Consider the following 48,659-nt stretch of genomic DNA (forward strand, 5'->3'; position numbering starts at 1 on the left):
CGGTCGTCATCGGCTGCATCTTCGTCGTCTGCGTCCTGCTCTTCCGCCGCGGCATCGTCGGCGAGCTGATGGCCCGGCTGCCCAAGCGGGGGCACTGAGCGGAGCATCGAGTCTGCCGTCTTCTCCGTAAACTCCCCCAGGGGGGACCGGAAGGTCCCCCTCTTTTTCCCTTTTTCCACCCGTCCGGGTTGAAAAACCCAAAAAGAAACAGGGATATGGCGGAGGATGTAGAGAACTCGTCCGGATTGCCTTCTTAAAAAGCGGTCCGAGCCGGCATGAGGCAAAGCTTTGATCTGATGAACGGGTGCGGATCGACCCCGCGCGCCCGACCGAACCTGCACGCCTTCCCTTTAATCCGACGGATGGGCTACTATGTTGACCTCTGATATTGTTGGCAAATTGCGTTGCAATGCAGCAGGCACCAAAGCCGGCATCGCAAGAGGCCTCGACACCGGGACGACGAAGATCGGTCCCGTTTGGGAGGGTGACGTGGGCGACACCGTCGATTTCGAAGCGTTGCGCCAGCGGGCGGTCCATTCCCTGTTCGAACATCTGGAATCCATGTGCGTCGGTGCCGTCGCCGTCGACCACAATGGCCGCATCGCCTGGATGGACGAGAAGTACAAGGCTCTGCTGGGCGTCCCCGGCGACCCGCGCGGCCGGCAGGTGGAGGACGTCATCCCGAACAGCCAACTGCGCCGGGTGATCGACAGCGGCCAGCCCCAGCCGCTGGACATCATGGAGTTCGACGACCGCTCCTTCGTGGTGACGCGGATGCCGCTGTTCGGCATCGACGGCTCGATCATCGGCGCCATCGGCTTCGTGCTGTTCGACCGCGCCGAATATCTCCGCCCGCTGGTCCGCAAATACGAAAAGATGCAGGAGGAGCTGACCCGCACCCAGCAGGAACTGGCGCATGAGCGCCGGGCCAAATACTCCTTCTCCCAGTTCCTGGGGGCCAGCGAATCGATCCGCGAGATCAAGCGGCTGGGCCGCCGCGCCGCGCAGATGGACAGCACCGTCCTGCTGCTGGGCGAGACCGGAACCGGAAAGGAGCTGCTGGCCCAGGCCATCCACTCCGCCAGCCCGCGCGCGTCCAAGCCCTTCGTCGGCGTGAATGTCGCCGCCATTCCGGAAACCCTGCTGGAGGCGGAGTTCTTCGGCGTCGCTCCCGGCGCCTATACCGGTGCCGACCGCCGCCACCGCGAGGGCAAGTTCCAGCTCGCGAACGGCGGCACCCTGTTCCTGGACGAGATCGGCGACATGCCGCTGCCGGTCCAGGCCAAGCTGCTGCGCGTGCTGCAGGAGCGGGAGATCGAGCCGCTGGGATCCAACAAGGTGGTGCGGGTCGATGTGCGCATCATCGCCGCCACCAGCCGCGACCTGCATGCCCTGGTGCGGGAGAAGCAGTTCCGCGCCGACCTCTACTACCGGTTGAACGTGGTGCCGATCACCCTGCCGCCGCTGCGCGACCGGCCGGAGGACATCGAGAGCATCGCCGACCGCATCCTGGAACAGCTGGCCATCCAGCAGGGCACCCCGCCGCGCGAGTTGCTGGAATCGGCGGTGCAGGTGCTGCGCGACTATGACTGGCCCGGCAATGTGCGCGAGCTTTACAACACGCTGGAGCGGGTGGTGGCGCTGACCGACGCGCCGATCCTGACCGCGCCGCACATCCGCAGCGTGCTGCCCGGCATGCAGCATCCGGCGGGCGCGTCGGCCCTGCCGCTGGCGGCGGGGGCGCGGCCGTTGCAAGAGGTGCTGCACGCCGCCGAACGCCACGCCATCGCCGCCGCGCTGGAAGAGGCCAACGGCGTCAAGGCGCGGGCCGCGAAGCTGCTGGGCATTTCGCGCGCGTCGCTGTACGAACGCATGGTGACGCTGGGGCTGGGGGCGACACAGTAGGCGCCGACATAGGCCGTCGGCCCTAAATTCCGCATTGTGAAACCTTGTTTCATTGACGCGCCGCCCGGCCGCTGGCAGGATCGTCCCGCGATTTCTTGCGGGAGGAACGGGTCATGCGCAGGCGGGAAGAGGCTCTGGTCGCCGACGATCTGGCGGACGATGAGAAGGACCCGCGCTTCGTCACGGCGCTGGCCCGCGGGCTGGAACTGCTGCGTGCCTTCCGCCGCAACGAATCGATGCTCGGCAACCTGGAACTGGCGCAGCGCACCGGCCTGCCCAAGCCGACGGTGTCGCGGCTGACCTACACGCTGTCCAAGCTGGGCTATCTCGCCTACGACCAGAACACCGGCAAATACCGGCTCGGCACCTCGGTGCTGGCGCTGGGATATGCCAGCCTGTCGGGCATGGGCATCCGGCAGGTCGCCCGCCCGCTGATGCAGGAACTGGCCGACCAGACCGGGCTTGCGGTGGCGCTCGGCGGGCGCGACCGGCTGAGCATGATCTATCTGGAATGCTGCAAGGCGACCGGGCCGATCACACTGTCCCTGGATGTCGGCTCCCACATCAAGCTGTCGACCACCGGCATGGGCCGCGCCTATCTGGCCGCCTTGCCGGAGGCGGAGCGCGCACCGCTGATGGCGAAGCTGGAAGAACATGAGGGGGAGCGCTGGCCGGAGATCCGCGACGGCATCCTGCAGGCCATCGAGGATTACCGGACGCGCGGCTATTGCCGGTCGATCGGCGCCTGGAAGTCGGAGGTGCATGCCGTCGGCGTCCCCTTCGTGCCGCGCGACGGCTCGCAGGTTCTGGCCTTCAACTGCGGCGGGCCGGCCTTCATGGTCGATCTGAAGAAGCTGGAGGAGGAGTTCGCGCCGAAGCTGGTGGCGATGGTCCGGCGGATCGACGCGGCGCTGTTCAACGGGTGATTTGGGGCTGAGGGGAACCGCCCACCACAACGAACCGTTTTCCCGATACGGGTCAATTCGACCGGTGGGGAAGGACGGAACGGCATGGATGGTGGGTTGACGGACTGGCTGGTGCAGGTGATGCACCAGCTTCACTATATCGGGATCTTCCTTCTGGTGGCGCTGGCCCGGGTGTTCCCGCCGCTTCCCGCCGAGTCGGTGATCCCGCTGGCCGGGATCGGGGCGGCGACCGGCGAGTTCTCGCTTGTGGGGGTCGCCATCGCCGGCGGGCTCGGCTCGCTCGCCGGGCAACTGGTGTGGTTCCTGCCGAGCCGCCTGATGGGGCGCGAGCGGCTCGAGGCGTTCCTGAAGAAATACGGCCCTTGGCTGACCATCAACCCGAAGAAGGTGCGGCAGAGCACCGACTGGTTCGCCAAGCGCGGCGGGCTGGCCGTGCTGTTCTCGCAGCCGGTGCCGGGGGTGCGGACGCTGATTTCCATCCCGGCCGGCGCCTGCAAGATGTCGATCCTGAACTATTCGCTGGCATCCGGCATCGGCTCGGTGCTGTGGACGCTGCTGCTGGCCTGGACCGGCTATATGCTGTCGACCTGGCCCTTCGCCCACCGGCTGGTCGGCTATTTCACCGTCGGCCTGCTGGTGCTGCTGGTGGGCCTGTATCTGTGGCGGCTGACCAAACACCTGCACCTGCTGCGCAAGGGCAGTGGTGCCCAGGAGGCGCCGAGCGTCACGCCGTCCGCCGGCTGTTGAGAGCCGGCTGCTGGTCTTCAGGCCGTCGCCAACCCGACGATCCCCGTGGCGGCCATGCCCAGCGCCCACAGGCCGAAGACGCCCAGCGCCACGCCGGTGCAGTGGTTCAGCATGGTCAGCCCGCGGTCGGAAATGCGGTGGCGCACGGCGGCGACCCCCATCGCCAGCGTCATCCACCACAGCGACGACCCGATGAAGACGCCCAGCACCAGGGTCGACGCCTCCAGCCGGTCCAGCGTGCCGCCAAGCCCGAATCCGGCGAAGATGGCGATGAAGGCCATGATGGTCGCCGGGTTGGTCAGGGTCAGCGACAGGCCGGTCATGAAGCCGGTGAACCAGGACTTGCTGTCGGGGGCGGCAGCCGCCTCCCGCTCCTCCGCTTCCGGCTGCTGGCGGAAGGTGCGGATCGCCACCACCAGAAGGAAGATGCCGCCGACCAGCTGGAAGGCGATCTCGTGCCCGCGCAGGAAGCTGAGCGCCGCCGACACGCCGAAGGCGGCGATGGCGCCATAGAAGGTATCGGCCACCGCGGCGCCGAACCCGGTGAAGAAGCCCATCAGCGGCCCATGCTGCAGGGTGCGGCGGATGCACAGCAGACCGATCGGTCCGACGGGTGCGGCGATGGCGAATCCGAGAACGATTCCCTGCAAAAGCACCCAGACTTCGTCCACCGAGCGTCGCCCCCCGAATTCCTGTGGCCGGTCGTGCCGGTTTCTCGCGACCAGTTCGTCGCAAAGACCATCGGCGGGGGTGATAAACGCCCCCGCCCCTGTCGTCAACCGGGGGCGCCGCGATTTGCTGCGCCGCTTCGTCCGCTTTCCCTGTTGTGCGGAATGATGGCGCGGTTATCCTTTGGGTCAAGTTTCCGCAGTCGGGAGTGGGTGGGACATGAAGACGCGTATTCTTGCCGGCATGCTGGCGATGACGGCGATCACGGCGGCCGGCGTTCCGGCGCTCGCCGACGACTTCTCGCCGGCGGTGGTGTTCGACCAGGGCGGCAAGTTCGACAAGTCCTTCAACGAAGCGGCCTATAACGGCGCCGAGCGGTTCAAGAAGGAGACCGGCACCGCCTATCGCGAGTTCGAGATCACCAACGAGGGCCAGCGCGAGCAGGCGATGCGCACGCTGGTCCGCCGCGGCGCCTCGGTTGTCGTCGCCGTCGGCTTCTCGCAGACCGCGGCGGTGGAGAAGGTGGCGAAGGAATCGCCCAAGACCAAGTTCTGCCTGATCGACGACAAGCTGGACGCCCCCAACGTGCAATCCGTCACGTTCAAGGAGGAGGAGGGATCCTTCCTGGTCGGCATGGCCGCCGCGCTGGCGTCGAAGACCAACAAGGTCGGCTTCGTCGGCGGCATGGACATCCCGCTGATCCGCAACTTCCTGACCGGCTACGAGCAGGGCGTGAAGCATGTCGCGGCGAACGACGAGGTGTTCGTCAATATGACCGGCACCACGCCGGCCGCCTGGAACGACCCCGGCCGCGGCGCAGAACTGGCCAAGAGCCAGTTCTCGCGCGGGGCCGACGTGGTCTTCGCCGCGGCGGGCGCCACCGGCCTCGGCGTGCTGCAGGCGGCGGCCGATGCCGGCAAGCTGTCCATCGGCGTCGACAGCAACCAGAACCATGTCCATCCCGGCAGCGTCCTGACCTCCATGGTCAAGCGGGTGGACGTCGTCGTCTATGACTGCATGAAGACGGCGAAGGACGGCAGCTGGAAGCCCGGCCACCGCGTCGTCGGGCTGAAGGAGGACGGCGTCGGCTATGCGCTGGACGACAACAACCGCAAGCTGATCACGCCCGAGATGGAAGCGAAGCTGGAAGAGGCGAAGAAGCAGATCATCGCGGGCTCGCTGGCGGTCAAGCCGTACCAGCCGTAAACGGGTCCTTCATGACGCAGGCAAACGCGCCGGCCACCCGGTCGGAAATCGCCCTGGAAACGGTGGCGATCAACAAGTGGTTCGGCGCCAACCACGCCAACCGCGACGTGTCGCTGTCGGTCCCGGCCGGCACCATCCACGGGGTGATCGGCGAGAACGGCGCCGGCAAGTCGACGATCATGAGCATCGTCTACGGCTATCTGCGCGCCGACAGCGGGGAAATCCGGGTGAACGGCAATCCTGCCGCCATCCGGACGCCGCGCGACGCGTTGGCCGCCGGCATCGGCATGGTCCACCAGCACTTCATGCTGGTCGATCCCTTCAGCGTGCTGGAAAACGTGCTGCTGGGGGCGGAAGGCGGGGTCACGCTGGCCGGCGGCCTTGCCCGCGCCAGGGGTGAGCTGACCCGGCTGGCCCGCGACTATGGGCTGGAGGTCGATCTCGACAGCCCGGTCGGCGAACTGCCGGTCGGCGCCCAGCAGCGGGTGGAAATCCTGAAGGCGCTCTATCGCGGCGCCGACATCCTGATCCTCGATGAACCCACCGGCGTGCTGACCCCGCAGGAGGCCGACCATCTGTTCCGCATCCTGCGGGCGCTGCGCCAGCAGGGCAAGACGGTCGTCATCATCACCCACAAGCTCCGCGAGATCATGGAGCTGACCGACAACGTCACGGTGATGCGGCGCGGGCAGGTGGTTGCCAACGTCGCCACCCCCGACACCAGCCGGGAGCAACTGGCCGAGCTGATGGTCGGCCGCAAGGTGCTGCTGCGCGTCGACAAGACGCCGGCCAATCCCGGGGCGGAGGTGCTGCGGGTCGAGGGATTGCGGGTGCGCGATCCGTCGGGCGTGGAACGGGTGAAGGGCGTCGGCCTGTCGGTGCGGGCCGGCGAGATCGTCGGCATCGCCGGCGTGTCCGGCAACGGCCAGTCCGAACTGCTGGAGGCGCTGGCCGGCATGCGGCCCATCGCCGGCGGCTCCGTCCGCCTGCGCGGAGAGGAACTGGCCGGGCATCCGGAGCGCTTCAACGCCCGCGCGCTGCGCGGGTTGGGTGTGGGCCATGTGCCGGAGGACCGGCAGAAGGTCGGCCTCGTCACCAGCTTCTCGGCGGAAGAATGCTCGATCCTGGGTTTCCAGGACGATCCGGCCTGGAACGGGCGGGTGCTGATGGACCGCGAGGCCATCGCCGCCGACTGCGCCCGCCGGATGGAGGAGTACGACACCCGCCCGCGCGACGGGTCGTTGGCGGCGGCCAACTTCTCCGGCGGCAACCAGCAGAAGATCGTGCTGGCCCGCGAGATCGAGCGGAACCCCGACCTGCTGCTGGTCGGACAGCCCACCCGCGGCGTCGACATCGGCGCCATCGAGTTCATCCACCGCCGTCTGGTGGCCCTGCGCGACCAGGGCAAGGCGATCCTGCTGGTATCGGTGGAACTGGACGAGATCCGCGCGCTGTCCGACCGCATCGTCGTGATGTTCGACGGCCACATCGTCGGCGAGGTGATGCCGGATCAGGCGGACGAGAAGACGCTGGGGCTGATGATGGCGGGGTGTGGGTGAGGGGGGTGCTGTTGCCCCCTCCCCGACCCTCCCCCGCGTTCCGCGGGAGAGGGCGTTAAGTGCCGGTGCAGCGGAGTTCCCTCTCCCACCGAAGGTGGGGGAGGGTTAGGGAGGGGGCAAAACTAAGCCCACCCCCTCACTTCGCGAACAGCTGCGACATGTCGGCGAACGCCTTGAACTCCAGCGCGTTGCCGGCGGGGTCGAGGAAGAACATGGTGGACTGTTCCCCCACCTGACCCTTGAAGCGGGTGTAGGGCTCGATCACGAACTTGATGCCGGCCGCCTTCAGCTTTTCGGCCAGGGCGTCCCAATCGGCGGGCTGCAGCACGACGCCGAAATGCGGGACCGGCACGTCGTGGCCATCCACCGGGTTGTGGTGGGCCGGGGCGGCATTCGGGTCGCGCGGCTTCAGGTGGGCGACGATCTGATGGCCGAACAGGTCGAAATCGATCCATTCGTCGCTGCTGCGTCCCTCCGGGCAACCCAGGACGGTGCCGTAGAAATGGCGGGCGGCGGCGAGGTCGTCGACCGGGAAGGCGATGTGGAAGGGCGTCAGCGTCGTCATCGGAGGGTGGCCTTCAGGGATGGCTGTTGGTGGACCAAGCAGAGCGTATCGCCGCGGACTTGACAAACGAGTTCTCGGGCAGAGATTTATGAGTTCAACTCATGATTCGGTTCGTCCATGCCCGAACGCTCCCTGCCGTCGCTCAACGCCGTCCGCAGCTTCGTCGCGGTGGCCCGCCACCTCAGCTTCACCCGGGCGGCCGACGAGCTGGCGGTGACCCAGGGCGCGGTCAGCCGCATGATGCAGACCCTGCAGGCGGATCTGGGCGTCGAGCTGATCCGCCGTGTCGGCCGGGGGATCGAACTGACGCCGACCGGCGCGGCCTTCTATGGCGAGGCATCGGCGGCGCTCGACCGCATCGCCGCGGCGGCACGGGCGGCCCGCGCGCAGGAGGGCGGGGTGCTGCGGGTCAGCGCGCTGCCCACCCTGACCCAGCGCTGGCTGATCCCGCGGCTGAAGCGCTTCCAGGCGGACAATCCGGAGATTCAGGTCGAGGTCAGCATCGGCGAGCATCGGGTCGACTTCGCCAAGGAGCGCATCGACGTCGCCATCCGCTATGGCGTGGAGGAATGGCCGGGGGCCGAAACTGCGACGCTGATGCCGGAAACGATGGGCGTCTTCTGCGCGCCGTCGCTGCTGGAACAAGGACCGCCGCTGCGCCATCCCGCCGATCTGGCGCAGCACCGGCTGCTGCAACACACCACCCGGCCCGATTCCTGGCGCGTCTATCTCGGCGCCTTCGGCCTGCCGCTGCCGGACTCGGCGCTGTCGCTGGCCTTCGAGCATTTCTTCATGATCATCGAGGCGGCGTCGGCCGGCATGGGGGTGGCTCTGCTGCCGGTCTTTCTGGTGCGGGAGGACGTGGCGTCGGGCCGGCTGGTCCAGCCGATGCCCGAGACGCTGCGCCCGCGCGGCTGCTACCTGATCGCCCACGCGCCGGGTGCCGAGCGGGCCCGGCGGGTCCGCCGCTTCAAGGAGTGGCTGCTGACCGAGGTGGAGTAGGGCTTCACGCCGTCATGCCGGGTCCTTCTCCCAGGACGGCGTCGGCAGCGTCATGCCATGGTTGCCGCGATAGGCCGCGACCTCCGGCGACGACCATCCCGCCAGCAATGCCGGGTCCAGCCGGTAGACCTCGACGCCCAGCGGACGGCAGACCTCCAGCGGGTCGCGGGCGTCCGGACCCCACAGCGGCACGCTGAGGTCGCCGCCGGGGCAGGTCGACAGGGCGCAGAGCAAGTCGATCTCGGCGAAGAATTCCAGGAAATCACCCTTCTTGGCCGGGCAGGCCTTCATGAAATACTTGTCCTCGGCGTTCAGGCCGGTGACCTGGAAGACGTTCAGCACGTCATGCACGTCGAACTCGGTCAGGCCATAGGGGGCGACGGCGCGGGTCAGGTTGGAATGGCAGTGGTGGTGGAAATCCTCCCCCGTCAGCATGCGGTTGACGTAGGGATCGCAGCGGGTGCCCAGCAGGTCGTGGACCCGGCCGCCATACTCGTCGATGCCGTAATCGGCCAGCGTGTCGTGGGTGATGGTCGCCAGCGGCCGCAGATAGGGCAGGGTCGACCACAGCCGGTCGTATGTGCTGACATGCGCCTGCTGGAGCTGCCGCGTGCGCGAGGCCCAGAAGCGTTCGCGCGGGTTGTGGCGGTTCCAGATGTTGACGTCGGCGACCTGCGGCCCCTCGATGGTGACGATGCGGAAGACATGGCCGGCCGGCACGGTCCAGGCGCGGCCGGAACGGATCGGCACCACGAAGCTGTCCACCAGTTCCCGTCCGTCGGTCTGCGAGCCGATGCGTCCATAGAAGGCGCGGTCGACGTCGAGCGCCGAGCCTTTGCTGGCCTGATAGGCGGCGGGATAGCTGGGCATCGCGGACTCCTTGGGGATAGTCACTCTGTTCAAGCCGGACCGCGATCATGGCGAGGGAGCCGCACCCTGCGCAACAGCTCTTCGCGTACCCGCCCCACCACCGGCGCCCAATCGCCGGGATGCTGCTGGCGGAACAGGCGCAATGTCGGGTACCAGGGGCTGTCGTCACGGTCGAGCAGCCAGCGCCAGCAGCCGCTGAAGCGCGACAGCACCCAAACCGGCACGCCGAGCGCCCCGGCGAGATGGACGACGGCGGTGTCCACCCCGATCACGAGATCGAGTTGCCGGACGATGGCCGCGGTGTCGGCGAAGTCGGCCACGCCGGGCATCGGGTCGTGGATCGCCATGCCGTCCAGCTGCGCCGCCGCCGGTCCCTTTTGCAGGCTGACCCAGCACACGCCCGGTACCGTCAGCAGCGGCGCGAGTTGGGTGAGGGCGAGGCTGCGCCGGGCATCGGTGCGGCTGGCGGCGGCATGGCCCAGCCGCGGGTCGCCGGCCCAGACCAGCCCGACCCGCAAGCCGTCCGTTTCCGGCAGCGCTCCGGACCAACGCGTGACGGCATCCGGTGGTGGCGCGAGGTACGGCATGGCCGCCGGGATACGGTCGGGTGCCACCGCCAGCCGCTGCATCAGCGACATCAGCGGCACCCAGAGATCGTAGGCGACGGCATCGGGCAGGGCGGTGGTCACCGCATCGACGCCCTCGACCCCCGCCAGCAGCCGGACCAGCGGCGCCCGGCAGTGCAGGATCACCCGGCGGGCGCCGCGCGCCTTCACCAGCGGGATCAGGCGGATGAATTGCAGGGTATCGCCGAAGCCCTGCTCCTCCACCACCAGCAGGGTCTTGCCGGTCAGATCCTGGTCCGTCCATTCCGGATTGGTGCAAACGGGCCGGGTCAGCGCCAGTTCCCGTGCCTGCCAACGCGACTCATAGACCCGCCAGCCCTCCTCGAACAGCCCGTGCTGGAGCAGCGCCTCGGCCAGATTGTAGCGCACACTGGGCGTTGCCGGGGCGAGCGTCGCCGCACGGCGCAGCAGGGCCAGCGCGGCGGCATGGTCGCCGCGATCCTGCCGGGCATGGGCCATCGCCAGATAGGGTGTGTAGAGGCCGGGGGACAGTGCGATGGCGCGGCGGCAGGCGTCGAGCGCCGCCAGCGGGTGGTCGGCTTCCTGAAGGATCGCGCCGATGTTGGCATAGGCCTCCGCCAGTTCCGGGCAGCGGACCAGCGCCTCGATGCAGGACGCCGCCGCTTCGTCGGCCCGGCCGATCCGGCGGAGTGCCGCCCCCCGGTTCGCGTAAGCCTGTGCCGCCTGGACGGGATCCAGCCGCGGGTCGCCCAGCAGCCGGTCATAGACCGCCACCGCCTGCGCCCAGCATCCGGCACGGTGCAGACGCAGGGCCGTCGCGAAGGCGGTATCCGCCGTGCTCATCGGCGCAGAACGCCAAGGCCGCTCAGGATGTGGGGCGGGATGCTGCCATGGTCGGCGATGGTGTTGGCGTCGTCGGGCGAGAGACCGAGATGGATCAGGCGGTTGATGACCTGCCAGCGGCTGATCCTGTTGCCTTCATACAGGGTCAGCGCGTCCTTGATGACTTCGATCGTCGAGGTTCGGGAAATGCTTTTCGACATGGGAACCGCCTCCACGGGGGCCGGCGGAAACCGCCGGCGCTGATGGAGGGGTTACACGGCGCTTCCCGTCGAAACTGGCGGGGATTCCGAACCCGGTGTCCCGCCTGTTCCCGATCAGGCCGCGACGGCGGCGGCCAGGACGCGGGTCTGGCGGGCAACCTTCTCGAAGGCCTTTTCCTCGATCTGGCGGATGCGCTCGCGGCTGACGCCGTAGCGGACCGACAGATCTTCCAGGGTCAGCGGGCTGTCGGACAGGCGGCGGCTGGTCAGGATGTCGCGCTCGCGGTCGTTCAGCACGCCCATCGCCTCGCGCAGCAGGGCGCTGCGCTGCCGGGCCTCGCCACGTTCGACAAGCGACTCCTCCACCGACGGACGCTCGTCGGCCAGCAGATCCTGCCATTCACCGGAATCGCCGTCCGCACTCATCGGCGCGTTCAGCGAGGCCACCGGCGCCGACAGGCGGCGGTTCATGGCGACCACATCCTCTTCCGGCACCGACAGGTCGGTGGCGATGCTGGTGACGCTGTCGGGCTGCAGGTCGCCGCTGCCGTACTCGCCCAGCTTCCGCTTCAGGCGGCCCAGGCTGAAGAACAGCTTCTTCTGCGCGGCGGTGGTGCCGATCTTCACGAGGCTCCAGGACCGCAGGATGTAATCCTGGATCGAGGCCTTGATCCACCACATCGCGTAGGTGGACAGGCGGAAGCCGCGTTCCGGTTCGAATTTCTTGACGGCGGTCATCAGGCCGAGATTGCCCTCGGCGATCAGGTCGGACAGCGGCAGGCCGTAGCCGCGATAGCCGCCGGCGATCTTGACGACGAGACGGAGATGGCTGGTGACCAGCTTGTGCGCCGCATCGACGTCGCCATGCTCGGTCCAGGCCTTGGCCAGCATGTATTCGTCCTCGGCCGGCAGGACCGGGTAGCGATGCGTGTCGTTGATGTAGCGGGACAGCGATTCGCCGGAATCGGGCGAACGGAGGGCAATGGCGGTGCTCATGTCACATCCTCGTGCAAAGCGATATGACGGGTGCAAGGCCCCCAGATGGCAGGCCCTGGCCTCTCCGGCGGAGCAGGCATGGATATAGTACAAAAACGGTGCTGAAAGTCAAGCGTGGCGGTTGGGTATAGGGGGGCGGGTTCGCAGCCGGGAGGCTGTGGCCGACGCTAAATCTATTGCCCGGCGGGGGTGGGGCGCTTACGGTCGCATGTCGCACCATATGAGTAATTCCCAGCCCGGTCCTCCTGCCCAGATGCCGCGTCCCGTGATCCGCCGCCTGATCGATGCCGTGCCGACCGCCGTCCTGCCGATGGCGGCGGGGGTGGGGCTGTCGGCGCTGGTGGCGCCGCAGCCGGACGCCGCCCTGGCGCTGCTGCGCGGGCTGGTGGTCACGCTTCTGCTGACCCTGCCGTCGCTGGCGGTCGGCACCGCGCTGGGCACGCTGGCCGGGTCCTGGGCGGCGGTGGCGCCGCGGTCGGCCGGTGGGCTGGTCGGGCGGCTGCTGGCCGGGGCAGGGCCGCTGCTGCCGGGTTTCCTGCTGGCCGCGCTCGCGGCGCTCGCGGTGCGGGCCGGGGCGTCGGCGGCGCCGCTGGCCTGGACCGCCCTGTCGATTCCTGCCGCCTGTCAGGCCGCCCGTCTGGCGCGTCCGGCGATGGGCCGTGCCCTGGGCTCCGGGCCGGAGGGTGGGGCGGTGCGCATGGCCCGCGGGCTGGGGCTGGACGAGCACACGGTGCTGCGCCATCACGCCCTGCCGCAGGCGGTCGCCCCGGTGATGGGGGGGCTGCGCGCGGCGGTGCTGGCCGCGATGGTCGGGGCGGTGGCGCTGGAAAGCCTGCTGGACCTGCCGGGGGCCGGGGCGCTGATGATCGATGCCGCCCGCGCCGGCTCGGCCGCTGGGGCGGTGCCGGCCCTGCTGGCGCTGGGCGGGCTGACCGCATTGCTGAACGCGCTGGGCCTTGGGGTGCGCGACTGGATCGACCCGGCCAACCACAGCTCCACGCCCTATGAGGGGGCGTGACCGCCGCGAAGGACCCTGATGGCCGAGTTCGACCAACCGCCGCTTTCCCATCCGGTACCGCCGGAGCCGCCGCGCGCCGGCCTCGCCCGCCAATTGTCCGGAGCCGCCGTGCTCGCCGCCCTGGCGCTCGCCTGTGCCGCTGCACCGCTGATGGCCGACGGCAGCGCGGTCCACCGGCTGGACGCCGATCCGGTCGCCGCCGCACTGCTCGACGGGCGGGGCAGCCTGTCCTTCGCGCTGCTGGCCGCGGTGCTGGGCGGGGCGCTGGGCATCGGCTGGGCGCTGCTGGCCGGTCTGCTCGGCAATCTGGTCGGCAACCGGGTGGAGCGGCGCGTCATCGGCGCCGCCCACCGCATGGCCGGCTGGCCGCTCGCCCTGCTGGTGCCGTTGGCCGGCGGGCTGATGGGCAAGGTCTGGCTGCTGGCGCTGGTCACCGCGATGACCGCCGCCCCGGCGGTCGCCGCCCTCGCCCATGCCGAGCTGTCGGCCCTGTTGCGGGCGGAGTTCCTGACCGCCGCCCGCGCCGCCGGCCTGGCGGAGGGAGAGGTGTTGCGCCGGCACCTGATCCCCAACCTGACGCGCCCGCTGCTGGCCGCCGGAACGCTGGCCCTGCCGCGCGTGCTGGCGGCGGAGAGTTTCGCCAGCCTGCTCGGCCTCGGCCTGCCGCCGGCGCTGGGCAGCTGGGGCGCCTCGGTCGGGCTGGCGGGGCGGCTGGGCGATCCGGTGGCCTTCGCCCCGCCGGCCCTGCTGCTGGCGCTCGCCCTCTGGGCCGCCTGCGCCATCGCCGACGGAATGGCGGCCGGAAATCGCACGCCATGAACCATATCTCCGCAAAGCCCGCGCCGGTGGAGACCGAGGCGCTGACCCTGATGCTGGGCGACCGCGTCCTGCTCGACCGCGCGAGCCTGCGAGTGGAGCGGGGGGAGGTGCTGGCCTTCACCGGCGGGGCCGGCAGCGGCAAGACCGCTCTGCTGGCGGCGCTCGCCGGCCAGCCTCCGGCCGGGGTCGATGTGGCCGGCGGCATCCGCGTCGACGGGCATCTGCTGATCGCCCAGGGCGGCCGGCTGGCGCCGCGCCGGCCGCTGGCCCTGCAGGTTGCGGAGGTCGTCGGCCACCATTTGGGGCTGGATCTGCGCTTGGCGTTGCGCCGGACCGCCGACGGGCTGGACCGCATGGGCGTGCCCGCCGCCGCCCGCCGCTTCGACCTGCCGCCGGAACAGCTGCCGGACTCCCTGCGCTGGGCCTGCCTGTTCGCCATGGCGGTGGCGGTGGGGCCGGCGGTGCTGCTGGCCGACGCGCCCGCCGCCGGGCTGGATCCGACGGTGCGGCTGCGGCTGCTCCACCGGCTGGCCGACTGGGCGCGGGCCGACGGGGTGGCGCTGATCCTCGCCGGACGGCCGGAGGACGGGGTGGCCGGTCCCGCCGACCATGTGCTGTCGCTCCGCCGCGGCCGTCTGCTGGCGCCCAAGCCGCCGCGCACCGCTCCGCTGACGCCGCTGGAGCCGCCGGGCGCCTCCCGCCTGCATGCCCGCAGCGTCGGCATGTCCTATCCGCTCTCCCCCGGCCCGAAGGGGGAGGCGCGGACGCTGGCAGTCCTGCATGGCATCGACCTGGATCTGCGGACGGGGGAGACGCTGGCCCTGCTGGGCGAGACCGGCAGCGCCAAGGCGACGCTCGCCCGCTCGCTGCTCTGCCTGCCGCCGCCGACGGCGGGGGCGGTGGTTTGGATGGGCCGCGACCTGATGGCCGCCTCGGCGCCGCCGGCCACGGGGGAGGACGCCGACAACAGTGGGCCCGATCACGTTGGACTGCGCCGCGCCCGCCGCGACCTGCAGCCGCTGTTCCCCGACCCGGCCGCCTCCTTCGACCCGGCCATGACCATCGGTGCCCAGTTCGACCTCGCGCTCGAGAGCCTGCGCCCCGACATCGCCGCCGACCGCCGCGACCACCGCATCGACGAGGCGCTGGAGGAAGCCGGCCTGCGTCCCGAAGCGGCGCTGCGTTGGCCCGCCGCCCTGACGGTGGCGGAGGCCGCCCATGCCGGCCTTGCCCGCGCCATCCTGCCGGAGCCGCGGGTGCTGATCGCCGACGAACCGGCAGCCAGCCTGTCGGCGGAAGAGCGCGAGACCTTCCTCGACACGCTGATGGCGGTGCGCGACCGCCGCCGCCTGTCGCTGGTGCTGGCGACCGACCGCTATGACGAGGGGCTGCGCGACGCCCATCGCGGCATCGTGATGCTGGCTGGCCGGGTGGTGGAGAGCGCCGACGCCGAGACCCTGCGCACCGCGCCCCTGCATCCCTACAGCCGCGCCATGCTGGCGGCGTCCCGTGGTGAGCGCCCGGCGCTGGAGGGCGATGCGCCGTCCGCCTTCGGCCAGCCGACGGGCTGCCCACTGCGCCGCCGCTGCCCCCTGGCGCGGGAGTTCTGCGCCCAGGCGGTTCCGGCGCTGGAGGAGGTGGCGCCCGGCCATCACGTCGCCTGCCATTACTGGGACACGCCGGCGGAGGGGTGAGCGGCCACGCCTCAACGGCTGGCTGTTTTCATGCCATCGTGCTATCTTTCCACGACGCGACAGAGCCCTTTCCAGAACGCCCGCCGCCGGGGAGCCTATGCCGTCCCTGTCCGCCACGAAGCCCGCCTTGCCGGACCTGACTCTGCTGACCGGCCTTGCCACGCCGCTGTGGCTGGTGCGGGCGGAGGATGGCGGCGTGGTCTGGCTGAACCGGGCGGCCCGCAAGCTGCTCGCCCCCGACGCGGCGGGCGGCACACTGCGCATGACCCCCGCGGGACCGGCGCCGACGGCGGCCACCGAGCGCTCCGTGACCGTCCGCGGCGCCGGTGGTGAAGCGCTGGCGCTGACCGTCCGCATCGGCCCTGTTCCGGGGTGCGATCTCGTGCTGGTGGAGGCGCCGGGCGATCATGCCGCCCGACAGGAGGTGGCGCGGCTGAACGAACAGCTTGTCGCCCTGTCCTACGCCTATCCCGATCTGCGGTTCGAACTGCGGCGCGACGGCCGCATCCTGGACTTCGCCGCCGGCAGTCCCGCCGACCTCGGCATCCCGGCCCAGCGCTTCCTGAACGGCCACATCCAGGAGGTGCTGCCCGAAGCCGCCGCACCGCTGGTGGAGGCGCTGGAACGGGTGGCGGCCGGCGCCCTGACCGCCAACCCGACCGTCAAAGTCGACATCCGCCTGCCCGTCAATGGGGCAACTGGCGGGGAATCCGGCGCGGAAGGCGACGCGGTGTTCGAAGCCCGGCTGGTCGCCCTCTCCGACGATGGCGACCGCATCCTCTGCATCCTGCGCAACATCACCGGCCGGGCACGGGCAGAGCAGCGGGCGGAGCGGGCTCATCGGCTGCTGCTGGACGCGATCGACAGCATCGGCGAGGGATTCGTCCTGTATGACGCCGACGACCGGCTGGTGCTGTTCAACCGGCGCTATCGCGACCTGAAGATCTCCAACCCCGATCTGGCGCAGCCCGGCACGCCGTTCGAGAGTCTGCTGCGCGACGGGATGCGGCGCGGCCTCTACCGGATCCCGCCGGAGCGGGCGGAGGAGTGGATGGCACGGCGGCTGGCCCTGCACCGCCATGGCGGCCCACCGATGGAGGTGCAGCTGGCCGATGGTCGATGGCTGCGGATCGAGGAGCGGCGGACCTGCGACGGCGGGACGGTCGGCCTGCGCACCGACATCACCGACCTGAAGGCCCACGCGCTGGAGTTGGCCGCCGCCAACCGCCGCAAGTCCGACTATGTCAATCACCTGAGCCATGAGTTGCGCACGCCGCTGACCGCGGTGATGGGCTTTGCCGAAATCCTGCGCGACCAGCTGCTGGGACCGCCGGGCAGCCCGCGCTATGGCGAGGCGGCGGCGCAGATCGTGGCGGCCGGCGACTATATGCTGGAGCTGATCAACAACCTGCTCGACCTCGCCCGCATCGAGGCCGGGCGTCTGGAACTGCATGAGGAGGAATGCCCGCCCGCCCTGATCGTCGACGCCACCCTGGCGATGATGGCGGCGCGGGCGGAGCGGTGCGGCGTGGCGCTGTCGGCCCGGCTGCCGGCCGACCTGCCGGTGCTGTGGGGCGATCCGTCGCTGGTCCGGCAGATGCTGACCAACCTCGTCGGCAATGCCCTGAAATTCACCGACCCCGGCGGCCATGTGACGGTGTCGGCGGAGCGCGACGCGGCCGGCGGCCTGATCCTAGCGGTCTCCGACGACGGCCGCGGCATGCCGCCGGAGCGCATCCCGCAGGCGCTGACCGCCTTCGCCCAGATTCATGATCCGACGCGCGACCCGATGACGGCGGCGGAGCACGGCTCCGGCCTCGGCCTGCCGCTGACCGCCGCGCTGGTGGAACTGCATGGCGGCGGCATCGCCGTCGACAGCGCGCCGGGACGCGGCACCACGGTGCGGCTGTGCTTCCCGCCGGAGCGGGTGATGCGGTAGGCGCGCCGGCGCCCATTGCCCGCGCACCAAAAATGCCCAAGAAAAAACCCCCGCTCCGGTTGGAGCGGGGGCTTTTTCACATCACAACGACCGATGAGAGATCAGGCCATCTCGATGCGCTGAGCCTCGGGACCCTTGGCGCCCTGGCGGATGGTGACGCGGACCTGCGCACCGTCGTCCAGACCGCTGATGCCCGACCGCTCCAGCGCACGGATGTGCACGAAGATGTCCTTGCCGCCGGTGGACGGGGCGATGAAGCCGAAGCCCTTCGACACGTTGAACCACTTCACCGTGCCGTCGACGGTCTCGCCGCCTTCCGAATCGCCGTAGCTGTCGGCGCCGTAACCGCCGCGGCTGCCGCCGTAGCTGTTGCCGCCGCCGTAGCCGCCGTCGTTGCCCCAGCTGTCACGCTCGCGCGGGGCGCGCGACGGACGGCTCGGAGCGGCGGTCGAGGTATCGACCGCGTGGATGGTGGCGACCTGCGGGCCCTTCGGGCCGCGCGACAGGTCGCAGGTGATGGTGGCGCCTTCGGGCAGGCTGTCGTGTCCGCAGAACTGCAGAACCGTGGAGTGCAGGAAAGCGTCGGGCGACCCATCGTCGGGGGTGACGAAGCCGAAGCCCTTGGTGGCGTTGAACCACTTGACGGTGGCGCGGATGTCGCGCTGGGTGATCTCAGGAGCGCGGAAGGAAGAGCGCTGCGGACGGTCGAACATTAGTATCGTCTCATCTGTCGTGTTAAACCCCATCCCGGCAAGAACCAAAGAAGGGAGACCCGGAACAGGGCCAGCGAAGGATGATCGGTTCCGACCCATAATTCAATCGTGATTGCGCACTTTCACGATTCTCGCACAACAAAAGCACCGCCGCCGCCTGTCGGTCAGGCGGGGCGGGTGCGATTTCGCCATAATTGTGCAGGTGCAGCGTGACGATTCAGCCGCGACTCAGGGCCGACCGTCAGGCGTGCAGGCTCACGCGCCGTGGCACTTCTTGTACTTCTTGCCGCTGCCGCAGGGGCAGGGGTCGTTGCGGCCGACCTTGGGGCCGCTGCGCGGACGGGCGCCCAGCTGGCCGTCCACATAGTACCACCGGCCGTCCTGATGGGTGAAACGGCTGGTCTCGTGGTGGGTCATCGGCTTGCCGTTCATGCTGAAACGGGCGACGAACTCCACGATCCCGTCGCTGTCGCCGGGCTGGCCGGCCTCGGTCGAGCGGATCTCCACGCCGGTCCACACGCTGTTCTTGGCCCAGGTCTCGATCTCTTCACGGTTGAAGTCGTCGCGGGTGCTGGGCAGCAGCGTGTCGTGCAGGTAGTCGATGTTGCCGGTGGCGAAGGCCGAATAGCGCGAGCGCATCAGCGCCTCGGCCGTCGGGGCGGGCATGCCGGCCAGATAGGGACCGCAGCAGGCGTCCAGCGGCTTGCCGGAACGGCAGGGGCATTCGGCGGCGGTCTGGGTGGTTTCGGTCATGGCCTGCTTCTCGGGTGATGGCGTGGCGGGTGATGGCGTGGCGGGTGATGGCGTGGCCCGGCTTTCGCTGGTCCGGCTTTACCGGGGCGCATCCATAGCGCAGCCGCGCTTCGCTTCTCAAGAGCTTGCTTGAGGCAAATGGGCGCGGCCTTGCGCCCGGACTCCGCGGCCGCTATCAAGCGGCCCCATCCCGTCCCTATCCGGAAGGCCGCCCGCCGATGCCTGCCAAAGCGCCCCGCAAAGCAGCCGTTCCCCGGCAGCGGCCCGACCTGTCGCTGGAGGCCGGCTTCGGCCCCGGCCGCCGCGTCTGCGGCATCGACGAGGTCGGGCGCGGCCCGCTCTGCGGCCCGGTGGTGGCCGCCGCCGTAGTCTTGGCCCCCGAAGGTCTGCCGCCGGAGATCGCCGCCCAAATCGACGACAGCAAGGCGGTCACCCGCCGCCTGCGCGAGGAGATCGAGCCGGCGATCCGGGCCCACGCGCTAGCCTTCGCCATCGCCGAGGCGTCGGCCGCCGAGATCGACGAGCTGAACATCCACAAGGCGACGCTGCTGGCGATGAAACGGGCCTATCTGGCGCTGCCCGGCGCTCCGCCCGACGCGGCGCTGGTGGACGGCAAATTCACCCCCGATATCGCGTGCGAGAGGGTGGCGGTCGTCAAGGGGGACAGCCGCAGCCAGTCCATCGCCGCTGCCTCTATTCTCGCCAAAGTGGCGCGCGACAGCGAGATGTTGCGGTTGTCGGTGCTGTATCCACACTATGGATGGGACCGAAACGCCGGCTATCCGACGCCAGAGCATCTGGACGCGCTGACCCGCCATGGTGTCACGCCGCATCACCGAGTCAGTTTTGCACCAGTGAAACGGCAAAAGGCACTAAGCGGCTGACCCGCCGTCACTTGGCAAAGAAAGCTGTTGACGGCGACTCGGCCGCGACTCATTGTCCGGCCGAGTCCCAGTTCTTTGCCGGTCGTAAAATGCTCCCTGAAAACCGTATCCTGGTCGGCGATTGCATCGCTCTCATGAACGATCTGCCGCCCGCTTCGGTCGATCTCGTCTTCGCCGATCCGCCTTACAACTTGCAGTTGGGCGGCGAATTGCTGCGGCCGAACCACACCCGCGTCGCCGGGGTGGATGACGAATGGGACAAGTTCGACGATTTCGAAGCCTATGACCGCTTCACCCAGGACTGGATGACGGCCGCCCGCCGCATCCTGAAGCCGGAAGGCTCGCTGTGGGTGATCGGCAGCTATCACAACATCTTCCGCGTCGGCGCCACGCTGCAGAATCTGGGCTTCTGGATTCTGAACGACATCGTCTGGCGCAAGACCAACCCGATGCCGAACTTCCGCGGCACCCGCTTCGCCAACGCTCACGAGACGATGATCTGGGCGGCCCGCGACAAGGACGCGCGCTATCGCTTCAATTACGAGGCGATGAAGAACCTCAACGAGGATCTTCAGATGCGCAGCGACTGGCTGCTGCCGATCTGCAGCGGCGGCGAACGCCTGCGCGACGAGGAGGGCAAGAAGACCCACCCGACGCAGAAGCCGGAATCGCTGCTGTACCGGGTGATCCTGTCCTCCTCCCGTCCCGGCGACGTGGTTCTCGACCCCTTCTTCGGCACCGGCACCACCGGCGCGGTCGCCAAGCGGCTCGGCCGCAAATGGATCGGGCTGGAGCGCGACGACACCTATGTCAAGGCGGCGCAGGCCCGCATCGACGCGGTGGAGGAAGCGCCGGAGGCTGCCATCCTCGACACGCCGCCCAAGCGCAGCGCGCCGCGCATCCCCTTCGGCTGGGTGGTGGAGCGCGGGCTGCTGCGCCCGGGCTCCACCCTGTTCGACCAGCGCCGCCGCGTCGCCGCCCGTGTGCGCGCCGACGGCACGCTGATCGGTTCCGGCCCGCGCGGCGACCATCGCGGCTCGATCCATCAGGTCGGCGCGGCGATGGCCGGGCTGCCGGCCTGCAACGGCTGGACCTTCTGGCATTATGAAGAGGGCGAGGACCTGCGCCCGATCGACGTGCTGCGCGAGCGCATCCGCTCGGAGATGCACTGAGTCCGCCCCTGACCTGTCCGTCCGGCATAGGGGTTGGCGGGGACGGCGGCTTGGCAGCGGTGGCGCCGCCGTGTTAGGGCTGTCGCCCATGAACAAGCTCTTCGCCACCGTCACCGCCCCGGTGCCGCGTTCGGCCCCGGCGGCGCTGTCCACCCGTTGTTTCGTCCGCGATCTGGTAATGGACGCACTGATCGGCGTCTATGCCCATGAACGGCTGAAGCCCCAGCGCATCCGCCTGAACCTCGACCTCGACGTGATCGCCCCCGGCGTCACCGGCGAGGACATGGCGACAATCGTCAAGGGCGTGGTCACCCAGGGCCATGTCACGCTGGTGGAGACGCTGGCCGAACGCATCGCCGAGCGCTGCCTCGCCGACGCGCGGGTGACGATGGCCAAGGTGCGGGTGGAGAAGCTGGACGTCTTCCCCGACGCCGCCAGCGTCGGCGTGGAGATCGAGCGCGCCCGCGCCTGACCGTTTTCCCATCGCAAAAGAGGAAGCCGCTCCCCGTGTCCTTGCTCGCCGTCCTCACCGCCGAACAGACCGCCGCCCGTCTTCCTTTCCCCGCCTTGTGCGACGCGGTGGCCGCCGCCGCCCGCGACTATACCGCCGGCCGCATCACCAGCCCGGAGCGGCAGGTCCTGCCGCTGCCCGACGGCGGCGTGCTGCTGTCGATGCCGGCGACATCGGCGGACATCGCCATCCACAAGCTGGTAAACGTCAATCCCGGCAATGGCGCCAGGGGATTGCCGACGATCCATGGCGTGGTCAGCGCCTTCGACGCACTGACCGGCGCTCCCCAACTGATCCTCGATGGTCCCACCGTCACCGCGCGCCGCACCGCCGCCGTGTCGATGCTGGCGATCCGGACGCTGGCCCCGTCGCCGCGCCATGTCGCGCTGCTCGGCGCCGGCACCCAGTCGGCCGGCCATGTGGCGGCGCTGGCATCGCTCTATCCCGGTATCCGCATCGACATCCACAGCCGCAGCCTGGAGACGGCCGCCGCCTTCTGCGCCAGGCAGAACGGGCAGGGGGTGGAGTTGCGGCCGATGAGCGGCCCGGTCGATCCGGCGGCCGAAGTGGTGATCGCGCTGACCACCAGCCTGTCCCCCATCTATGACGAGACGCCCCGGCCGGACCGTCTGCTGGTCGGCGTCGGCGCCTTCAAGCCGGACATGGTGGAGTTCGGCCCAACCGCCGTCCATGGCAGCGAGCTGTTCGTCGACGATCCCGCCGGCGCCCGCCACGAGGCAGGCGACTTCATCCAAGCCGGGGTCGAGTGGGGCAGCGTCAAGTCGCTGGTCGACGCGCTGGACGGCCGCGCCACGCCGGGCCGCCCGCGCCTGTTCAAGAGCGTCGGCTGCGCCGCGTGGGATTTGGCGGCGGCGCGCTGTGCGCTGGGGCAGGGCACTTAACGGCCCCGCCGCTCACCGACGCAGCGGCACCGCCCGCTTGACCAGCCGGCGGTCCATGTCGGCACTCGCCACCGTCGGCTCGCCCAGGCTGCGCATGACGAAGGCGAAGGTATCCATCACCCGGTCCAGCACGATCTCGTTGTCGTCCGGGCGGCGGCTGACCGACACCACGGCATAGCCGGCGGCGCGGGCCACCGCCGGTTCGCCGCGCAGGCCGCGCACGCCCCAGCCGGCCAGCGCATCCTTGCAGCGGAACAGTTCAGCGGCGAATCCGCCGGCCGACTGGGTGCGGCCGACCACATAGGCGGCGGAGACCGCCAGCGGCGCCAGCAGCCCGTCCCAGTCCAGGCAGTCCTCCCGACCGACCCACACGCCGCCGACCGAGCAGGCGGCGGCGCCGATCGCCTCGCCCAGCCCGGCGCGGAAGGCGCGCAGCGACTCAACCGCTTCGGCCGCCGGCATCGGTTCCACCCGGCGCCCCTCCGGCATCAGCATCAGCCGGCCCACCCATTCCGACGAGGGCGGCAGCTGTTCGGTCAGGCGCGCGAGCAGCGCCTCGCGGGCGGCGGCGAAGGGGACGACCTCGGACATCGGGGCCTGCGGCAATGGTGGGGTGGGGAGGCGAGAAGAAGCCTGAGAAGCCCCGAACTGTCAAGAGCAAGCCTGTGTGGCGGCAACCCACGGCTGCGATCCGTATGCATTGTCACAGGCCAGGGGCGCGAAACAGGGCCCGTCGGGAAAAAATGCGAAGCTTTGCGTTTTTCCGCTTGCCAGGATTCGTCATCGGCCATATAAGGCGGGCCTCCGTTCCCGGTTAGCTCAGTTGGTAGAGCAGCGGACTGTTAATCCGCTTGTCGCTGGTTCGAGTCCAGCACCGGGAGCCATCGCGCGGGTGTAGCTCAGTTGGTTAGAGCGCCGGCCTGTCACGCCGGAGGCCGCGGGTTCAAGTCCCGTCACTCGCGCCATTTTTTCCTATATCTCCCCTATTCGATGTAGCGGATGATGGCGACTGCCCCACCGGGCGGCTTCGCGCTATCATGCGTTCTTCGCCGCGTCCACGATGCGGCCGATGGCGCCGGTTCCCTGTTGTACGGAGTCCGCGCGCCGAACGGCCGCGCGCATCTCGGACCGCGAATTGCCGGGGAGGAACCGCTCATGCGTTTGTCTGACAAGGTCGCCGTCGTCACCGGCGGGGGATCGGGCTTCGGCGAGGGGATCGCCCGCCGCTTCGCCGCCGAAGGAGCCCGCGTCATCGTCGCCGATCTGGACGAGGCCGCCGCCGGCCGCGTCGCCGACAGTCTGGGAGAGACGGCGCTCGCCGTCCGCGCCGACGTCGCGGTGGGGGAGGATTACGAGGCCATCGTCTCGGCGGCTCTCGGCGAGTTCGGCCGGCTCGACATCCTGGTCAACAATGCCGGCTACACCCACCGCTACGGCTCGATGCTGGACGTGGACGAGGCCACCTTCGACCGCATCTATGCCGTCAACGTGAAGTCGATCTATCACAGCGCCATCCACGCCGTGCCGGTGTTCCGCGCCCAAGGCGGCGGCATGATCCTGAACATCGCCTCGACCGCCGGGCTGCGCCCCCGGCCGAACCTGACCTGGTACAACGGCTCCAAGGGCGCGGTCATCACCCTGACCAAGTCGATGGCGGCGGAGTTGGCACCCGACAATGTCCGCGTCTGCGCCATCGCCCCCGTGGCCGGTGAGACCGGCATGCTCCACCGCTTCATGGGCCAGGACACGCCGGAACGCCGCGAGCAGTTCCGCAGCAGCATCCCGCTGGGGCGTCTGTCGACGCCGGGCGACATCGCCAACGCCGCGCTCTATCTGTGCTCCGACGAGGGGAATTTCCTGACCGGCGTGTGCCTGGAGGTGGATGGCGGGCGGTGTATCTAAGCGCTCCTTGAGGAGGTTAGATCCCACCTAACCTCCCCCGCTGGGCGGGGGAGGGACTGCCGCCACTTCTTCGGACAAGCACTTGTCTCCTCCCCCGCCCAGCGGGGGAGGATTAAGGTGGGGGCAAGTGGCTCCGTCAGCCTGCACTTCTGCCACCACCTCTTCCTCACCCACCACCTCCTCCTCCCGCTTCTCGTCCGGCAGCACGGCGTCCAGCAGGCGGGCGATGTCGTCGGTGGGCCGCAGGGCGCCATAGCCCGGCGCGTTGTAGTCCCAGTCATATTCGGCGAAGCCGCGGAACCCGGCGATGACCGGGTCGCTCGCCCAGGCCTTGCGCAGGGCCTGACGGCGCAGCTCCGCCGGCACGTCGGGGCGGAGAAAGCCGGTGTAGTCGCTGCCGGAATCCAGACTGTCCAGCGAGGGCAGCTTCGGCGCCTCTTCCTCGACGACCTCGGCCTCGGCCGTTTCCGCCGGCAGCAGGGCGGGCGCCTCCGGCTCTGCCGGTTCGCCAACAGGCTGCTCCGTCCGCGCCTCGCGCTTCAGCCGCGACCAGCGGCCGAGGAAGCCGGTCTCCTCCTCCATCCGCTCAGTCATGCTGCGGACCCCCGGTGCGGCGGCGGAGCGCCAGGGCTTCCGGGTCGGCGCGGTCGCGCTTGCGCTTGTGGAAGGGGCGCTCGACATAATGGCGGGCGACGAAGCCGTCCATCCACAGCACCAGCGGGATCGGCAGCGGCAGCGCCTCGATCACGTCGTCGCCGGCTTCGGCGTGGGTGTCGATCTCGCCGGGGTCGGCGCTGACGGCCAGCAGCCGGATCCCCGGCGCCGGGCCGCCCGGACGCAGGATGACATAGGCGCTGGGACTGCCGCCGTCGAGGTTATGCTTGTAGTTCTCCGCCTCGGTCGGAAACAGGGCGATCTCGGCGGTGCCGGCGTAATGGCGCGTCCAGTCCGGCCCTTCGGCCAGCACGCTCCAGTCGGGCAGGGTGGGGTCGGCCGGGACCAGCATCACCGGCTGCCAGCGCGCCTCGATCCAGGGATTGTCGACGCGCCGCCGCTCCACCACCACGCCGACACTGCGCCGCTCGGCGCGGTCGGGTGGCGAAGCCGGAGCTGTGGAGGCTGCGGTGGGGGAAGGCGGGAACTCGCTGGGCATTGTCAGTGTTCCTGATGGGCTGGGAGCGGACGGCCGACGCCGGACTCCGTCCCCGGTACAACGCGCCAATGGCCGATTGGTGCCGCCGCACGCCGTGCTCCGACGGAATCCCCCGACGGTCGCCCAAAGGAAGGATGCGCCATGCGCAAGATCGCCGCCGCCCTGCTGCTGTCGGGACTCTTGTCCGGCCTGCCGCTGCTGGGTGCCGCCGCGCAGCAGGCTGATCAGCAGCAGAACCAGCAGCCCGGATCCGGCCAGGCGGGAGCGGCGCCGGTCGAGTCCGGATCGAAGGAATCCACAGGTGATGCGCTCGCCCGCGACGGCAAGGTGCAGGAGAGTCAGGATCCGCATCCCACGGCGCAGGGCACCAAATCGCCCAACCCCACCAGCTCCGCCGCGACCGGTAGCCAGGAACTGCAGCAGGCGCTCGCCGACGTGCGCCGGGCGCCGCCGGACCTGAACGGCAACCCGGTGCCGCGCCCGAATCAATGGGCGAGCGAGCCCGATCAGCAGAACGAGCCGACGCGGTCGCAGAACCCCTCCGACCTGACCAGCCAGGAGGTGAAATAAACGGAGGTCAGCCGGACGCCCGGCGGCTGCGGACACGGATCAGGCCGCTGCCCTCGGGGTCGGCACGGTCAGGCTTCAGCATGGCGTCCAGCAGACGGGCGTCGCTGGTCCAATAGGGCACGTACCATGTGCGGTCGGGGTCCATGACCAATGCGCGCTTCGTCGCGGCGTCATAGGCGCCCAGCGGCGCGATGTGACCGAGGCCGACGTCGCCGGTCAGCGTGCCCTGGTCGAAGGCCAGCAGGATGATGTCGTCGGCGCTGCGCTCGTTCCCGGCCAGGATGCGGCGCAGCTCGGCCAGCGTGGCGGGAGAGGCGTCGCGCGGGCGCCAGACCTCCACCTCGGCATCGATGTTGTAGGCTGCAAGGCTGCGGTGGACATAGTCGATCAGTTCGCCGAACGAGATGCCTTCGCCGTCGTCGGCAATGGCGGCGCGCCAATGGTCGTCGTCCAACCGGTCGAGCAGCTGCTTGGGCGTCACCAGCCGTTCCGACGCCAGGGCCGGCAGTCCACGCAACGCGTTCAGCATCATCGTCACGCTCGCCAGCGAGCAGGAGGCGCCGGTCATCTGCGGCACGTAATAGGGGCTGAGCGCCCAGTAATCCGGCGCCGGGGCGGTGCGGACATAGTCGCTGGCGCGGGTGATCGGGACCGCGTCCGGGCCGAATTTCGGCTTCACGTCCTCTTGCGCCCAGGCGGGCGCCGCCGTGGGCGCTGCCATGCAGGCGGTCCACAGCAGAAGGCCGCTTCCCAGGATTCTCGCCAAAGTCCCTGCGGTCCACGTCGCTTGCGTCATCGGAAAACGGTCTCGGTCCGTCTGGTCTGAAAGAAAGATGCGCCCCGTTCCCTCGCCGGGGCGCGGCCTGCATATGGTGCGCTGCGGGACGTGAGCCAAGCAGCGGAAAGTTCGATGCGGGGTCCCCCAAAACGCAGATGGGCGGAGCCCGCGCCGCCCGATCATCGAGCAAAACAGGCTCCGCCCATTCCACGGCTACTGCGCGTCGGAGGCGTACCCCCGATGCGCCATAGCCGGACCCGTGCGATCAGACGGCGTCCCAGAAATGCTCCAGACCGACCGCGCCGACGCCTTCGGCGCCCATCTTCGCCCAGGCGAGGTCGTGGATGCCCATGGCGAAGGCCGGCGAGGACGCCTGCAGCGAGTAGTCGCCCCAATAGGCGTTGGTGAACATCGGCTTGCCGATCACATCGTGATCGCCGTATTTCGGCACGTTGTAGACGAGGTTGTTGTCGATGACGAAGTCGTTGGCGCTCAGCAACTCGGTATAGTCGTCGAGCGGCAGGGTGCCCATGACCACGTTCTTGGTGATCGTGTTGTTGTGCGGATCGCCGGCGGTGCCGTGCACCGGCTGCCATTCGATGCGGATGAAGTCTTCCTTGTTGTTGGCGATGACCGAGAAGTTGTTGGTCACCACGTTGTTGTCGCCGCCATGGATCTGCACCGAGGCCCAGTCGGCGTCCTTGATGAAGTTGTCCTTGACGGTGATGCCGCCGGCCATGTCGTCCAGATAGATGCCGAAGCCCTTCTGGCCGTACATCCAGGTATCCTGCGCGCTGGTGGCAAGACCGTTGGCGTGCTCGATCCAGTTGCCCTGGATGACCATGCCGGTGTTGGCGCTGGACCGGCCCAGGATCTCGATGGCGCCGTCGTCGGCGGTCTCCAGCCCGGTGTAGGAGATGTGGTTGTACTGGATGATGTTGTTGTGGTTCACCGTGTTGGTGGTGCCGCCGTAATCCTTGAACGAGATGCCGTAGCGCGCGCTGTGGTCGATGTCGTTGTTGGAGATCAGGTTGTTGTCCACCCCGGTGCCGATGATGCCGGCCACCGCCTTGCGCACTTCGCCGATGTTGCTGATCGTGTTGGCATAGATGCTGTTGCCGTTGCTGCGGCCATCCATCTCGATGCCGTTCTCGGCCATGTGGTTCAGCGTGTTGTGGGCGATCTGGTTGTTGGAGGAGCCGGCGGTCAGCTTGATCGCCGAGCCGACGTTGAGGAAGCTGTTGTCGCTGATGTGGTTGCCGTCGGCGTTGGTCAGCAGCAGGGCGTCGCCGCCGGTGGTGGTGTTCTTGAAGGTCAGCCCGTCGATGGTCACGTCGCTGGCGCCGTTCAGCTTGACCAGCGTGCCCAGCCGCGGCACCTCCACCCCGCTGGAGACGAAGCCGGAGCTGGCCGCCTTGTAGAGCAGCTTGCCGTCGGTCGACCGCCACGCGAACTCACCCGCCTGATCGACATAGGAAGCGTTGTTCAGCAGCTTGTAGGTGGTGCCTTCCGCAAAGGGCAGGGAGGCGCCGTTCTTCAGCATGATGGTGCGGGTGGAGGCGTTGAAGCTGGCGATGCCGGTCAGCGTGTCGCCCAGCCGCTCGGCGTCCATCACCTGGATCAGCGTGTTCGGCTGGATGTCGGCGCTGGTCACCTCGGTGCCGTGGGAGCGGATGTACCAGCCGCTGGGGCCCCCGGAGGCCGCATCGGCGAAGTGCCAGCCGCTGGTGACGTCGGCGGCGTCATAGGCGAATTTCTCCGCCAGATGCTGGCGGACGTCGCCGACGATCAGGTCGAGGTTGCTGGCCGTGGCGAGCTTGGCCGAATAGAGGCCGTTGCCCTCGCTGGTGAAGCTCTTCACCACCTCGCCGCCGCTCAGCACCGGCTTCTCGCCAGGGTAGTTCTGGAAGCTGTGACCGTTGTCGAGCGAGGTCAGCTCCAGCGTCTTGGTCAGGTGATAGGTGCCCTCGCGGACATAGGTGGTGTCGATGGTCGAGTTGGCCCGCATGGCCGCCTGCGCCTTCTCCAGGCTGGCGAAGGGACCGTCGGTGCCGTCGGCGTTCGGCGCCGACAGCTTGCCGGACCACGTATCCTTGCCGTTGGCGGCGACATAGAAGGCCGGCTTGGTCGGGGGGGTCGGGACCGGGGTCTGGTTGATGGGCGCGTCGCCGAACAGGTCGGCGCCGGCCTTGACGTTCAGGGCGCCGCCCCAATAGAGGGCTTCCTGGCCCTTGGCCACGTCCTTGCCGTCGACGGCGCCCTTGTCGTAGGTGACGATGCTGTCGGTGGCGGCGACGGTGTGGCCGTTGATGGCGACCGACTTGACGAACAGGTTTCGGTCGACGCCGTTCACGGTGGCGTCGTTGTCATACCAGACCTGGACGGTGTGGGCCTTGGTCGGGTCGACGTTGGCGGTGAATTTGTAGGCGGCGGTGGTGGCGGAAGCCTTGGCGTCGCCGATCACCTGCCCATCGACCAGCAGCTTGAAATGCGCGGCCTGTCCGCCGGCCGAGGTGCCGGAGGCGTTGACGACGATGTCGACCGGCTTGGTCGGGGTCGGCGGCGGCGGCGGGACATAGGCACCGCCGAAATATTCCTCCGGCATGCCGAAGCTGAGGGCGCCGCCCCAATAGAGGGCTTCCTGGCCGGCGACCACGAATTTGCCGTCCACCGGACCCTTGTCGTAGGACGCCATGTCGGAGGTCGAGGCGATGGTCTTGCCGTCGATGTTGATCGACTTGACGAACAGGTTGCGGTCGACGCCGTTCACGGTGGCGTCGTTGTCGTACCAGACCTGGATCTTGTGGGCCTCGTTCGGGTCCACCTTGGCGGTGAAGGTGTAGTCGGTGGCCGAGGTGGCGTTGACCCAGGCGTCGCCCACCACCTGATCGTCGACCAGCAGCTTGAAGTGCGGGGCCTGTCCGCCGGCGCTGATGCCATAGGCCTTGACCTTGATGGTCGTGGTCATGCTGGCGGCAGTCTCCGCATCCGGGGAGGTGGAGGCGGTGGAGAACATCGTGGCGGGCAGCGGCACATTCAGCGCACCCGGCCAGTACATTTCCGTCTGTCCGCCGATGACGTTCAGGCCGTCGACCTTGCCGGTGTCGTACTTGACCGACGGGTCGATCGACAGGATGGTCTTGTCGTTCACCTCGAACGATTTGACGAACAGGTTGCGGTCCACGCCGTTAACCGTGTCGTCGTTGTCATAGACCAGCTGCAGCGCGTGCGCCTTGTCGGCCGGCACGTTGGCGGTGAAGACGTAACGCGACTGGGTGGCGGAGGAGACGGTGGCCTCGCCGATGCTGGTGCCGTCCAAAAGCAGTTGAAAATGCGGCCATTTTCCGTCAGCGGGCGTGCCCCAGGCATTGACCGCGAAGGTGACCTGGATCGTGCCGTCGGTGTTGGTGGTAGCCATTTTGGAACTCCGCTTTATGGGTATCGCCTTGTTCCGCAGGCTCGTCCGTTAGCCTTAATCGCGTACTAACACTTATGGTTAGGAAATTATGAATGAGGGGGTTTCCCGTGGCAGAAGTGAGACAAATGTGAGACGACAAAAATGTTTGCACATGGACAAAATAGTTTGCACATGGACAAAAATATCTGCTCCTAGCTGAGCTTGCGCTCGCTCGGAATCCGCGTACTATCGAAAGAGGTAGTCCGCTTCCGAGGGGATAGCATGGGGCGCCGCCGGTACAGCTTCGACGAGGGCAGGATCGCCCGCTTCCATGCGGAGGGACGCGGCACCGGGGCCGGCGCGGATTACAAACCGTGGCTCACGGTCCAGGACGTGCCGTCGAGCGGTCGCACGCACCGCCCTCATGGCCTGAAGACTGGCCGCGTCCATCATCTGCTGTCCGACATAGAATGCGACCTCTTCTACATCCTCGACTGGTCCTCCTCAGTGATCGATATCCGCGAGCAGTTCCCCCTTGACCGCGCTGCAACCCAGGCCATTGCCGAGCGGATCGGCGTCCAGCATCCCCGTGACACTGCGACCCGCACCCCGCTGGTCATGACGACTGATTTCCTGTGCGATGTGATGCGTGAGGGGCGACGCGTCTTGATCGCGCGTTCGGTGAAACCGGCTGACAAGCTCGAGGACGACCGGGTCATTGAAAAGCAGGAGATCGAGCGCCGCTATTGGGGCGAACAGGGTGTCGATTGGGGCATCGTCACCGACGCCGACATTCCTGCGACTTATGCCGAGAACATCGGACGCATCCATAACTGCGCCTCAGTCGCCGACTTGGCGCAACCTTATCCTGGCTATTACGCTGAGAAGGCTGCGCTGATCGCCCGGGAGGTGCCGATGTGCACCCACCTGACGCTCCACCAGTTTTGCGCCGAGATGGACCTTCGGCTGGGCATGCCGCCGGCAACCGCCCTGATGCTGATCCGCCACCTCATTGTTACGCGGGTTGTGGTCTGCGACCTGACGCAGACCTTGGACTACGACGCTCCGCTGACATGGCTGCGGCCGGCCTCGTCCGGTCATCAGGGGAGGCAATCGGCATGACCGTCCTCCGCGTCAACGCGCTATTGTCGTTCGTCGCGGAATCCCGCATTGAACGGGTGCTTTGGCTTGACCCTCTCGGTCGGGGCGGCTTCCTGATTGATATCGCCGTCGATGCGGCGATGCCGGTGTTTCGGTCTTCGGAGGAAATCGACCGACTGCGATCTGACGCTCTTCTGGCCGATATCACCGACGATCCTTGGCTGGCTCCGCTGGCTGAACCCACGATCCCCGAAAGTCATCGGGCTCGCCGTGAGGCCGCCTGGACCCTGATCCGTCCGCTCCTCGCCGAACAGCCGGACATTTTCTACTCCGGTCGGCGGGCGCTCTTGGTCCGGCGGGTCATCGCCCAGACGGGCTCCAACCGCTTCACCCTCTATCGGCTGCTCAGACGTTTCTGGCAGCGCGGCATGTCACCCAATGCACTTCTGCCCGACTACGACCGTTGTGGTGGACGCGGCAAGACCAAGGCAGCATCCGAAAAGAAGCGTGGCCGCGTCAGCGGTACCGGTATCGTTGGTGTCAATGTGGACGCCGAGATGCGCCGCCTGTTCCGCGATACGGTGACACGCCACTTTGCCGTCAACCGCCGGCTCGACATGGCCGGCTGCTACGACGCGCTGATCAATGACCACTTCACAGATCTTCGGCTGGACGAGGACACCGGTCGACAAAAGGCCATCGTTCGCGCAGACCTGCCGACGTTGCGCCAGTTCCGCTACTGGTTCGAAAAGGACAACGACGTCTTCCGCATCGAGCGCCAGCGGCGCACGGCCCAGGTGTACGACAAGGATTTGCGGGCGCTGCTCAGTACCTCCACTGGCGAAGTCTTCGGCCCCGGTTCCCGCTACCAGATCGACGCGACGGTCGCCGACGTCTACCTCGTTTCTCGGCTCAACCGGCGGCGGCTCGTTGGCCGTCCGGTGCTCTACGTCGTCATCGACGTGTTCAGTCGTATGATCACCGGTCTCTACGTCGGATTTGAAGGGCCGTCCTGGGTCGGGGCCATGATGGCGATCGCCAACGCCGCCACTGACAAGGTGGCCTATTGTCGGTCGTTCGGCATCGAGATCGGCGAGGCCGACTGGCCCTGCCACCATATGCCCGACCGGCTACTGGGCGATCGCGGCGAAATGATCGGCTCCGCTGTGGAGACGCTGATCCAGAACTTCCACGTTGAGATTGAGAACACCGCTCCCTATCGGGCGGATTGGAAAGGCATTGTCGAACAGCGCTTCCGTCTGCTGCCGGCGCGGTTCCGCGCCTATACGCCCGGCTACATCGAAGGGGATTTCCAGCAGCGCGGCGCCCGCGATTACCGCCTCGACGGCACGCTCGACATCGACGAATTCACCGCCATCATTATCCAGTGTGTGCGCTACTACAACACGCAGCACCTGATCCGCGGATACCCGCGGGATGCCCAAATGATCGCCGAGGAGGTCCGGGCAATCGCTATCGAGCTGTGGGAGTGGGGCGTGGCGCGGCGGAGCGGCCAACTGCGCGCCTATCCGTCCGATCTGGTCAGGCAGAGCGTGCTGCCGTCGGACGACGCCATCGTCACCCCGCATGGCATCCGCTTCTATGGCTGCTTCTATACCTGTACCAAGGCGATGGCCGAGCATTGGTTCGAGCGTGCTCGCCAGCGGAGAAACTGGACCGTGCGGGTGTCCTACGATCCTCGCTGTTTGAACGAGGTCTACCTGCACGACATAGATGGCGGTCGCATCCGCTTCATTCCCTGCGTCATGACCGACCGCAGCGCGGCCTACCGCGACCGCACCCTGTGGGAGATCGACCAAGTCCGGCAGGAGGAACGCCGGGTCCAGAACGCCCACCAGCCTCAGGCGCTGCAAGGCCGCGTCGATCTGATGCAGTCGGTCAAGGGCATCGTCGCCACCGCCGAGGCGAAGCAGGCTGCGTCACCGGTGGGAACGGACAGCGACCGAAGCAAGCTGAAGGCCATCCGTGACAACCGCCGGCAGGAGCGCCGCGAGAACCAGGAGCGTGAAACCTTTCGGTTCGGATCACCTCCGGCCAAGACGCCGCCCGGCGGGAACGTGGTTCCCATCGTGCCGCAACCGACCGCCGAGAATTACAGCCTACCGACTGCGGCGGAAATCCGCGCCCTGCTGACAAGGAAGCCGGATGATGATGGACAACGCTGACGAACCATTGACCCTGCCGGAGTACCGCGACAACGCGTTCATCGAGCGGTTGCCGCCCATCCTGTCGACGGCGGAGGCTCTGGGGCAGTTGACCGATCTGCCCCAGTTCGACAAGGCGGAGCGGCGATTTCCCGCCCACTTGCGCGCCCATTGTGTTCAGCGCCTGGGGCGTTACTTCGACCCGCTCGACCGCCATCTGGTCTTGGAGGCGCGGTTCTCAATGCTGATCCGCCAGGGCTATCTCGCCCGCAACCCGACCAACGGCCACTATATCCGCCGGTTGCAGAACGCCCATGAGCGTCTTGAACAGTGCGACCTCGACACGGTCGTTCGTCACTCGATCGAGCCGACCGCCAACGGCTTTGCCATCGTCGGCTGCTCAGGCATCGGCAAGAGCCGGGGCATCGAACGGGTGCTGTCCCTCTACCCCCAGATCATCCAGCATTCCCGGCCGTTCAGCCTGAAGCAGGTGGTTTGGTTGAAGCTGGACTGCCCCTACAAGGGGTCACCCAAACAGCTCTGTATCAATTTCTTCGCCGCGATGGACCGCCTGCTCGGCACCCGTTACCAGCGTAAATACGGCTCCACCCGCCACGGGGTGGACGAGATGATGGCGCGCATGGCCTACGTCGTCGAATTGCACGCGCTGGGCGTCTTGGTTGTCGATGAAATCCAACATTTGCGCCAGGCGCCGGGGGCGAGCCGCGACGATCTGCTGAATTTTCTGGTGACGCTGGTCAACACCATCGGCATCCCGGTTATGATCATCGGCACGCTGGCCGCCGTTCCGCTGCTGCAAAGCGCATTCCGTCAGGCGCGCCGTGCCAGCGGGATGGGCAGCCTGACTTGGGAGCGGCTGCCATCCGGCCCGGCTTGGGACGGCTTCGTCGAGCGCATGTGGAGTTTTCAGTGGACGCGGGAACACACCCCGCTGACTGACGATATCCGGCATGTACTTTACCAGGAGACGCAAGGAATCGTCGATCTGGTGGTGAAGCTGTTCATGCTGGCCCAGGTCCATGCCATGCAACTCGGCGTCATGCGTGGCCGTGACGAAAAATTGGACGTTGGGTTGCTTCGCCACGTCGCCAGCGAAAACTTCGCACTGGTGGCTCCGATGATCGAGGCATTGCGGACCAACAACGCCAAGGCTCTGGTCCTGTTCGACGATCTCAGCCCGCTGCACGATCTCGTCCAGCAGACAATCGGCGACGCGACGGCACGGTTAACCACTTTCGCAGCCTCAGCCGTGCCATCACGTGCGGCTGCTCCAATGCCAACAACGCCGGTGATCGAAGGGGATCGGGGGGCGCTGTTGCGAGCGATGGGAACGCTCGGGCTGGCGCCTGACATTGCCGAGCGCATCCTGTCCGAGATCCTTGCCGAAGCGCCAGGTCTCAACCCCATCGACGTGATCGGCCGGATTGCCGGCAAACTCCAGGATCGTGGACCGGAAATGCGCCCGGTGAAGCGGCGGGGCGTTCGGAAAGAGAAGGTCGATCCGCCGCCGCTTGACGCCGACGATTTGCGGTCGCTCGCGGCACGGGCGAAGACTGAGGAGCGCTCCGCCCACGCCATCTTCCTTGATGCCGGGGTGGTGAAGCCGCCGCTGGCGGATTTCGCCGCGTGAGGGCGGGATGCTGGCCTACTTCCCGGCTATCTATCCAGACGAAACGCTGTACAGCGTGGTGGCGCGTTATCATCAGCACACCGCATCCAACAGCGTGAAGGAAACGCTGATCGAGCTATTCGGCCGCCGGACTGTGCGCCTGACGCCGGTCTCGGTTGGATGCCTTGGGGACCTCGCCCGTCGTCTGCCGTCGGACCGGGGCTTGACGGCTGAGCGGTTGGCGCTCTCCAACACCTTTTACCCCTACTGCGTGGCCTACGAGCCGGTACCGGTGCGTCACGCCATATTGAGGGGAATGATCCATCCCGCCGCCGAGCGCGTCGACGCAGGTTGGGACATCGCCGCCAACCCCGCCCATTTTCCAGCCGTCCTGCGTGCTTGCGTGGTGTGCCTGGCGGAGGATGTCGAACGGTTCGGCGAACCTTATTGGCGACGGGCGCATCAGTTGCCCGGCGTGATGGTCTGCCCGGAGCATGCCATTCCGTTATCCATTGCCGATGCAGCGGGTCGGCTAGCCGATGTCCAGGGCCTGATCCCGGCGGCAGCGATGTCTGACCTCACTGAAACGCCCATTCCGGCCTGGGCGCGGCACCGTCCGTGCGCCGCCTTGCTCTTGGACATCGCCCGTCGCTCTCACCGGGTGCTGTCGGCACTGCCGGCGGAGACGACAGCGTCGACCCGCCTCGACGCCTTGGCCGCACGGGGACTGACCAAGGGGCCGACACGGGTGGATCATCGGATGCTGTGTGAGGCCTACGTCGGGTTCGTAGGTCCGATCCGGTCGGTGCTGCCGGAGGCGGGGAGCACCAGCTGGCTGCGAGCGATGACGAATCTCGCAAGTCCGCCGATCCACCCCTTGCAACATATTCTGTTCGATCTGCTGCTCGAAACCCTTCCTGTCCTGGCCCGGTCGAATGCTCCCACGATGCCTCGCGGAGGGTAAGCGAACGCACGTGATGACGCCCGAACCGAAAGGTGGGGGTGCCGGAGCCGGGAAGTACAGAGAAGCTTGTGAAAAATGCAGCAGTCAGATGATTTTCCCTCTATCGAAGTGGCTGACGTTGCCGATGCTCAGCAGATGGGTGGACTGGGTCGAACGCGGACGAAATCATGACTCTAGTAGTGCAGTTTCTCGAGCATCCAGTCGACCTGGAAATTTACTGGCTGGCCGGATTCCGAGAGACTGTGGATCACAAATGGCAGGTCTGCGCCGTCACCAGCGACATTGGTACTGGCGCCTTGAAGAAATGGTGGTTGCCGATCGGTTTTCTGCCATTACTTGCACCTGGCCACGCCTTTATCGGAGGCTATCGCTCTACCGTTCCGCGCTTTGGTCATACCATGCCGTTAAGGATTGACGATGTCGGGACTGGGGAGGAGGTAACGACAGCCGCAATTCCATCCGAGGTCTATTCCTTCGGCGGGCGCCGCCGCGGCATTCAGCGTTTGCTGCGCTACCGGCAGGGCGAACGGGTAATCCTAGTGCCAACCATTGAGATGGTCCGCTACCTGTTCCTGCACAACAAGACTATGGCCAACGCCCTGATGTGTCCGGGCGGAATCATGGAGTTTTATTACCCCGAAGAACCCGGCTTTCAATCGGACCTTCATCTGCGCTTTACCAAGAGAATGCCTCGCTCCTGCCTGTCCGAGGCCTTTGTGAGCGAGTTCGCCTGGATTGCCGTCGATCCGGAAGGCCGCCGTTCTTGGGACAGCGTCTGTGACCGGACGGCTGGGCAGCAATACGTGAGCATCACCCCGCCCCGCCTGCTTGACTCCCGCTGGATGATACGTGCCATTGAATGCGAGGGGACGATTCTGGTCCTTGAGATCCTGTCGATGACCGGCAAGCGCTTTCCTTGTGATGTGCTTCGCTATTCGCACCCCACCATCCGGAAAACCAAACTGTTCCGCCCGGCCGGCACCAAGTCACACCATCAGGACGAGGACGCTACAACGGCGGAGCCCATGAATGCCCATCATCCGGAAATCGACATCACGGCCGCCGGAAGCCGAACCAATGTCCGTCAGACTGCGCTCCATGTTCCGGCCAAGTTTGGGACTTTCGACCGCCTGATTCCTATCCACCGTGTAGTGCTTGAGGCACGCCCGACTTCCGATGCTTCGGACGAAACGGTTGAGCGGGCGCCATTCCGGCCGTCGCGCGACCGAGGACATCCGCGCCGGTTCCGTATCACTGTCAGCGTCGCCGAGGAGGATTCTTCCGACGCTCTTCCACCGATCGAATTTCATCTGCTGGAGCCCGCCGGACCGGACGAGGTAGGGGAGCTGGAACCGATGATGACGGTGATCCGGCTGATGGCGGACGCGTTGCCGACCGTACACGTCGCCAGTTCACTGTGCCTCCTGAAGCCGGGCAGGGCGTTTTCCCTAACTGGTCGGTACCGCCGCTCCTGCCTGATCGCGCTCTTCACACCGAAGGCCGGGGTTCCGCTGGTGCTGATGACCGTCGATCACTCCGGCGAGCATGCCCTGTCAAGCCTCGCCTTGACCTACCGCCGCCCCTGCTCCTTTCAAGAGATGGAAGTACACCTTGCTGCGCTCTTGAATGGGTTGGTAGACAATGGCGGGCATTGGGACATGGGTAGAGTGACGGATTGGAGTGATTTGGTCGCGGTGAGACGTTTGCCTAGGGTCCTTCGTTGCCGTGACCGATTCGAGGACGAGGACTATTTATCGGTATGGGCTACGAAGCTCGGCATAAAGCTTGGTCTGATTGCTCGGGAGTAATTTCGTGCGCCCGTGACCGCCATGAAAATATAGGCCATTTGTGGATGTTCGACGCTGAGGCGAAGCGGGCTCCCAATGCCTCAGCGTCGTGACGATCAGTTCGGCAGTTCGGCAGTGGTGAAGGGCTCGCCCCAGGTGCCGTTGTGGCACTGCTGAAAGAGCGGCAGACCGGCATTGGCGCCTGACGTGAGGACGAAGTCGAGCTTCACGACGCCGCCGTTCGGATGAAAGCGGGACGATGAAAGACAGCCGGTCGGGTCCGCTTTCCACGCGGCCAAGGCTTCGGCAGTGCCGGAGGACATGGCGACAACGATACCGGGCGTGACGGTGGTACCGAACGGAACCGACGTGTCGGCGACGGCCGGGGAGGCCATCAGGAGCGCGATGAGGGAAACAGCGGGATAGCGTAGCATGGTCGAAGCTTCTCGTCTGGTGGATGGGGGGTTCCAGATGTTCAGATCGTTCCCAAGCAGCAGCTCGGCATTTGAAGCAGGACCAATCCCCGTTGCGCGCGGATCTGAGGCGCCTCAGCACACCGAACAACGTGATCAGCAATATTCAACGTAGCCCAGGTCAGAGATTGTTGCAGTCCAAATATCGCGTGGGGGGCTGTTGGTATTCCATCTCGTAGATAAACCCCGACTCTAGCCCCTCCGCCGTGTTGATCTGATCTGCGATAACTGCTGTGAGTTTCAGCGACGAGTGCGCAGGGAACAGGATCTCGCCTTCACGACCTGGCAAGTGACGCGCTGGTGAGCCAACGGGCACCGTGATCCTGGTCAACAGCGGGGCGAACCGAGGAATCCGGAACGTTGATGGGTAGACGAACCGTCCGGCCTCCACGGCGCACATGCTGGTCGACAAGAAGCAGGGGACGTTCAGCACAGCGCCCACCTGCAGATTGCGAACCTGAGCGTCGCGCCGCCCCCATCCGCGCCATAGAATCGCGTCATCCGTCGTGCACTGAACAACGCAAGCAGACTGAAGGCACCGGATGTGCGGCATCTCGTTGGCATCATCGGGTTCAGGCGTCTTCGCATGACGTCGATGCAGCGTCGCGATCATGCTGGTGCTGGATGCGCCGTATGCCTGGACCGCCAGTCGTTGATGATGGTCCAGAGAGGCCCCAGGAACGAGTTGATCTCCCAACTTATTCAGCTGGTCGCGCTTATCCGCTTGGCTGAGATCTCGGACAAGATTGCTGACGTCGAACACTTAGAGCACTCCGAGAATTAGCGACCACCGACTACAGGGTATGGCCAATGTGTTGCACGTCTGAAGAGTGAGCCATCTCATTGCTGTTGTTATTGGGGATTTTCTGGATGATCAGGCCCGTGTCATCCGAGCACGGTTATTAAGATTGACCTCAACCACCTCCAGCAAGTCCACACCCGGCGTGAGATGGGTTTGGAGGTGGTTGAGCAATGTCTTCGCGCTCGTGGTTGTCTTGATCATCCAAGAGGAGGTAGAGGTGTGCCCTGCGTCCTCGAAATAGCTATTTGGCTCGGCTCCTTCAAAATCTCTCAGTTTGGCCACGACAGCCTCATACCGATCATCACGGCTTCCGTTGGCCGTAGTCGTGTCCGCAAGCCGATAGGTGACGAGATAAGTCGTGGGAATCCCAAGAATTTCCTCTGCCAAGTTCCCCAGCGCGTAGTCGTTGCCCGACATTTTCATACTCCGTTTAATAGTCTTATGATTGGGGGCTTTCTGGATTACTGCTGGATGGCGAGGTCGGGGCGCGTGGCGTTGTCGGCCTCAATCGCGTCCCAGAGGTCGCGTAACGCCTTCATCACTGCCGGAGAGCGCCCGCCGCCGCCGGCCAGCGAACAGAACTCGACGGAGGCAGTGTCGTCCTCCCATCCGGGCGTCGTGTGGTGGCTGTGCAGGTGGTAGGGCATCCCACGCGGAGCGGCGCCGATGGACAGGATGACGTCGCCGTCGTCATGGCGTGTCAGCACCAGGGCGCGTTCTGCGTTCATGTCACCGATGCGGCCGATGATGCGTGCCATGGTGCGGATCCTCGTGCAGCTGGCGGGGGGTATGTCGGCGCCTGCACCAGTGTCCTGCTGGTTGATGTGGCGCACCGCCTTTTCTCGCTTGTAAATATGCACTGTTATGTGCGACGATTCAAGCGCACTCAGAACCATGAACAATAAAAATGGACCGAGGGTATATTCGCCAGGATCGCACTGGGATGACAGTGGCCGACCAGCAATGCGCGCTTGCCGGTGCTGGCGTTCCTGTGGATGGCCAGCACGCGCCGGTCTACATTGACCGACTTCACGCTGCCGGCCGCAGAGCCAAGCGGCTCAAAGTCAGCGATCTCGACCAGCGTGAGCACTGCATCGCGGACGTGCGTGCCGGCGCTCGCATGGTCGTGGCGTCGCTCGACCGCATCGGCCTGTCGCATGAAGACATCGCCGCCGCGGTGGCGCGGGTGATCGGTAAGGGCGCCGCCGTCTACGATGCCACGGCGGGGCAGGAGTTGGGGCCGGAGACGCCAACCCCGGATGTGCTCACGGCCGTTGCGGCGGCGGCGAAGCGGCTGAAGGGGCAGCGCACCGCTCCGGCCCGGAAGGAACTGGATGAGCGCCGCAAAGCCGGGTCGGTTAAGAGCGGCCCCGTGTCGAAGATTGACCAGCTTCCGGCCGACAAGCGCGATGAGCTGCGGTGCGATTGGCTAGAGCGCCTAAGCCTGTCGCAGACGGCGCTGGAGAAGAAATGGGGCATGGCCCGCAACACCATGCGCAAGGCGTTCGGTGACCGCGGCGCTCCGCGGGGACGCCGGAAGAAGCAATCTGCTTAAGGAGAAATCGTATGTCGAGAGGATTGCCGGAGCACGTCAGTGACGATCCTGATCTCATCAAGCGCCTGAAGATCGCCCTGAAACAAGCGTTCGTCGCGCGCTTTAACGAATCTGATTGGAAGGAGTTAGCGCTTGTAATGGATCTTGAAGAGGAGATCCGTGAACACCCACGCTTCCTTCGGAGCTGCCAGTGGGGGGACCCGGACTATGATGGTCATGTTCTCGATCTGGTGGACGTGATTTTCTTCAAACGTGCCAGTCGTGTCGGCGAGATTCTCGCTCTTCCGAAAATTGCGGCATGGTTCCACTCCAACGCGGACGACCTGCTTGAACTATGGAAAGGACAACCCGATCCACTGGTTGATGCGTTGGCTCATGGGCTCGACGAACTCACAACCGCGTCGAGTGGACTGGACATCGACGTCTACAAGCGCCGCATCAGCGACGCGTTGCCAAACGATCCCGCTCAGGCTGTTGGATCGACCAAAGACATGCTTGAGGCGGTGATGCGTACCATTCTCGCAGAGCGCGGTGATCCGAATCCTTCCAGACATGAGTTTCCAAGCCTAACTAGCGCGTGTCTTGCGCAACTCGGGCTGAATCAAGGGCCGCCGAACTCTGAATGGGACAAGCTACGCAACGGGATCATTTCTAACGCCTCGAAGACAGTGGGCGCGATTGGCATGTTGCGCAACCTCGGTGGTACCGGACATGGACGGGTGCTTGGCCAAGCACCGGATATCTCAACCGAAGACGCGCAACTGGTGGCGGCAACGGGCTTCATTTTGGCGGCATGGTTGTTGAGGCATCATCGTCACGGAGATTAGTCGAGAGACTACAAATAGCTGAGGTTTGACCCCAGTTTGATGTGCCCTACAGTTTGTAGCCCTTCATCAAACTGGGGTCAAACCTCTAGGATAGGAGCTTAACGGTGAGAAACGCACCGGCGTTCGTGCTCATTGTCTTGGTTGCATTTCTGGCACACCGAGTAGCAGTGCTCGAAAACCAACGTTACGCGCTTCAGACTGGCATGTGTGAACGGACCAGCGTCGGTTGCCTGGATACCATCCAGACCAGAACTTCTTGGCTCTGGAATTTCATCTACGGCATTACCGGGTAAAGAGGGATCGCAAACCCAGCAAAGGAGGGGTACAGCCTGCCGAAGGTGGCGGAGGTGATCGGTGTGAAGAAAGCGATCCTGTACGCCGCCATGCCCGGTGGGGCGCAAGCCCTCCTGGAAGAACCCATTATCCACGAAATCACTTATCCCGAATAAGAACCATTGTACAAAGAAGGGCAATTGGTAAAATGAGAAGCGGCATTCCAAAGATAATTACCGTCGCCATGGTGATGTTGTTTGCGCAAGATGCGTTTGCACAGAACATTTCTATTATTTGTGATGCTACCTTTTCGGGAAGTAGTGTTGACCAAACATCGGGGACCTATGGCTTCACCTTCCAGCCGAAGAACAAGTTGCTCACCGATAGCCATGGAAATCGCTTCGCAGAGGTCGAAGTTTCAGACACAGAGGTGTCTGGGAAAAGAGTGATTGTAAGCCCGGAAAATGAAACAAGAGGGGTCATAATGCACGTGCGGATAAACCGTAACACTTCTCGCTTCGAGGTTGGCTTAACTTATGCCGATGGCAAAGATACAACCGGTTCAAAATTTTATGACCCTAACTATATGTTTGACGGGAAACCACAACAACGATTTCAAACGTCCTTCGGGACCTGCCGAACTGCTAAGAACCTATTCTAATTAGCCAAGAATCATGCCGCTCGATCCAAACGCAGTAACTGGGGCATCTGCAGAAGCGTTAGTGACAACGCGATTGCTGTCATTTAGCGTCAACGTTGCTCGCCCGGTTATCGACAGCGACCGCATCGACCTGATTGCGTTCAATGTTGATGATGCTCAGGTTGCATTGGCACCAGTTCAAGTGAAAGGGTCGACGGGTCAACGGTATCAGTTCCAGCGGGACCTATTCGACACGCCTGAAATTTCATTGGTTCTGGTGTGGTATGCCATGACAGCAACACCACGATTTTTCGTGTTCGGGTGCTTGGCTGATGTTGAGGCCGCCCTCGGGGGTTCAGTCGGTTCGCCAAGTTGGCTCAATGACGGAAGCTATTCTATGACCCCCAGAGGTGCTCCGGCTCGACTGCCGCAAGAACGCATCAGGTTGATGACACCTCATGAGAATCGTTGGGACCGCATTCTCAACAAGATCGGAGTTGCTGTGCCGATCCCGGCTGTTGCGGGCCCGTAAGCGTCTATTAAAGGAGGAGTGAATCAAAAAAACTACGGTGCACTATGTATAATACAGCGTCGCGTATGTCCTGCAAGGCATTTTCGTTTCAGTATTTTTAAGGATGTGAGCAGGCATTGCAAACAGCTAATCACTTCCATTCAGGAGGCATGATGGATTTTAGCTCCGCGCAAGCTGTCAGTGCGATGATCACGGGCGCTGTTTCAATAGTAACCGCAGCCCTGACAGCCATGGTAACAGTATGGTTAAATAATCGTCGTGCGATGGTTGATGAAAAGCTTGCTCGCCTCAAAGGAGAAATTGATCAAAATCTTGGTGCGCGACGCGCTGTCGTTGATGAGCGACTTGCCACTTTAAAAGCCCAGCTTGATCGTGAATTGGCAGAACAGAAGGCTTTTCTAGAGAACAAAGCTCTGTTTGCTGCTGAACGGGTGGCCCATGAGCTTTTAATGCATCCTCAATGGGAGCAACGTTCGTTCTCAGCTATCAAAGCAAAGCTTGGCGGTTTCGAGGATGACAGACTGCGGCAAATTCTCGTACAGGCAGGTGCGATACGTTTTATGGTTAGGAACAATGAGGAGTTCTGGGGGCTGCTTGATCGTAATCGGCATAATTTGGGGTGAGTCCGATTTTATGAAAGCGATAAATACCATCTTAATAGGTAATATATCAGCGTCCTGATTTAGGATACCGGCCATGCGAGTTCCGGAAGGTTATTGCTTACCTCCTTTGAATGATGGGCTCAGCAAGGAGCGAGAACAATTCAGGATGCGATCTGGTTTCGAGAGACGCTGGATTATGCCAAGACCCTCCACCACGGGCAGGTCGATAAGGCCGGTGCGCCCTACTGGCTGCACCTGGAGCGGGTCGCCAGTCGGCTCGTCGACCCGTTGCTGGTTACCACTGAAGCCACCGCTGATCCTGCTGTCCCGTTGTCGGACACCTGAACGAATTTCACAGGTGATGGCGCTTGCTGCCAACAGGTCGTTGGCGTAGAATGCCAACATGAATGCCGAACTCGTCATCCGCCGCCGCGTCGCTTACGGCAACCGCGACTTCGCCGAAATGGTGGTGTGGCGGGTGCCCGAGCCCGTTCCGCCAACCACCCACGGATTCAAGTACCGTCTGGTCTATATCGTTGACGGGCGGCGGGTGCTGGGGTTCGACAACGAACGCGGCAAGGGTGACCATCGGCATCAGGACGACGCCGAGCATCCCTACGAGTTTGTCAACGTCGACCGGCTGCTCGCCGATTTCGTGGCGGCGGTGAGGCAATGGAGGACCGACCATGATCGAACGTGACATCCGCGTCGATACTGACGCCCTGGACCAAGCGGCCGCTGAGGTTGCCGCTGCTTGGAAGGCGGCTGAAGCGGGCCATCCCGCCGCGGCCACCGATCGCCTCTACTTCGCAAGCTGGGAGGCCCTATGCGCCGTTCTGACGCCCAAGCGCTACGAGTTGCTGCGGCACCTACGGCGTGCTCCTGCGGACGGTATTCGGGCGCTCGCGCGTGATCTCGGGAGGGACGTCAAGCGGGTCCACGAGGATGTTACCGCGCTCGAAGAACTGGGACTGATCGAGCGCGGCGCCGACGGTAGGCTAACCATGCCCGTCGACGAGATAGCCTCGTCGATCCGCTTCGCAGCCTGAATGTCCAGAAAAGGAGTAATAAATGGACTCAGATACTGTTGATATACTAATCCGCTCCTATCTATTGTATGCGGGAATTCCCGTAGTGGCTGTGGGCCTGTTATATATAGTATACAAGACATTTTCAAAATAGCTGCAGCATCAACTGTGTCTAGGTACAGAGCGACCATGGCGACGCCCGCGGCGCCGATCAGCAGCGCCAGCAGCCCGGCCCAGCCCGCGCGCTGCGCGTCGCCCTGGTCAGGCGGCCGGTCGGCCGCCGGTACCAGCTCGCGCCCGGTCCTACACCTGGGCGACCTCCGCGGCACCAATCAGCAGTAAAATTTTCGCGCATCCATCAATGCGCGCGATAGAATCCACCCGTCGAAAGGGTGTAGCGAAAGGGAGAGAAGACGATGCGACGCATAGCGCAGATGGACCCTGAAGGATGCGGGGTTGCATGTGTCGCCATGTTGGCAAAATGCAGCTACAAGCGTGCACGGGATATACTGTTTCCTGAGGGCCAGGAGGTGAGAGCTACTAAACATGATCAACTTCGAGCTGCCCTTAAGGAACTTGGCGTGCATCTTGGTCCAGGGCGCCGGCTATCTCAATATTCATATAGTGACCTTGGTGTAGACGGCCTCCTTCGTGTTCGCGTCAAAAAAGGAAGCCAAGAACCGTGGTGGCATTGGATGGTATGGGAGGCAAAGTCCAGTGCCATTCTCGATCCCTATAACGGCCCACTGTCCAACCGCTTTTGGCAGCCGTCGTCGTTTTTCGAAGCACAACGGACCTGAGTAGAAGGTCTACAAATGGAGGAATGTACCGTGAAACCAGACCAGAGTACTGATCCGCTTGGTCGTGGGTACTGGCGAACGCTCACGGACGGCCAAAAGCGGTTGCTTGCAGCATTGACTGACGACTACCAGCCGCTAAGAGCGGTGCTAAGCCAAGTAGAAGCAAATGCCATGAAGGTTGGCGGTCAAGTAACCTGGGAGAAGCTCGCGATCATCCAGGCACTTGAAGTGGATATGAAGAACCGCGACGATGTCTATGTGCGCCGTGGTAAGCGTTGGCAGTACCTTTGGGACCGCTTCGGGCTTGATCTAACCAGATGGGAAGTTGCGCTTTCCGAAGTATCGGCCGAGTTGGATGACCACTTTGCCGCTGGGAAACTCTAAAGGTTGAGGGAAGATGTGGAGTGAGCGTGACTTCCTCAGCTTGGATGAGGACACCATCGAGCCAGTTATCGCAGAATACCTCGACCTTGGCCGAGATGCGTTCCTGCGTCGATACAGCGGCCTTGCCTATCCCGCTCGAACGCATTTCCTGTTCGCGGCTGGCGAACTCTTGGATGCAAAGGCGGTGGCGTTCGTGGCATTCGAACGGCGTTTCGGTCCCGCCGTACGGGAGGTGCCGCCCAGTGAACGGCCGCACACCTCTCTGGTTGCCAGGCTGCTGCGCCGGCTCGATATTACGGTCGTACAGTACGACGCCGGCCGGTTGGTTCTGGAGGTGATCCCCACCGTCTTGGACACATATGATGTTTCCGACGAAAAGGAACCCTTCTCCCAACCGGATGGCCGCAGAGTGCCCCCGGCAGTGAGTAAACTCGGAAAGGATCATCCGAACTTCCAACCCCGCCAGCAGTGGTTCGAGCGGCAGATTACGAGGCTCGCCGAGGCGCGCCAAAGCCGGTTTGTGCCGTGGCAATTCAAGACAAGCGATGGCAAAGCTCGCAGGCTGGACCAAGGGTGCGTGGGGTTCGCGATGGCGAACGGCTTTCTGGTCATGCCCGAGAACCGAGAAGAACTCCTGCATTTCGTGGAACTCTCTGCGCGTGCGCTTGGCGAGGCACAATCCTCTCTGAGCGATGACCCAGATGATGCGGGGATTGTCCGAACCGTAACGGCTACGACATCGAGGCCAGGGCAGCGCAGCTTCAGCGTCAATGTGCGACGCGCCTACGCCCATCAATGCGCGGTTACTGGGTGCCGCACGCCGCAGGTGTTAGAAGCGGCCCACATCGGTGTGAAGAGCGGCATCGACGACAACCGAATGACGAACGGCATCTTGCTTCGCAAGGACATTCACGGACTGTTGGACGCGCTCCTGATTACTTTCGCTCCTGACGGCCGTAGCATAGTCGTCAGCGATGATCTGGATGATCAGGGTTATGAGTTTCTGAACGGTGCCGCGGTTACCGAACCAGTTCGGGGGCCACGGCCAGGCGCTGAGAACATTCAACAGCACCGCGACCGCTTTCGCCTCCGGCAGCACCGGAGGCCGTGATGCTGACCGAGACGGCAGCCCTCGACGTGCCAATATTTTGGCGCGATTTCAGTCCAGAAAAGGAGGAAATCGGAGATAATGAATATCTGTACTATAGCTAATCATTATCTTCCTTATCATAATCCGGAATGTAAATTAGTTTAGCTGCGGTCGGCAAGAGCCGGCATTTCAACGCTGAAGCTTTATTTAACAGGAGCGATCCAAATGAGTATCGTTATAGAACAAGGAATTCTGCGTTGCCCGAAATGCGGCTCGGAGAACTTACATCACCATGCAGTCACTGTTTGCGACCGGAACGAGGACGCCGACACGGTGATTCGGTCGGTCGTTGTGGGTAGCGCTACGCGAATGGACGTATGCGCTAACGGTGTATCACGAAATCCGAGCAGTCGTCGTCACGGCCTTTTCATCCAATTCAGTTGCGAGATTTGCGGCCGCCAGGACTTGGAGCTAACCTTCGCCCAGCACAAGGGCAGACCTACGTCGAGTGGCGTTGAGCCGAGCCCCCGAATTATGGAGCCTCCGCGATGGCCGATGACGCGATCACCTTTGGTCAGCGAGGGCAAATCAGGCGTGGCGACATCCTGGTAGGCTGGATCGAGAAGCGTGATGACATGCCACCAACGACATGGAGGCTGAGGCTCACGCCTGCATCAGGCTCCCCCGGAATCAAGGGCGAGTTTCCGCGCCGCAAGGATGCGCGGGCTGAGGCGCTGCGCCTTCTCGAAACCATGAACCAACAGTCTATCTGAGGAGGGTCGGTCCGTTACCGTCGCTGCCTCCAGCGACGGTTTGCAGGCGTACGCAACGTCCGAATTCGGCTTCCTAGATGAAATGTTACGCCGACGACCACGGCACCCCGAACATCGAAGGCGGTGGGAGGTCGCGCTTGCAAGGGATCAAATGGCCCTTGGCTGACGCTACGCCGGGCACTCAACCATGCGACTGCTGCGGAGGGACTTGCGGATGAAGAAAGACGATCGTCCGGCGACATTCGCCGGACGATCCTTAGTGTTTACACTCATTGTCTCTGATCAGGTCATATCAGCTAGTCTGTCAATCGCCGGTCCCTGACAAGCCGGTGCAGTTACGATCATTCGAGCTACGTCTGGCCCGTAGATCAGGAGCACGAGCGCTAGGAGAATCAATCGGACGGTATGCAGAACCTCGGACAGATTTGGGCGCATTGCAGCTTCCTCGCTCGAAGTCGTTAACAAACCGTTAACATTCAGAACGTAGCGCATCTTTTATAACCAAAATGTTAACCATAAAAAAATATCTCCAAGCAGAGTTGTCCGCGGCGGCGGTGGAGGTGGCCGCGCAACCGGCCCGCCGGCCGCTGCCCTCCGCCAGCAGGCCCTGCGCGTCGACGGCGCCGATCAGCAGCAAAAATTTTCGCGCATGGCGAGCATGCGCGCGGTAGACTCCTTCGGCAGAAAAAGCGAGGCCCCATGAAGCGCCGGCTATCATCCGTTCATGATCCCGAAATGCCTAACAGGCGCCGCTCGGCAGATGTCGAACCTCAATTACCTGCCCCCACGTGGGACACCAGAGATTATGTTAGCCAAACACCGCCCGGCGGCTCCTGTCCAGTCCGGCGGAGCGTAGCGGAGCCGGGCTGGGGAGGGGCCGGCAGCAACGCGGCCGGCGCCCGGGGGGGGGAGCCGAGCGCGCGGTGGGCGCGGACGGGGTGGGAGGGGGGCGG

At 65.4% G+C, this 48,659-nt stretch carries 50 protein-coding genes and 2 tRNA genes; 33 read left to right on the plus strand and 19 right to left on the minus strand.

Annotated elements, in window-relative coordinates; translation table 11 throughout:
* The first annotated feature begins 489 nt into the window (after positions 1-489).
* From FZ938_RS29315 to FZ938_RS29325, 3 genes are all read left to right on the plus strand, one after another.
* A complete protein-coding gene (locus FZ938_RS29315) occupies positions 490-1,905 on the plus strand; it encodes a sigma-54 interaction domain-containing protein (protein ID WP_246457309.1) in 1,416 nt (471 codons plus the stop codon).
* Between the two features lie 113 nt (positions 1,906-2,018).
* A complete protein-coding gene (locus FZ938_RS29320; RefSeq protein WP_149201705.1) occupies positions 2,019-2,831 on the plus strand; it encodes an IclR family transcriptional regulator in 813 nt (270 codons plus the stop codon).
* 84 nt (positions 2,832-2,915) lie between these two features.
* Positions 2,916-3,578: a DedA family protein gene (locus FZ938_RS29325; protein ID WP_149201706.1), complete on the plus strand. Its 663-nt coding sequence runs from the start codon at positions 2,916-2,918 to the stop codon at positions 3,576-3,578.
* A 17-nt stretch (positions 3,579-3,595) separates the two neighbouring features.
* On the opposite strand, the gene FZ938_RS29330 is transcribed toward FZ938_RS29325, so the two are convergent.
* Positions 3,596-4,249: a LysE family translocator gene (locus tag FZ938_RS29330; RefSeq protein ID WP_149201707.1), complete on the minus strand. Its 654-nt coding sequence runs from the start codon at positions 4,247-4,249 to the stop codon at positions 3,596-3,598.
* Positions 4,250-4,466: 217 nt separating this feature from the next.
* Here FZ938_RS29330 and FZ938_RS29335 point away from each other — a divergent pair, with 217 nt between their 5' ends.
* Both FZ938_RS29335 and FZ938_RS29340 read left to right on the plus strand, forming a co-directional pair.
* The gene (locus tag FZ938_RS29335; protein ID WP_149201708.1) at positions 4,467-5,453 is read left to right on the plus strand and encodes a BMP family lipoprotein; all 987 of its coding nucleotides are present in this window, start codon (positions 4,467-4,469) and stop codon (positions 5,451-5,453) included.
* Between the two features lie 11 nt (positions 5,454-5,464).
* Positions 5,465-7,012, plus strand: a complete 1,548-nt coding sequence (locus FZ938_RS29340) for an ABC transporter ATP-binding protein (protein ID WP_149201709.1) — start codon at positions 5,465-5,467, stop codon at positions 7,010-7,012.
* Between the two features lie 136 nt (positions 7,013-7,148).
* Here the strand turns inward: FZ938_RS29340 and FZ938_RS29345 are convergent, their stop codons facing one another.
* The gene (locus FZ938_RS29345; protein ID WP_109084408.1) at positions 7,149-7,577 is read right to left on the minus strand and encodes a VOC family protein; all 429 of its coding nucleotides are present in this window, start codon (positions 7,575-7,577) and stop codon (positions 7,149-7,151) included.
* A gap of 117 nt (positions 7,578-7,694) precedes the next feature.
* On the opposite strand from FZ938_RS29345, the gene FZ938_RS29350 reads away from it, so the two are divergent.
* Complete coding sequence (locus tag FZ938_RS29350; RefSeq protein WP_149201710.1) at positions 7,695-8,579, plus strand: LysR substrate-binding domain-containing protein; 885 nt, start codon at positions 7,695-7,697, stop codon at positions 8,577-8,579.
* 12 nt (positions 8,580-8,591) lie between these two features.
* Here FZ938_RS29350 and FZ938_RS29355 read toward each other — a convergent pair whose 3' ends face one another.
* The 4 genes from FZ938_RS29355 to rpoH all read right to left on the minus strand — a co-directional run bounded on the left by FZ938_RS29355 (position 8,592) and on the right by rpoH (position 12,075).
* Entirely contained in the window at positions 8,592-9,449 is an 858-nt protein-coding gene (locus tag FZ938_RS29355) for an urea carboxylase-associated family protein (protein ID WP_149201711.1), read from the minus strand.
* 29 nt (positions 9,450-9,478) lie between these two features.
* Entirely contained in the window at positions 9,479-10,879 is a 1,401-nt protein-coding gene (locus tag FZ938_RS29360; protein WP_149201712.1) for a tetratricopeptide repeat protein, read from the minus strand.
* Positions 10,876-11,079, minus strand: coding sequence for a hypothetical protein (locus FZ938_RS29365; protein WP_149201713.1), 204 nt, complete (start codon positions 11,077-11,079; stop codon positions 10,876-10,878). Before FZ938_RS29365 ends, FZ938_RS29360 begins: the two co-directional genes overlap by 4 nt.
* A 114-nt stretch (positions 11,080-11,193) precedes the next feature.
* Positions 11,194-12,075, minus strand: coding sequence for an RNA polymerase sigma factor RpoH (rpoH, locus tag FZ938_RS29370; protein WP_149201714.1), 882 nt, complete (start codon positions 12,073-12,075; stop codon positions 11,194-11,196).
* A 253-nt stretch (positions 12,076-12,328) separates the two neighbouring features.
* On the opposite strand from rpoH, the gene FZ938_RS29375 reads away from it, so the two are divergent.
* From FZ938_RS29375 to FZ938_RS29390, 4 genes are all read left to right on the plus strand, one after another.
* Entirely contained in the window at positions 12,329-13,093 is a 765-nt protein-coding gene (locus FZ938_RS29375; protein ID WP_149201715.1) for an ABC transporter permease subunit, read from the plus strand.
* An 18-nt stretch (positions 13,094-13,111) separates the two neighbouring features.
* Positions 13,112-13,912 (plus strand): ABC transporter permease subunit, encoded by an 801-nt coding sequence (locus tag FZ938_RS29380; RefSeq protein WP_149201716.1) that lies wholly within the window; start codon positions 13,112-13,114, stop codon positions 13,910-13,912.
* Positions 13,909-15,606 carry an ABC transporter ATP-binding protein gene (locus tag FZ938_RS29385; RefSeq protein ID WP_149201717.1) on the plus strand — a complete coding sequence of 566 codons (1,698 nt, stop codon included), beginning with the start codon at positions 13,909-13,911 and terminating at the stop codon, positions 15,604-15,606. Before FZ938_RS29380 ends, FZ938_RS29385 begins: the two co-directional genes overlap by 4 nt.
* 97 nt (positions 15,607-15,703) lie before the next feature.
* The gene (locus FZ938_RS29390) at positions 15,704-17,545 is read left to right on the plus strand and encodes a PAS domain-containing sensor histidine kinase (protein ID WP_149201718.1); all 1,842 of its coding nucleotides are present in this window, start codon (positions 15,704-15,706) and stop codon (positions 17,543-17,545) included.
* Between the two features lie 101 nt (positions 17,546-17,646).
* Here FZ938_RS29390 and FZ938_RS31445 read toward each other — a convergent pair whose 3' ends face one another.
* Together FZ938_RS31445 and FZ938_RS29400 are read right to left on the minus strand one after the other, a co-directional pair.
* Positions 17,647-18,258 carry a cold-shock protein gene (locus FZ938_RS31445; protein WP_109153943.1) on the minus strand — a complete coding sequence of 204 codons (612 nt, stop codon included), beginning with the start codon at positions 18,256-18,258 and terminating at the stop codon, positions 17,647-17,649.
* Positions 18,259-18,513: 255 nt separating this feature from the next.
* The gene (locus tag FZ938_RS29400; RefSeq protein WP_109153942.1) at positions 18,514-19,011 is read right to left on the minus strand and encodes a YchJ family protein; all 498 of its coding nucleotides are present in this window, start codon (positions 19,009-19,011) and stop codon (positions 18,514-18,516) included.
* Positions 19,012-19,229: 218 nt separating this feature from the next.
* On the opposite strand from FZ938_RS29400, the gene FZ938_RS29405 reads away from it, so the two are divergent.
* The 4 genes from FZ938_RS29405 to lhpI all read left to right on the plus strand — a co-directional run bounded on the left by FZ938_RS29405 (position 19,230) and on the right by lhpI (position 22,480).
* Positions 19,230-19,895 (plus strand): ribonuclease HII, encoded by a 666-nt coding sequence (locus FZ938_RS29405; protein ID WP_149201719.1) that lies wholly within the window; start codon positions 19,230-19,232, stop codon positions 19,893-19,895.
* Positions 19,896-19,984: 89 nt separating this feature from the next.
* Positions 19,985-21,067 carry a site-specific DNA-methyltransferase gene (locus FZ938_RS29410; RefSeq protein WP_149201720.1) on the plus strand — a complete coding sequence of 361 codons (1,083 nt, stop codon included), beginning with the start codon at positions 19,985-19,987 and terminating at the stop codon, positions 21,065-21,067.
* Between the two features lie 88 nt (positions 21,068-21,155).
* Positions 21,156-21,539, plus strand: a complete 384-nt coding sequence (locus tag FZ938_RS29415; protein WP_109153939.1) for a dihydroneopterin aldolase — start codon at positions 21,156-21,158, stop codon at positions 21,537-21,539.
* Between the two features lie 35 nt (positions 21,540-21,574).
* Positions 21,575-22,480 carry a bifunctional Delta(1)-pyrroline-2-carboxylate/Delta(1)-piperideine-2-carboxylate reductase gene (gene lhpI, locus FZ938_RS29420; protein WP_149201721.1) on the plus strand — a complete coding sequence of 302 codons (906 nt, stop codon included), beginning with the start codon at positions 21,575-21,577 and terminating at the stop codon, positions 22,478-22,480.
* A gap of 12 nt (positions 22,481-22,492) precedes the next feature.
* On the opposite strand, the gene FZ938_RS29425 is transcribed toward lhpI, so the two are convergent.
* Positions 22,493-23,071: a hypothetical protein gene (locus FZ938_RS29425; RefSeq protein ID WP_246457307.1), complete on the minus strand. Its 579-nt coding sequence runs from the start codon at positions 23,069-23,071 to the stop codon at positions 22,493-22,495.
* Positions 23,072-23,288: 217 nt separating this feature from the next.
* On the opposite strand from FZ938_RS29425, the gene FZ938_RS29430 reads away from it, so the two are divergent.
* The 3 genes from FZ938_RS29430 (at position 23,289) to FZ938_RS29440 (ending at position 24,382) form a co-directional block, all read left to right on the plus strand.
* Positions 23,289-23,364, plus strand: a tRNA-Asn gene (locus tag FZ938_RS29430).
* A 4-nt stretch (positions 23,365-23,368) separates the two neighbouring features.
* Positions 23,369-23,445: transfer RNA gene (locus FZ938_RS29435), tRNA-Asp, on the plus strand.
* Between the two features lie 190 nt (positions 23,446-23,635).
* Positions 23,636-24,382: a glucose 1-dehydrogenase gene (locus tag FZ938_RS29440; RefSeq protein ID WP_149201722.1), complete on the plus strand. Its 747-nt coding sequence runs from the start codon at positions 23,636-23,638 to the stop codon at positions 24,380-24,382.
* A 27-nt stretch (positions 24,383-24,409) separates the two neighbouring features.
* On the opposite strand, the gene FZ938_RS29445 is transcribed toward FZ938_RS29440, so the two are convergent.
* Both FZ938_RS29445 and FZ938_RS29450 read right to left on the minus strand, forming a co-directional pair.
* The gene (locus FZ938_RS29445; protein ID WP_149201723.1) at positions 24,410-24,976 is read right to left on the minus strand and encodes a DUF3306 domain-containing protein; all 567 of its coding nucleotides are present in this window, start codon (positions 24,974-24,976) and stop codon (positions 24,410-24,412) included.
* The gene (locus FZ938_RS29450) at positions 24,969-25,535 is read right to left on the minus strand and encodes a DUF3305 domain-containing protein (protein ID WP_149201724.1); all 567 of its coding nucleotides are present in this window, start codon (positions 25,533-25,535) and stop codon (positions 24,969-24,971) included. Before FZ938_RS29450 ends, FZ938_RS29445 begins: the two co-directional genes overlap by 8 nt.
* A 141-nt stretch (positions 25,536-25,676) precedes the next feature.
* Here FZ938_RS29450 and FZ938_RS29455 point away from each other — a divergent pair, with 141 nt between their 5' ends.
* The gene (locus FZ938_RS29455) at positions 25,677-26,105 is read left to right on the plus strand and encodes a hypothetical protein (RefSeq protein ID WP_149201725.1); all 429 of its coding nucleotides are present in this window, start codon (positions 25,677-25,679) and stop codon (positions 26,103-26,105) included.
* A gap of 7 nt (positions 26,106-26,112) precedes the next feature.
* On the opposite strand, the gene FZ938_RS29460 is transcribed toward FZ938_RS29455, so the two are convergent.
* Both FZ938_RS29460 and FZ938_RS29465 read right to left on the minus strand, forming a co-directional pair.
* Entirely contained in the window at positions 26,113-26,826 is a 714-nt protein-coding gene (locus FZ938_RS29460) for a phytochelatin synthase family protein (RefSeq protein WP_246457304.1), read from the minus strand.
* A gap of 322 nt (positions 26,827-27,148) precedes the next feature.
* Positions 27,149-30,301: a carbohydrate-binding domain-containing protein gene (locus FZ938_RS29465; protein ID WP_149201727.1), complete on the minus strand. Its 3,153-nt coding sequence runs from the start codon at positions 30,299-30,301 to the stop codon at positions 27,149-27,151.
* Positions 30,302-30,562: 261 nt separating this feature from the next.
* Between FZ938_RS29465 and FZ938_RS29470 the strand changes: the two genes are divergently transcribed.
* From FZ938_RS29470 to FZ938_RS29490, 5 genes are all read left to right on the plus strand, one after another.
* Entirely contained in the window at positions 30,563-31,402 is an 840-nt protein-coding gene (locus FZ938_RS29470) for a TnsA endonuclease N-terminal domain-containing protein (protein WP_149201728.1), read from the plus strand.
* Positions 31,399-33,567 (plus strand): Mu transposase C-terminal domain-containing protein, encoded by a 2,169-nt coding sequence (locus tag FZ938_RS29475; RefSeq protein ID WP_149201729.1) that lies wholly within the window; start codon positions 31,399-31,401, stop codon positions 33,565-33,567. The genes FZ938_RS29470 and FZ938_RS29475 overlap by 4 nt, the downstream gene beginning before the upstream one ends.
* Complete coding sequence (locus FZ938_RS29480; RefSeq protein ID WP_211101195.1) at positions 33,548-35,197, plus strand: ATP-binding protein; 1,650 nt, start codon at positions 33,548-33,550, stop codon at positions 35,195-35,197. Before FZ938_RS29475 ends, FZ938_RS29480 begins: the two co-directional genes overlap by 20 nt.
* 7 nt (positions 35,198-35,204) lie before the next feature.
* Complete coding sequence (locus FZ938_RS29485) at positions 35,205-36,140, plus strand: TniQ family protein (RefSeq protein ID WP_149201730.1); 936 nt, start codon at positions 35,205-35,207, stop codon at positions 36,138-36,140.
* Between the two features lie 167 nt (positions 36,141-36,307).
* The gene (locus FZ938_RS29490) at positions 36,308-37,948 is read left to right on the plus strand and encodes a hypothetical protein (RefSeq protein WP_149201731.1); all 1,641 of its coding nucleotides are present in this window, start codon (positions 36,308-36,310) and stop codon (positions 37,946-37,948) included.
* A gap of 95 nt (positions 37,949-38,043) precedes the next feature.
* Here FZ938_RS29490 and FZ938_RS29495 read toward each other — a convergent pair whose 3' ends face one another.
* From FZ938_RS29495 to FZ938_RS29510, 4 genes are all read right to left on the minus strand, one after another.
* Positions 38,044-38,361: a hypothetical protein gene (locus FZ938_RS29495; protein ID WP_149201732.1), complete on the minus strand. Its 318-nt coding sequence runs from the start codon at positions 38,359-38,361 to the stop codon at positions 38,044-38,046.
* A gap of 160 nt (positions 38,362-38,521) precedes the next feature.
* Positions 38,522-39,163, minus strand: coding sequence for a hypothetical protein (locus FZ938_RS29500; RefSeq protein WP_149201733.1), 642 nt, complete (start codon positions 39,161-39,163; stop codon positions 38,522-38,524).
* A gap of 111 nt (positions 39,164-39,274) precedes the next feature.
* Positions 39,275-39,619, minus strand: a complete 345-nt coding sequence (locus FZ938_RS29505; protein WP_149201734.1) for a hypothetical protein — start codon at positions 39,617-39,619, stop codon at positions 39,275-39,277.
* A 44-nt stretch (positions 39,620-39,663) separates the two neighbouring features.
* A complete protein-coding gene (locus FZ938_RS29510; RefSeq protein WP_149201735.1) occupies positions 39,664-39,960 on the minus strand; it encodes a hypothetical protein in 297 nt (98 codons plus the stop codon).
* Between the two features lie 185 nt (positions 39,961-40,145).
* On the opposite strand from FZ938_RS29510, the gene FZ938_RS29515 reads away from it, so the two are divergent.
* From FZ938_RS29515 to FZ938_RS29535, 5 genes are all read left to right on the plus strand, one after another.
* Positions 40,146-40,757, plus strand: a complete 612-nt coding sequence (locus FZ938_RS29515; protein ID WP_149201736.1) for a recombinase family protein — start codon at positions 40,146-40,148, stop codon at positions 40,755-40,757.
* An 11-nt stretch (positions 40,758-40,768) separates the two neighbouring features.
* Positions 40,769-41,584, plus strand: coding sequence for an abortive infection family protein (locus tag FZ938_RS29520; RefSeq protein ID WP_149201737.1), 816 nt, complete (start codon positions 40,769-40,771; stop codon positions 41,582-41,584).
* Between the two features lie 481 nt (positions 41,585-42,065).
* The gene (locus FZ938_RS29525; protein ID WP_149201738.1) at positions 42,066-42,518 is read left to right on the plus strand and encodes a hypothetical protein; all 453 of its coding nucleotides are present in this window, start codon (positions 42,066-42,068) and stop codon (positions 42,516-42,518) included.
* A gap of 13 nt (positions 42,519-42,531) precedes the next feature.
* Positions 42,532-43,029 carry a hypothetical protein gene (locus FZ938_RS29530; RefSeq protein WP_149201739.1) on the plus strand — a complete coding sequence of 166 codons (498 nt, stop codon included), beginning with the start codon at positions 42,532-42,534 and terminating at the stop codon, positions 43,027-43,029.
* Positions 43,030-43,181: 152 nt separating this feature from the next.
* Positions 43,182-43,652 (plus strand): hypothetical protein, encoded by a 471-nt coding sequence (locus tag FZ938_RS29535; RefSeq protein ID WP_211101196.1) that lies wholly within the window; start codon positions 43,182-43,184, stop codon positions 43,650-43,652.
* 90 nt (positions 43,653-43,742) lie between these two features.
* On the opposite strand, the gene FZ938_RS29540 is transcribed toward FZ938_RS29535, so the two are convergent.
* Complete coding sequence (locus FZ938_RS29540) at positions 43,743-44,036, minus strand: hypothetical protein (RefSeq protein ID WP_149201741.1); 294 nt, start codon at positions 44,034-44,036, stop codon at positions 43,743-43,745.
* On the opposite strand from FZ938_RS29540, the gene FZ938_RS29545 reads away from it, so the two are divergent.
* From FZ938_RS29545 to FZ938_RS29565, 5 genes are all read left to right on the plus strand, one after another.
* Positions 44,035-44,331 (plus strand): toxin-antitoxin system TumE family protein, encoded by a 297-nt coding sequence (locus tag FZ938_RS29545; protein ID WP_149201742.1) that lies wholly within the window; start codon positions 44,035-44,037, stop codon positions 44,329-44,331. The genes FZ938_RS29540 and FZ938_RS29545 overlap by 2 nt on opposite strands.
* Entirely contained in the window at positions 44,318-44,680 is a 363-nt protein-coding gene (locus FZ938_RS29550) for an HVO_A0114 family putative DNA-binding protein (protein ID WP_149201743.1), read from the plus strand. The genes FZ938_RS29545 and FZ938_RS29550 overlap by 14 nt, the downstream gene beginning before the upstream one ends.
* Positions 44,681-45,489: 809 nt before the next feature.
* Positions 45,490-45,843, plus strand: coding sequence for a hypothetical protein (locus tag FZ938_RS29555; RefSeq protein WP_149201744.1), 354 nt, complete (start codon positions 45,490-45,492; stop codon positions 45,841-45,843).
* 13 nt (positions 45,844-45,856) lie between these two features.
* Positions 45,857-46,954 (plus strand): HNH endonuclease, encoded by a 1,098-nt coding sequence (locus tag FZ938_RS29560; protein WP_149201745.1) that lies wholly within the window; start codon positions 45,857-45,859, stop codon positions 46,952-46,954.
* Positions 46,955-47,481: 527 nt separating this feature from the next.
* The gene (locus FZ938_RS29565; protein ID WP_149201746.1) at positions 47,482-47,706 is read left to right on the plus strand and encodes a hypothetical protein; all 225 of its coding nucleotides are present in this window, start codon (positions 47,482-47,484) and stop codon (positions 47,704-47,706) included.
* A 469-nt stretch (positions 47,707-48,175) separates the two neighbouring features.
* On the opposite strand, the gene FZ938_RS29570 is transcribed toward FZ938_RS29565, so the two are convergent.
* Positions 48,176-48,424, minus strand: a complete 249-nt coding sequence (locus FZ938_RS29570; protein WP_149201747.1) for a hypothetical protein — start codon at positions 48,422-48,424, stop codon at positions 48,176-48,178.
* Positions 48,425-48,659 lie beyond the last annotated feature (235 nt).

The sequence above is a fragment of the Azospirillum oryzae genome, from assembly GCF_008364795.1.
Taxonomy (GTDB): domain Bacteria; phylum Pseudomonadota; class Alphaproteobacteria; order Azospirillales; family Azospirillaceae; genus Azospirillum; species Azospirillum oryzae.

What these genes read in the sequence shown, in the direction of transcription:
- FZ938_RS29320 (WP_149201705.1), top strand. Translation starts at nt 2,019, where the DNA reads ATGCGCAGGCGGGAAGAGGCTCTGGTCGCCGACGATCTGGCGGACGAT.
- FZ938_RS29325 (WP_149201706.1), top strand. Translation starts at nt 2,916, where the DNA reads ATGGATGGTGGGTTGACGGACTGGCTGGTGCAGGTGATGCACCAGCTT.
- FZ938_RS29335 (WP_149201708.1), top strand. Translation starts at nt 4,467, where the DNA reads ATGAAGACGCGTATTCTTGCCGGCATGCTGGCGATGACGGCGATCACG.
- FZ938_RS29340 (WP_149201709.1), top strand. Translation starts at nt 5,465, where the DNA reads ATGACGCAGGCAAACGCGCCGGCCACCCGGTCGGAAATCGCCCTGGAA.
- FZ938_RS29345 (WP_109084408.1), bottom strand. Translation starts at nt 7,577, where the DNA reads ATGACGACGCTGACGCCCTTCCACATCGCCTTCCCGGTCGACGACCTC.
- FZ938_RS29350 (WP_149201710.1), top strand. Translation starts at nt 7,695, where the DNA reads ATGCCCGAACGCTCCCTGCCGTCGCTCAACGCCGTCCGCAGCTTCGTC.
- FZ938_RS29355 (WP_149201711.1), bottom strand. Translation starts at nt 9,449, where the DNA reads ATGCCCAGCTATCCCGCCGCCTATCAGGCCAGCAAAGGCTCGGCGCTC.
- FZ938_RS29360 (WP_149201712.1), bottom strand. Translation starts at nt 10,879, where the DNA reads ATGAGCACGGCGGATACCGCCTTCGCGACGGCCCTGCGTCTGCACCGT.
- FZ938_RS29365 (WP_149201713.1), bottom strand. Translation starts at nt 11,079, where the DNA reads ATGTCGAAAAGCATTTCCCGAACCTCGACGATCGAAGTCATCAAGGAC.
- rpoH (WP_149201714.1), bottom strand. Translation starts at nt 12,075, where the DNA reads ATGAGCACCGCCATTGCCCTCCGTTCGCCCGATTCCGGCGAATCGCTG.
- FZ938_RS29375 (WP_149201715.1), top strand. Translation starts at nt 12,329, where the DNA reads ATGCCGCGTCCCGTGATCCGCCGCCTGATCGATGCCGTGCCGACCGCC.
- FZ938_RS29380 (WP_149201716.1), top strand. Translation starts at nt 13,112, where the DNA reads ATGGCCGAGTTCGACCAACCGCCGCTTTCCCATCCGGTACCGCCGGAG.
- FZ938_RS29385 (WP_149201717.1), top strand. Translation starts at nt 13,909, where the DNA reads ATGAACCATATCTCCGCAAAGCCCGCGCCGGTGGAGACCGAGGCGCTG.
- FZ938_RS29390 (WP_149201718.1), top strand. Translation starts at nt 15,704, where the DNA reads ATGCCGTCCCTGTCCGCCACGAAGCCCGCCTTGCCGGACCTGACTCTG.
- FZ938_RS31445 (WP_109153943.1), bottom strand. Translation starts at nt 18,258, where the DNA reads ATGTTCGACCGTCCGCAGCGCTCTTCCTTCCGCGCTCCTGAGATCACC.
- FZ938_RS29400 (WP_109153942.1), bottom strand. Translation starts at nt 19,011, where the DNA reads ATGACCGAAACCACCCAGACCGCCGCCGAATGCCCCTGCCGTTCCGGC.
- FZ938_RS29405 (WP_149201719.1), top strand. Translation starts at nt 19,230, where the DNA reads ATGCCTGCCAAAGCGCCCCGCAAAGCAGCCGTTCCCCGGCAGCGGCCC.
- FZ938_RS29410 (WP_149201720.1), top strand. Translation starts at nt 19,985, where the DNA reads ATGCTCCCTGAAAACCGTATCCTGGTCGGCGATTGCATCGCTCTCATG.
- FZ938_RS29415 (WP_109153939.1), top strand. Translation starts at nt 21,156, where the DNA reads ATGAACAAGCTCTTCGCCACCGTCACCGCCCCGGTGCCGCGTTCGGCC.
- FZ938_RS29425 (WP_246457307.1), bottom strand. Translation starts at nt 23,071, where the DNA reads ATGTCCGAGGTCGTCCCCTTCGCCGCCGCCCGCGAGGCGCTGCTCGCG.
- FZ938_RS29440 (WP_149201722.1), top strand. Translation starts at nt 23,636, where the DNA reads ATGCGTTTGTCTGACAAGGTCGCCGTCGTCACCGGCGGGGGATCGGGC.
- FZ938_RS29445 (WP_149201723.1), bottom strand. Translation starts at nt 24,976, where the DNA reads ATGACTGAGCGGATGGAGGAGGAGACCGGCTTCCTCGGCCGCTGGTCG.
- FZ938_RS29450 (WP_149201724.1), bottom strand. Translation starts at nt 25,535, where the DNA reads ATGCCCAGCGAGTTCCCGCCTTCCCCCACCGCAGCCTCCACAGCTCCG.
- FZ938_RS29455 (WP_149201725.1), top strand. Translation starts at nt 25,677, where the DNA reads ATGCGCAAGATCGCCGCCGCCCTGCTGCTGTCGGGACTCTTGTCCGGC.
- FZ938_RS29460 (WP_246457304.1), bottom strand. Translation starts at nt 26,826, where the DNA reads ATGGCAGCGCCCACGGCGGCGCCCGCCTGGGCGCAAGAGGACGTGAAG.
- FZ938_RS29465 (WP_149201727.1), bottom strand. Translation starts at nt 30,301, where the DNA reads ATGGCTACCACCAACACCGACGGCACGATCCAGGTCACCTTCGCGGTC.
- FZ938_RS29470 (WP_149201728.1), top strand. Translation starts at nt 30,563, where the DNA reads ATGGGGCGCCGCCGGTACAGCTTCGACGAGGGCAGGATCGCCCGCTTC.
- FZ938_RS29475 (WP_149201729.1), top strand. Translation starts at nt 31,399, where the DNA reads ATGACCGTCCTCCGCGTCAACGCGCTATTGTCGTTCGTCGCGGAATCC.
- FZ938_RS29480 (WP_211101195.1), top strand. Translation starts at nt 33,548, where the DNA reads ATGATGATGGACAACGCTGACGAACCATTGACCCTGCCGGAGTACCGC.
- FZ938_RS29485 (WP_149201730.1), top strand. Translation starts at nt 35,205, where the DNA reads ATGCTGGCCTACTTCCCGGCTATCTATCCAGACGAAACGCTGTACAGC.
- FZ938_RS29490 (WP_149201731.1), top strand. Translation starts at nt 36,308, where the DNA reads ATGACTCTAGTAGTGCAGTTTCTCGAGCATCCAGTCGACCTGGAAATT.
- FZ938_RS29495 (WP_149201732.1), bottom strand. Translation starts at nt 38,361, where the DNA reads ATGCTACGCTATCCCGCTGTTTCCCTCATCGCGCTCCTGATGGCCTCC.
- FZ938_RS29505 (WP_149201734.1), bottom strand. Translation starts at nt 39,619, where the DNA reads ATGTCGGGCAACGACTACGCGCTGGGGAACTTGGCAGAGGAAATTCTT.
- FZ938_RS29510 (WP_149201735.1), bottom strand. Translation starts at nt 39,960, where the DNA reads ATGGCACGCATCATCGGCCGCATCGGTGACATGAACGCAGAACGCGCC.
- FZ938_RS29515 (WP_149201736.1), top strand. Translation starts at nt 40,146, where the DNA reads ATGACAGTGGCCGACCAGCAATGCGCGCTTGCCGGTGCTGGCGTTCCT.
- FZ938_RS29520 (WP_149201737.1), top strand. Translation starts at nt 40,769, where the DNA reads ATGTCGAGAGGATTGCCGGAGCACGTCAGTGACGATCCTGATCTCATC.
- FZ938_RS29525 (WP_149201738.1), top strand. Translation starts at nt 42,066, where the DNA reads ATGAGAAGCGGCATTCCAAAGATAATTACCGTCGCCATGGTGATGTTG.
- FZ938_RS29530 (WP_149201739.1), top strand. Translation starts at nt 42,532, where the DNA reads ATGCCGCTCGATCCAAACGCAGTAACTGGGGCATCTGCAGAAGCGTTA.
- FZ938_RS29535 (WP_211101196.1), top strand. Translation starts at nt 43,182, where the DNA reads ATGGATTTTAGCTCCGCGCAAGCTGTCAGTGCGATGATCACGGGCGCT.
- FZ938_RS29545 (WP_149201742.1), top strand. Translation starts at nt 44,035, where the DNA reads ATGAATGCCGAACTCGTCATCCGCCGCCGCGTCGCTTACGGCAACCGC.
- FZ938_RS29540 (WP_149201741.1), bottom strand. Translation starts at nt 44,036, where the DNA reads ATGTTGGCATTCTACGCCAACGACCTGTTGGCAGCAAGCGCCATCACC.
- FZ938_RS29550 (WP_149201743.1), top strand. Translation starts at nt 44,318, where the DNA reads ATGATCGAACGTGACATCCGCGTCGATACTGACGCCCTGGACCAAGCG.
- FZ938_RS29560 (WP_149201745.1), top strand. Translation starts at nt 45,857, where the DNA reads ATGTGGAGTGAGCGTGACTTCCTCAGCTTGGATGAGGACACCATCGAG.
- FZ938_RS29565 (WP_149201746.1), top strand. Translation starts at nt 47,482, where the DNA reads ATGGCCGATGACGCGATCACCTTTGGTCAGCGAGGGCAAATCAGGCGT.
- FZ938_RS29570 (WP_149201747.1), bottom strand. Translation starts at nt 48,424, where the DNA reads ATGATAGCCGGCGCTTCATGGGGCCTCGCTTTTTCTGCCGAAGGAGTC.